We start from the raw sequence: 55,546 nt of genomic DNA on the forward strand, positions 1-55,546 counted from the left end.
AGGGCCTCGTTGGCCGGGGCGATGTTGCGTGCCGTGGCGAGCAGGAGGCCGACGGCGAGCTCGGCGGCCGAGGTGATGTTGGACGTCGGGGCGTTGACGACCATGACGCCCGCCTGGGTGGCCGCGGGCACATCCACGTTGTCGAGGCCGACGCCGGCGCGCGCGATCACCTTGAGGTTCTTGGCGGCAGCGATCGCCTCGGCGTCCATCTTGGTCGCGGACCGCACGAGCACCGCGTCGACCTCGGCCAGGGCGGGCAGGAGCTCGTCGCGGTTCGCACCGTCGCAGTGGCGGATCTCGAAGTCCGGCCCGAGGGCGTCGATGGTGGCGGGCGAGAGTTCCTCGGCGATCAGCACGATGGGCTTGGTCACGTGTCAGTCCTTCGTCGGTGTAGTCACGGGGAGGGGCGCGGTCCCCGCACTGCGTCAACAGGTGTCCGGCACGGCGCCGGCGCACCCGGTGGAGCGGGCGTGCGGGGCACCGCACTGTGCCTCGGTCAGCATACGACCGCGCTCACCATGTGGATGGGCGGTCCCGCCATGTGGTCGCCTCCCGGCAGCAACCTCTGCTAGCAGGGGTTGCTGCCGGGAGGGCAGGTTGCTGCGTACCTCGCGGGCTGCAACCTCTGCCGGGTGCTCAGTGCCGCACCGGCTCCATCACGTGGTCGTGCATCTCCTCGAGCTCCTTGCCCCGGGTCTCCTCGACCCACTTCCAGACGAAGAGCAGCGACAGCAGCGCGCACACCGCGTAGAAGCCGTAGGCCAGGCCGAGCGAGAGGTCCTTCAGCGAGGGGAACGTCACCGTGATGACCCAGTTGGCCACCCACTGGGCAGCCGCGGCCAGGGAAAGGGCTGCCGCCCGGATGCGGTTGGGAAACTTCTCCCCCAGCAGGACCCACACCATCGGGCCCCAGGACATGCCGAAGGCCACCACGAAGAGGTTCGCCGCAACGAGGGCGATCGGGCCCTGCGCACCGGTGAGCTCGGGGGTCACGGTCCCGTCCGCCGCGGTGGTCGTGCTCGCCGTCCCGAAGATGAACGCCATGGTCGCCAGCGTGACGGTCATGCCGACCGAGCCGATGAGCAGCAGCGGCCTGCGGCCGTAGCGGTCGACCGACGCGATGGCGATGAGGGTGGTCGCGATGTTCACGATCGAGGTGATGACGGTGATCTTGAACGAGTCGGCCTCGCTGAAGCCGACCGCCTCCCAGAGCACGTTGGAGTAGTAGAAGATCACGTTGATCCCGACGAACTGCTGGAAGACCGACAGGCCGATGCCGACCCAGACGATGGGGAGCAGGCCCAGCGCCGGGCCGCGCAGGTCGCGCCACGACGGCTTGCTCTCGCGGCGCAGGGTCTCGCGGATGCGCTCGATGCGCAGGTCGACGCCGTCGGCGCCGAGGAGCCGTCGGAGCACCGTGCGGGCCTCGCCCTCCTGCTGGGTGGCGACGAGGTAGCGCGGCGACTCGGGGATGGTGAGCGACAGGGCGCCGTAGATCACGGCCGGCACGAGCATGGCGATGAACATCCAGCGCCAGGCCTCCAGGCCCATCCACAGCACGTCCTTCGACGACCCGGCCGCGCCGGCGAGCAGGTAGTCCACGAGCAGCGACATGAAGATGCCGGTGACGATGGCCAGCTGCTGCAGCGACCCGAGCCGGCCGCGCACGTGCGCCGGTGAGACCTCCGCGATGTAGGCGGGGGCGATCACCGAGGCCACACCGACACCGATGCCACCGATGATGCGACCGAGCACCAGCAGCTCGAGGTTGGGCGCCAGGCCGGTGCCGATGGCGCTGACCAGGAAGAGCAGCGCGGCGACCCGCATGACGAACAGCCGGCCGAACCTGTCGGCGAACCGGCCCGCGACAACGGCGCCGAGGGCCGCTCCCAGGAGCGCGGACGCGACGGCGAAGCCCAATGCCGCAGGCGCCACCTCGAACCTGTCCTCGATGGCCGAGACCGCACCGTTGATGACGGCGCTGTCGTAGCCGAACAGGAAGCCGCCGAGGGCAGCGACGGAGGCGATGGAGATGACTCGCCCGCTGCTGGGTGAGGCGTCGGCCTCGTCGGCCTCCGGTACTGGCACGGGTCGGTGGTCGCTCATGCAGGTCCTTCCTGGTGTTGCTGGGACGGTCGTGGCCCGGACCAGTCTCGGCGCCGACCGGGCGGGGCGCACGCGCAGGACCCTAGGCGCTCGGCGGCCGCGGTCGCCAAAATGGTCCGCATGGAGGTACTCGTCACCGGCGGCTCCGGCGCCCTGGGCTCCCTCGTGGTCTCAGAGCTGAGGCGGCGTGGCCATGACGCGAGACCGGCCAGCCGGCGCACAGGGGTCGACCTCGCGACAGGTGCCGGACTCGACGAGGCCGTTGCGGGGGTCGAGGCGGTCGTGCACTGCGCCACCCGGCCCCAGAGCCCCCAACAGGTCGACGTGGACGGGACTGGCCGGCTGGTGGCCGCTGCCGCCCGCCAGCCCGCGGTCCCGCACCTGGTCTACATCTCCATCGTGGGCTGCGACCTCAACCCCTTCCCCTACTACCGGGCCAAGGCCGAGGTGGAACACCGGCTCCGGCAGTGGGGCAGGCCCGTCACCGTGGTGCGGTCCACCCAGTTCCACCCGTTCGCCGCTGCCGTCGCCCGGCTGCTGACCGTCGGCCCGATCGCGCTGACGGTGGGCGACCTGGCCGTGCAGCCGGCCGACCCCGCCTGGGTCGCCTCCCGGCTGGTGGACGTGGCCACCGGTCCTGCGCCGCAAGGCTTCTCACACACGACAGACCTCGCGGGACCTGACGTGTTCGCGATGGGCGAGATCGCTGGGCTGCTGCGCAGCCACGCCGGGAGGGCCGCGCCCCGTGTCGTGCGCTTCCCTCCTGTGGGCGGGGCGCTGCGCGCGTTCAGCGACCGCACCAACCTGCCGCGCGGTGAGGCCGAGGTCGGGGGGCAGCCCTTCGCGCAGTGGCTGGAGGACCAGCCGCGCTAGCGCGCGATCCCGTCGCGCTGGCGGCCGACCCGCCGCGCCACGAGCACGGTCACCGCCCCCACGACCGCGGCCATGCCGACGACCAGCAGCAGCCACGGCCCCACGGCACCGGTCAGCCACGCCTCCACCACGGCGAAGCCGACGGTCGTGTAGACCGCGGCCCACACCAGGGACCCGACGACCGCGGCGGGCACGAACCGCGTCAGCGGCATCCGCAGCGCGCCGGAGGCGGCGATGACGGCCGTCTGGAAGCCCACCGTCAGGAACGACAGCGTCACGGCCGGAGCGCCCACCCGGCGCACGAACCGTTCCGCAGCCGCCACCGCCGGGCGGTCGAGGTGGCGCGAGAGCCGGGTCCGCTCTCCCCCGGCCCGCAGCCCCCGGCCGGCCCAGTAGGTCGCGTTCGAGCGCACCATGGCGCCGGCGAAGAAGAACAGGAACGTCGCGGCATACGGCCAGGAGTCGAAGGCCCCCGTCACCGCCGCGCTCCCGTGCTCACGGCTCCACCCTAGGCACCCCGGGACGACGTATGCCGGTGGGCCACCTGCGACGGCGGCCCACCGGCATACGTGGTGGTGCGGTGGAGCGGGGTCAGCGCGCGGCCGAGCCCTCGGTGTAGTCGGCGTCGGTCTCCTTGATCCAGGACATGAGCTTGCGCAGCTCCTTGCCGGTGCCCTCGATGGGGTGCTGGGCACCCTTCTCGCGCAGCTCCTTGAACTCCGGAGCGCCGGCGTCCTGGTCCTCGATGAAGCGCTTGGCGAACGCGCCGTTGCGGATGTCGGCCAGCACCGCCTGCATGTTCTCCTTCACCCGCGGGTCGATGACGCGCGGCCCGGAGACGTAGTCGCCGTACTCAGCGGTGTCGGAGACCGACCAGCGCTGCTTGGCGATGCCACCCTCGACCATGAGGTCGACGATGAGCTTGAGCTCGTGCAGGCACTCGAAGTAGGCGACCTCGGGCTGGTAGCCGGCCTCGACGAGGGTCTCGAAGCCGTACTGCACCAGCTGGCTCGCGCCTCCGCAGAGCACCGCCTGCTCGCCGAACAGGTCGGTCTCGGTCTCCTCGGTGAAGGTGGTCTTGATGCCGCCGGCCCGCAGGCCACCGATGGCCTTGGCGTAGGACTTCGCGAGCTCCCAGGCCTGGCCGGAGGCGTCCTGCTCCACGGCGAGCAGCACCGGCACACCGCGGCCGTCGACGTACTCGCGGCGCACGAGGTGGCCCGGGCCCTTGGGGGCCACCATGATCACGTCGGACCCGGCCTCGGGCTTGATGTAGCCGAAGCGGATGTTGAAGCCGTGGCCGAACAGCAGGGCCGCGCCCTCCTTGAGGTTCGGCTGGATCTCGTTGGCGTACACCGTCCGCTGCACCTGGTCGGGGGTGAGGATGACGACGAGGTCGGCCTCCTTCACCGCGTCGCCCACGGACTTCACGGTCAGGCCCTCGGCCTCTGCCTTGGCCCGGGACTTGCTGCCCTCGGCGAGGCCGACGCGCACGTCGACGCCGGAGTCCCGCAGGTTGAGCGCGTGGGCGTGGCCCTGGCTGCCGTAGCCGATGACGGCCACCTTCCTGCCCTGGATCACGCTCAGGTCTGCGTCGTCGTCGTAGAACATCTCGGCCACGTCGGCCACTCCTTCTGGTTTGGACTTCCGGGTTGGAACTGCGTTGGGTTCGTGGGGTTTTCGTGGTGCTGGGGCAGCGGTGCCGGCACGACCCGCGTATGCCGCGCGGGTCAGGCGGTGCGCAGCGCCCGGTCGGTGATGGAACGGGAACCGCGGCCGATGGCCACCATTCCCGACTGCACGAGCTCCTTGATGCCGAACGGCTCGAGCACCTCGAGGAAGGCGTTGAGCTTGTCGCGGTTACCGGTCACCTCGATCGTGAGGGCGTCACCGGCGACGTCGACGACCTTGGCGCGGAACAGCTGCACCGTCTCGAGGACGTGGCTGCGGCTCTGCAGGTCGGTGCGCACCTTCACGAGGAGGATCTCGCGCTGCACGGAAGCGGTGGGCTCGAGCTCGACCACCTTGAGCACCTCGACGAGCTTGTTGAGCTGCTTGGTGACCTGCTCCAGCGGCAGCTCGTCGAGGTCGACGACCACCGTCATGCGGGAGATCTCGGTGTGCTCGGTCGGACCCACCGCGAGGGAGTCGATGTTGAAGCCGCGGCGCGAGAACAGCGCGGCGATGCGGGCCAGGACGCCGGGCTTGTTCTCCACCAGCACCGACAGGGTGTGCTTGCTCATCTGCTCCCTCACTCCTCGCGGTCCCAGGTCGGCGTCATGTTCCGCGCGATCTGGATGTCGTCGTTGCTCACGCCGGCCGGCACCATCGGCCAGACCATGGCGTCACGGTGCACGACGAAGTCGACCACGACCGGCACGTCGTTGATCTCCATGGCCTTGCGGATCGTCTCGTCCACGTCCTCGGGCCGCTCGCACCGCAGGCCGACACATCCGTAGGCCTCGGCCAGCTTCACGAAGTCCGGGATGCGCCGGCCCACCGACGTGTGCAGGTCGGTGTTGGAGTAGCGCTCGTTGTAGAAGAGCGACTGCCACTGGCGCACCATGCCCAGGCTGGAGTTGTTGATCACCGCGACCTTGATCGGGATGTCGTTGATGACACAGGTCGCCAGCTCCTGGTTGGTCATCTGGAAGCAGCCGTCACCGTCGATGGCCCAGACGGTGCGGCCCGGCTCGGCGACCTTGGCGCCCATCGCTGCCGGCACCGCGAAGCCCATGGTGCCGAGCCCGCCGGAGTTCACCCAGGAGTTCGGGCGCTCGTACTGCACGAACTGGGCCGCCCACATCTGGTGCTGGCCCACCCCGGCGACGAACACCGACTCAGGTCCGCTGATCGCGCCCAGCCGCTCGATGACGTACTGCGGCGCCACCTCGGTGTCGTCCTCGGGGGCGCTGTAGCCGAGCGGGTAGGTCGACTTCCACTGCGCCGTCTCGTCGCGCCACGCGTCGTAGTCGCCGCTGCGGCCGGCCTCGTGGTCGGCGCGCACCGCGTCGATCAGGTCGGTGATGACGTCCTTGCAGTCACCGACGATCGGCACGTCGGCGGCCCGGTTCTTGGAGATCTCGGCCGGGTCGATGTCGGCGTGGATCACCTTGGCGAGGGGGGCGAACGTCGACAGCTGCCCGGTGACCCGGTCGTCGAAACGTGCGCCGAGGGTGATGAGCAGGTCGGCCTTCTGCAGTGCGGTGACGGCGGCCACCGACCCGTGCATGCCGGGCATGCCCAGGTGCAGCGGATGGCTGTCGGGCACCGTGCCGCGTGCCATCAAGGTGGTGACGACGGGGATCTGGGTCAGCTCCACGAACTTGCGCAGCTGGTCCGAGGCACCGGCCCGGATGACGCCACCGCCCACGTAGAACACCGGTCGCCTGGCCTCGGCGATGAGGCGCGCGGCCTCGCGGATCTGCTTGCTGTGCGGCCGCGCCACCGGCCGGTAGCCCGGCAGGTCGAACTTCGGCGGCCACGAGAACGTCGTCCGCGACTGCAGGGCGTCCTTGCTGATGTCGACGAGCACGGGCCCGGGACGGCCGGTCGAGGCGATGTGGAAGGCCTCGGCGATGACCCGTGGGATGTCGTCGGCGTTGGTCACGAGGTAGTTGTGCTTGGTGATCGGCATGGTGATGCCGCGGATGTCCGCCTCCTGGAAGGCGTCGGTGCCGATCGACGCCGAGCTCACCTGGCCGGTGATGGCCACCATGGGCACGGAGTCCATGTGCGCGTCGGCCAGCGGAGTCACGAGGTTGGTCGCGCCGGGGCCGGAGGTCGCCATGCAGACACCGACCTTGCCGGTCGCGCTGGCGTAGCCCTCGGCCGCGTGGCCGGCGCCCTGCTCGTGCCTGACGAGGATGTGGCGCACCTTCACCGAGTCGAGCAGCGGGTCGTAGGCCGGCAGGATCGCGCCGCCGGGGATGCCGAACACGGTGTCGACGTCCATCGCCTCGAGGGAGAGCACCAGGCTCTGCGCGCCGGTGACCTCGACAGGGGTCTTGGCGCGGGCCTGCTGGGCAAGCTGGGCCGGGGATGGTGCTGCCGGCTTGGCGTCGCTCACTTCGTCACCGATCGCTTTCTCCTGGTCCGCCGGCGAGACGCCGGCGGTGCTGCTCTGGCACAAAAAAACCCTTCGTCCCCGCAGGGACAGAAGGGGTGGCGCGTCTGCTCGGCTGGAGCGGACGCGCTAGGTGAGTACGAGAATTCGTGACACACCTGCACTGTCCCCCACGCCCCATTGCGTGTCAACGGATGAGACTTCGGGTCTCGGGATCCGGACCTGTGGTCTCAGTCACTGGCCCGGACGGGCGTCACGAGCAGACGGCGCCGCCCGACGCGCTGCCCACGAGCCTGCGGTACTTGGCGAGCACCCCGCGCGTGTACTTCGGCTCGGGGTGGGTCACGCCCGCCTCGCGCCGGCGCTGCATCTCCGCCTCGTCGACGAGCAGGTCGAGCGTGCCGTTCGCGACGTCGAGGCGGATCGGGTCGCCGTCGCGCACGAAGGCGATCGGGCCCTCGTCGACGGCCTCGGGCGCGAGGTGGCCGACGCACAGGCCGGTGGTGCCCCCGGAGAACCGGCCGTCGGTGAGCAGCAGCACGTCCTTGCCGAGCCCTGCTCCCTTGATCGCGCCCGTGACCGCCAGCATCTCGCGCATGCCGGGGCCACCCTTGGGTCCCTCGTAGCGGATGACCACGACGTCCTTCGGCTTCAGCGACCCGTCCTCGACGGCATCCATGGCGGCCCGCTCACCGTTGAAGACGCGCGCCGTCCCCTCGAAGACCTCCTCGTCGAACCCCGCCGACTTCACCACGGCCCCCTCGGGCGCCAGCGACCCGGTGAGGATGGTCAGGCCACCGGTGCGGTGCAGGGGCTGGGCCATCTCGCGGATGACCCGGCCGTCGATGTGCGGCGGCTTGAGCTCGTCGAGGTTCTCGGCAACCGTCTTGCCGGTCACCGTGAGGCAGTCGCCGTGCAGCAGGTCGGCGTCGAGCAGCGTCTTCATCACCACGGGGATGCCGCCGATGTGGTCGATGTCCTTCATGACGAAGCGGCCGAACGGCTTGACGTCCGCCAGGTGCGGCACCTTCTTGCCGATGCGCTGGAAGTCGCCCAGCGTGAGGTCCACCTCGGCCTCGTGCGCGATCGCGAGCAGGTGCAGAACGGCGTTCGTCGATCCCCCGAAGGCCATGACCACGGCGATGGCGTTCTCGAACGCCTCCTTGGTCATGATGTCGCGCGCGGTGATGCCGCGGCGCAGCAGGTTGACGACGGCCTCGCCGGACTTGCGGGCGTAGGCGTCGCGGCGGCGGTCGGTCGCGGGCGGTGCGGCCGAGCCGGGAACCGACATCCCGACCGCCTCGGCCACCGCGGCCATGGTGTTCGCCGTGAACATCCCGCCGCACGCGCCCTCGCCCGGACAGATCGCGCGCTCGATGGCGTCGACGTCCTCGCGCGACATCTTCCCGGCGGCGCAGGCACCCACCGCCTCGAAGGCGTCGATGATGGTGACCTCTTTCTCGGTGCCGTCCGAGAGCTTGGCGATCCCCGGGAGGATGGTCCCGGCATACAGGAACACCGAGGCGAGGTCGAGGCGCGCCGCGGCCATGAGCATCCCGGGCAGCGACTTGTCGCACCCGGCGAGAAGCACCGAGCCGTCGAGGCGCTCGGCGCTCATGACGGTCTCGACCGAGTCGGCGATGATCTCGCGGCTGACCAGGGAGAAGTGCATGCCCTCGTGGCCCATGGAGATGCCGTCGGAGACGGAGATCGTGCCGAACTCCAGCGGGTAGCCGCCGCCGGCGTGCACCCCGTCCTTGACGGCCTTGGCGAGCCGGTCGAGGGAGAGGTTGCAGGGCGTGATCTCGTTCCACGAGCTGGCCACGCCGATCTGCGGCTTGGCGAAGTCGTCGTCGCCCATGCCCACCGCCCGCAGCATCCCTCGGGCCGCGGTCTTCTCGAGGCCGTCGGTGACGTCGCGGCTGCGCGGCTTGATGTCGACGCCGTCGAAGGTGCGGGGGTCGGTGGTCGTCATGGGCGCAGTCTAGGACGGGCGTCCACGAGGTGGGACGCCGGTCTCGCTTGGTGGGCGAGCACGCCAGCGCGCCTGCGACGGTGTGCCGGGACCTCACCCCCTGCTGACATGGCACCTCAGCAACGACGCGGTGCCGAAGGCGATGTCGTGCCACTTCCCCGCGTAGCCCAGGACCGCCACCGCGGACGTGGGGAATCCCGCGGCGAGGCACTCGTGGGCCGCCGTGGAGCCGTCGCCCTCGGACAGCCCGCTCGCGAGCGCCGCCATCGTGGGGTTGTGGCCGACGACGAGCACCACCTGGGCCTCACCGCCCGACTCGCGCACCGTCTGCAGCACGCCGTCGGCCCCGCCGGAGTAGAGGCGTTGGTCGTACTCGACCTCCTCACCGCACGCTCCCCCGTTCGCGGCGGCCTCCCAGGTCTGGCGCGTGCGCACCGCCGGCGAGCAGAGCACCAGCTCGGGTCCCAGCCCGTTGTCGTGCAGCCAGCGGCCCGCAGCCGCGGCGTCGCGCCGCCCCCGGTCGGTGAGCTCTCGCTCGTGGTCGGCCTTGCCCGGGGTGTGCTCCGCCTTGGCGTGGCGGAAGAGGATGAGCACCTTGTCGTCGGCGGCGAGGGTCATGCCCTGAGCATGGCCCAGCCGGCTGGGACACGCCAGAGGTCCCCTACGTCATCGGGGGGAGACCTGCGGCACAGCGCTCAGCCACCGGAAACCGCGTTGATGACGTGGACGGTGGCGGCCGGGCCCACGAGGGTCTTCACTCCCTGGGCGCGCTTGGCGTCCTCCCCGTCGACGAAGATGTTGACGTGGCGACGGATCTGCCCCCGTTCGTCGCGGACCCGTGAGTTGAGGATGGGCCAGGAGGCGAAGGCTCCGTCGAGCACCTCCCCCAGCGGTGCGGGACCGGGCAGGTCGACGACCAGCTCGTGGGCACCGCCGGCCAGGTCACGCAGCACTCCGGGGAGGACGACACGGGTGGTCATGCGTCAGGCCACCGTCAGTGCGCGGACGCAGTAGACGTCGGGCAGCTGGGTCGCGAGCAGCGAGAACGACTCTCCGCCGTCGGTGCTCGCGTAGACCTCCCCGTTGCGGGTGCCGACGTAGAGCCCCGGCTCGGCCGGGTCGGTGTCGGTGCAGACTGCATCGCGCAGCACGTTGGTCCAGGTGTGTGGCAGCCCGGTGGACTGGGTCCGCCAGGTGCGGCCGGCGTCGTCGGAGCGCTGCGCCTGCAACTGCGCCTGCGGCGGGATGTGCTCGTAGTCGGAGGTGATGGGCACCAGCCAGAGCGTGTCGCCCTGCCGCGGGTGGACCACCACCGTCATGCCGAAGTTGGTGGGCAGCCCCTCCTCGATGGACTGCCACGTGACGCCGTCGTCCTCCGACCGGTAGACGCCTCGGTGGTTCTGGCAGTACAGCCGCGTGGGGGTCCGCGGGTCCCGGGCCACCTTGTGGACGCACTGGCCGAACTCCGGCCACTCGTCGTGCGGCATGAAGTAGGCGTGGATGCCGGTGTTGCCCGGGCTCCACGACTGCCCACCGTCCCTGGAGTTGTAGACACCGCCCGTGCTCATGGCCACGAGCATCGCCTGCGGGTCGACCGGGCTCGGCAGGACCGTGTGGATGGCGCCCCCGCCGGCGCCCTCGCCCCACTCGGGGCGGTGGGGGTGGTCCCACAGGCCGCGGTTGAGGGTGAACGTCTCCCCCGCGTCCTCGCTCCGCCACAGCCCCTGCGGTTCGGTGCCCGCCCACACCACGGACTCGTCGTGCGGGTCGGCCACGAGCTGCCAGGTCGCCTTCAGCGCGGTGTCGGTGTCCTCGGGGAACCGGATCGACCCCTCGGGGTGCTCGACCCACGTCCTGCCCAGGTCGTCGCTGTGCTGGAGCGACGGCCCCCAGTGGGAGGAGCGAAAGCCCACGAGGAGGCGGCTGCGCCCGCCCCGGGTGTCGAACAGGAGCGAGAGCACCTCGCTCATCAGGAAGTGGGGCCCCTCGAGCTGCCAGGCTGCACGGTCGGTGCTGCGCGCGAGCCAGAGGCCCTTGCGGGTACCGATGCCGACGATGGTCTCGGTCATCCCGCCAGCATGGCACTGCCGGCGTCGCCGGACACCCGCATTTCCACGGTCGCCCTGCTCCTCCCGCATCTGGTGCCGGCGCGCGAGCCGGGCGCACACTGCACGAATGGACCGGCCCCAGCCGGCGCTCGAAGCGCTCGGCCACGCCCACCGGCACGCCCTGGCCTGGCTGTCGTCGCTCGAGCACCGCCCCGTGCCCCCGCAGGCCTCGATCGCGGCGGTGGTCGAGGCGCTCGGGCCGGACCTGCCGGAGCAGGGGACCCACCCTGCCGAGGTCGTCGACCTCCTCGCACAGGCCTGCGACGCAGGCCTGACGGGTATGCCGTCGGGTCGCTTCTTCGGGTTCGTCATCGGCGGCACCCACCCCGCGGCCCTAGCGGCTGACTGGCTGGTGAGCGCCTGGGACCAGAACTCCGCGCTGCGCCGGGTGACGCCGGCGCACAGCGCGGTGGAGGACGTCACGAGCGCCTGGCTGGTCGACCTGCTGGGCCTGCCGCCAGGCAGCGCCGTGGGCTTCGTGACCGGTGCCACCATGGCGAACTTCACCGGCCTGGCCGCCGGCCGCGACACCGTCCTGCGCCGAGCCGGGTGGGACGTCGCCCAGCGCGGGCTGCACGGCGGCCCACGGGTGCGCGTGCTGGTGGGCGTCGAGCGGCACGACACCGTCGACCTCGCGCTGCGCTACCTGGGCCTCGGCGCCCCACGGGCGGTGGCGGTCGACGAGCAGGGGCGGTTGCGGGCCGACGCCCTCCACGAGGCCCTGGCCCGTGGCCTCTCGGGTCCCACGATCGTGGTGCTCCAGGCCGGCAACGTCCACTCGGGCGCCTTCGACCCCTTCCCCGACGCGTTGGCCGCGGCCAGGGAGCACGGCGCGTGGGTCCACGTCGACGGTGCCTTCGGCCTTTGGGCAGGGGCCGCAGCCTCCCGCAGGCACCTCGTCGCCGGCGTCGACGGCGCCGACTCCTGGGCGACCGATGCCCACAAGACCCTGAACGTCCCCTACGACAGCGGCCTGGCCATCGTCCGCGACCCGGCGGCCGTCCGGGCGTCGATGGGCATGCACGGGGCCTACCTCGTGCACGACGAGGCGGGCGAGCCGTTCGACAAGGTCCCGGAGATCTCCCGACGCGGGCGGGCCTTCCCCGTGTGGGCGGTGCTGCGGTCGCTGGGTCGTTCGGGCGTCGACGAGCTGGTCGACCGGTTGTGCAGGCACGCAACCGCGTTCGCCACCGGGCTGCGTGCCATCCCCGGCGCGCAAGTGCTCAACGACGTGGTGTTCACACAGGTGTGCGCCGCGTTCGGCAGCGATGAGCGCACCGAGCAGGTGGGCCGCGCCCTTCTCGCGGACGGCACCGCCTGGATGACCGGGTCGACGTGGCACGGACGCAGCGTGCTGCGCATCTCGGTGAGCAACTGGTCGACGACCACGAGCGACGTCGAGCGCAGCCTCGAGGCGGTCCGCCGGGCCGTTGCGAGCCTCTGAGGTCTCGAGCGCCAGACGCGAGATCCCAGATCTCGCACCTCCGGGTGGCCGCTGCACGCGAGAGGTGGGATCTCGCATCACCGGGAAGCCGCCGTCAGCCCTCGTGCACGACGTTGCGCAGCGGCGCCCCCGCGGCATACGCCCGCAGCTGTTCGCGCAGGAGTCGCAACGCCCGCGGCCGGAAGGCCGACGTGGCGCCGCCGACGTGCGGTGAGACCAGCACGCCCGGCGAGGTCCACAGCGGATGGTCCTGCGGCAGCGGCTCGGGGTCGGTGACGTCGAGGGCGGCCAGCAGGCGGCCGGACGAGGTCTCGGCCAGCAGGGCGTCGGTGTCGACGACCGGCCCGCGGGCGACGTTGACCAGCAGGGCGCCGTCGGGCATCGCCGCGAGGAACGTCGCGTCGACGAGCCGGCGCGTCGCCTCCGACAGCGGCACGATGACGATCACCACGTCGTGCCGGGGCAGCAGCTGCGACAGCTCGTCCACGCCGTGCACGGTGGCCACGCGGCCGTCGCCCTGGCGGGCACGGCTGGCCACTGCCGTGACCTCCACCTCGAAGGGCAGCAGGCGCTGCACCACCGCCCGGCCGACCGAGCCGTAGCCGAGCACGAGCACCCGCCGGTCCGCCAGGGCTGGCAGGACGCCCGGCGACAACCAGCGCCCCTCACGTTGTGCCAGAACGAAGTTCGGCAGGCCGCGAAGCGATGCCAGCGTCAGGGCGACGGCCAGCTCGGCGGTCGACGCGTCGTGCACGCCGGCGGCGTTGGCCAGTCTCACGCCCTCGGGCAGCTTGGCGAGCACGTCGTCGTAGCCGGCGCTGAGCAGCTGCACGACCTCGACGCCCGGCGTGTGCGCCAGGGCGCCGATCCGCTCCCCGGCGCCCATGTAGGGCGGCACGACGAGGCGGACCTCGTCCGCGCGCTGGGGCGGTCCGTCCATCGACCACGGCAGGAGCTCGAGGCCGGGCACGGGCCCCACGTCGTCGATCCAGTCCTGGCCGGGCAGCGTGACGACGGTCATGCGCCTCACGGTAACCGTGGCTGGGCGTGGGCCGGCTCAGCGGGCTCGTGCAAATGGTGGAGGACCACCTACAGCGACCGGCGCGTGTGCTGTCACCCCCCACGAGGTGCAATCCGTACGAGGCGCAATCCGCGTCGTGCACGAGGGGAGTAGGAACATGGGATTCGGCAAGTCTCGCAGGCAACTGCGAACGATCTGGAAGGCCCGGGCAGCTGGTCGCCTCCGGGTCGTGGGAGGTGGGTTGGCTGTCGCCCTGGGAATCGGTGTCCTTGGGGCTGAGCCGGCCCACGCCCTAGTCCCCGAGGCGCCGACAAACGTCTCCGCTGTCGCTGCTGGACTCGGTAGCGCCACCGTGAGCTGGACACCTGCTGGCGACGGGGGCAGCCCCCTGACCGGGTTCCTGGTCGCCGCCCAGCCGTCGGCCATCGGGCTGACGGTCGATGACCCGACCCAGACCAGTGCCACTATCACGGGCCTCCCTGATGGGACCTACACCTTCACCGTGCGCGCCAGGAACGCCGACGGCAGGTCCCTGCCGAGTCTCAAGAGCCCGGCGGTGACCATCACGGGCGGTTCCACCGTCACCGTTCCGGACCCACCGGTCAACGTCAGCGCGACGCCAGGAGTCCAGAGCGCCACGGTGAGCTGGACGCCGCCCGCCAACGACGGCGGCTGGCCGATCACCGACTACAAGGTGAATGTCAACCCCGGCAAGGGAGTCTCCATGCCTGCCCCAGGCGACGCCACGAGCCTGGTGTTCACCGGACTCACGAGCGGCGTGGAGTACACGTTCACCGTGCAGGCAGGGAATGACCTGGGCAGGTCCGCAAACAGCGCCCCGAGCAACGTCGTGACGCCCACCGAGCCCATGGCCGTGGCCAAGGACTTCACCGGCGACGGCAAAGGCGACATCATCGGCCGCAAGCTCAACGGCGAGCTCTGGCTCTACCGCGGTAACGGCACCGGGGGTGTCGGCGCTTACAACCGCATCGGCACGGGCTGGCAGGTCTTCGATCGGATCCTCTCCACGGGCGACTTCAGCGGCGACGGCAAGAGTGACGTCCTCGCCCGCAGGCCCAACGGCGAGCTATGGCTCTATAGCGGCAACGGTGGCGGTGGCTGGGCCGCCGCTGGCCGCCGCATCAGCACGGGTTGGCAGACCGTAGACCGGATCCTCTCCACGGGCGACTTCAGCGGCGACGGCAAGAGCGACATCATCGCCCGCAGGCTCAACGGCGAGCTCTGGCTCTACCGGGGCAACGGCGGTGGTGGCATCGCGTCCTACAGCCGCATAGGTACCGGGTGGCAGGCCTTCGACCGCATCTTCTCCACCGGCGACTTCACCGGCGACGGCAATGGTGACGTCCTCGCCCGCAAGCCCAACGGCGAGCTCTGGCTCTTCGCCGGCAACGGCGCGGGGGGCTGGGCCGCCGCCGGCCGCCGGATCAGCACCGGCTGGCAGGCCGTCGACCGCCTCTTCTCCGCTGGGGACTTCAGCGGCGACGGCAAGAGCGACGTCCTCGCCCGCAGGCCCAACGGCGAGCTCTGGCTCTACCGCGGCAACGGTGGCGGTGGCTTCAGCAGCTACGGCCGCGCCAGCAGCGGCTGGCAGGTCTACGACATCCTGCTCGGGGTCGGGGTGTAACCACGGCAGGTGCGGGAGAGGATGGCTCCATGCGCCTCCACCCCGCAGCCGTCACCGGCGCCCTGTTGGTCGTGACGGCCTGCACCGGGGCGGAGATCGGCAGTGCTGGAGAAGTGACCCCGCCGTCGATCTCCGCCCCTTCGTCCTCTGCCTCGTCCACCGCCAGCGCGAGCACCTCCCACACCGCGATTGCCAGTGGCCCATCGAAGACCACACCATCGTCGACCCCCGCACCCAGGCAACGTCGCACCGTTGCGACCAACCTCGACGTCCCCTGGGCCATCGCCTTCCTCCCGGACGGGTCCGCGCTGGTGACGACCCGTGACCAGGCTCAGCTGCTCCAGGTGCGCGAGGGCGGGGCCACCCGGAACCTCGGCCGGGTCCCCGGCGTCGAGCCCGGCGGCGAGGGCGGCCTGCTCGGGGTCGCCGCCTCCCCCGACTTCTCGACGGACCGGTCGGTCTTCCTGTACCTCACCGCCGGCAACGACAACCGTGTGGTGCGGGTGACGTTCGCGAACGGGAGGGCGAGCCGCCCGCAGCCGGTCCTCACCGGCATACCGAAGGCCGGCAACCACAACGGCGGACGGCTGGCGTTCGGACCCGACGGGTTCCTCTACGTCACCACCGGCGACGCGGGAGTGCCCGACCGCTCGCAGGACCGCAGCTCCCTCGGCGGCAAGATCCTGCGCGTCACCAAGGACGGCCGGCCCGCGCCGGGCAACCCGTTCGACGGGTCACCGGTGTGGTCCTACGGCCACCGCAACGTGCAGGGCATCGCCTGGGACAGCGACGGGCGCATGTTCGCCAGCGAGTTCGGCCAGAACACCTGGGACGAGCTCAACCTCATCCGCCCCGGCCGCAACTACGGCTGGCCGGTGGTCGAGGGCCGGGCCGGACGGGCCGGCTTCGTCGACCCGCTGCGCCAGTGGTCGACCGCCGAGTCCTCGCCGAGCGGCATCGCGGTGACCGCCGACGGGACGGTCTACCTGGCGGCGCTGCGCGGGCAGTCGCTGTGGCGCGTCCCGACCCGTGACGGGGTGGCCGGCGAGCCGGTGCGGCTGCTCGAGGGCGAGTACGGCCGGCTGCGCGACGTCGTCGTCGGCCCGGACGGCCGCCTGTGGGTGCTGACCAACAACACCTCGCGGGGCAACCCCCGCCCCGACGACGACCGGCTGCTCGTCATCCCCGAGTCCACCCTGCCCTGACCACCGAGCGAGAGGAAGCCGAGCATGTCCGCAGTCGAGGAGATCATGGACGCCATCCCCGTCGAGCAGCTCGCCCAGCGGGTCGGGGCGGATCCCGACGAGGTCGAGCGGGCCGCCCGCACCGCGCTCCCCGCCCTCCTCGGTGGGCTGCAGGCCAACGCCGCCGACCCCGCCGGGGCCTCCTCGCTCGCGGAGGCGCTCGGCCAGCACGACGGCGCGCTCATCGAGGGCGGGGTCGACCTCGACGACGTCGACGAGGCCGACGGGCAGAAGATCGCCCACCACATCTTCGGCGACAACGAGGAACAGGTGGTCGGTCGGATCGGTGGCGTGGGAGCGGTCAGCAGCGACCTCGTCGCCAAGCTCCTGCCCCTGCTCGCCCCGATCGTGCTGTCGTGGCTGACCAGGCAGGTGCTGGGCGGCGGCCGCCCCGAGCCGGCCGGTGGGGGCGGCGGGCCGCAGGACGTCCTGGGGCAGGTGCTCGGCGGCGCGGTCGGTGGGCAGCGAAGCGGCGGCAGCAGCGGCAACATCATCACCGACGTGCTCGGCGGCCTCCTCGGCGGCGGCCGCCGCTAGGCCGGGTATGCCGGTGGGCCGGCACCCTGGGTGAGGTCACCCGGGTGCCGGCCCACGCGGCACACGTGCAGCCGGGGCGGCGGTGGTCAGCCGACGCCGAGGCGCTCGAGGATGATCGCTCGCGCCTTGCCGGCGTCGGCCTGGCCCTTCATCTCCTTCATGACCTGGCCGATCAGGGCACCGGCGGCCTGGACCTTGCCGCCGCGGATCTTCGCGGCCACATCGGGGTTCGCCTCGATGACCTTGTCGACCGCCGCCTCGAGGGCGCCGTCGTCGTGCACGAGCTCGAGCCCACGGGCGTCGGCGACCTCCTCCGGCGAGCCCTCGCCGGCGATGACGCCGTCGAGCACCTGGCGGGCCATGGAGTCGTTGAGGCGCCCGTCCTTCACGAGGCGGTCGAGCTCGGCGACGTGCTCGGGCGTGACGCCGAACTCGTCGACGGCCCTGCCCTCGGCGTTGGCGCGGCGGGCCAGCTCGCCGGTCCACCACTTGCGGGCCCCGGCCGCGGTGGCCCCGGCCTCGACCGACAGCTCGATGAGCTCGACCGCGCCGGCGTTGACGACGTCGCGCATCTCGAGGTCGGAGAAGCCCCAGTCGGCCTGGAGGCGCTTGCGGCGCTGGGTCGGCGGCTCCGGCAGGGTCTTCTGCAGGGCCTCGACGGTCTGCAGGGTCGGCGCGACGGGGACGAGGTCCGGCTCCGGGAAGTAGCGGTAGTCCTCGGCGTCTGACTTCTCGCGGCCGCTGGTGGTCACGCCGGTGTCCTCGTGCCAGTGCCGGGTCTCCTGGGTGATCCGGCCCCCGGCCTCGAGGATCGCCGCGTGCCGGCAGATCTCGTAGCGGACCGCACGCTCCACCGAGCGCAGCGAGTTCACGTTCTTGGTCTCGGTGCGGGTGCCGAGCGGCACGTCGTCCTGGTGCTGACCCTCGGCAGCACGGGGGCGCAGCGAGACGTTGGCGTCGCAGCGCAGCGAGCCCTGCTCCATGCGCACGTCCGAGACGTGCAGGGCCCGCAGCAGGTCGCGCAGGGCGGCGACGTAGGCCTTGGCGACCTCGGGGGCCCGCTCCCCCGCGCCCGTCATCGGCTTGGTGACGATCTCGATCAGCGGGATGCCGGCCCGGTTGTAGTCGACGAGCGAGTACTCGGCCCCGTGGATGCGCCCGGTCGAGCCGCCGACGTGCAGGCTCTTGCCGGTGTCCTCCTCCATGTGCGCGCGCTCGATCTCGACCCGGTAGGTCGAGCCGTCCTCGAGCTCGACGTCGAGGTGGCCGTTGAAGGCGATCGGCTCGTCGTACTGCGAGGTCTGGAAGTTCTTCGGCATGTCCGGGTAGAAGTAGTTCTTCCGGGCGAACCGGCACCACGGCGCGATCTCGCAGTTCAGCGCCAGGCCGATCCGGATCGCCGACTCCACGGCCTTCTCGTTGACCACCGGCAGGGCGCCGGGAAGGCCGAGGCAGACGGGACACACCTGGGTGTTCGGCTCGGCGCCGAACTCGGTGGCGCAACCGCAGAACATCTTGGTCTTCGTGTTGAGCTCGACGTGCACCTCGAGGCCCATCACGGGGTCGTACTTCTCCAGCGCCTCGTCGTAGGACAGGACGGGCTCGGTGGTGGCGGTGCTCATGCCGCTCACGCTCCCTTCGCGGTCAGCTGGGGTGCCTTCGCCAGCAGGGGGCCGCCCCACTGCTCGACGAGCAGCTTCTCGAGCACGGCGCCGACCCGGTACAGGCGGGCGTCCTCGGTGGCGGGGGCCAGGATCTGGATGCCGGTGGGCAGCCCGTCCTCGTCGGCCACACCGCTCGGTAGCGACATGCCCGGCACACCGGCGAGGTTGGCCGGGATGGTGGCGATGTCGTTGAGGTACATGGCCATCGGGTCGTCGAGCTTCTCGCCGAGCCGGAACGCCGTCGTCGGTGCGGTGGGGCTGACGAGGACGTCGACCGACGCGAAGGCCGAGGCGAAGTCGCGCGAGATGAGCGTGCGCACCTTCTGGGCCTGGCCGTAGTAGGCGTCGTAGTAGCCGGAGCTCAGCGCATAGGTGCCGAGGATGATGCGGCGCTTGACCTCGTCGCCGAAGCCGGCGTCGCGGGTGGCGGCCATGACCTGCTCGGCGCTCGGGTCGTCGACCCCTTCGGGCAGCACCCGCAGGCCGTAACGCATGGCGTCGAACTTGGCGAGGTTCGAGGACGCCTCGCTCGGCAGGATGAGGTAGTAGGCCGCGAGGGCGAAGTCGAAGCTCGGGCAGGACACCTCGACCACCTCGGCGCCGGCGTCGACCAGCAGCTGCACCGACTCCTCGAAGCGGGCGCGCACGCCGGGCTGGTAGCCCTCGCCACCGAGCTCCTTCACGACGCCGATGCGCATGCCCTTGACGTCACCGCGACGGGCGGCCTCGACGACGGGCGGGGCGGGGGCGTCGATGGAGGTGGAGTCCCGCGGGTCGTGGCCGCCGATCACCGAGTGCAGCAGGGCCGCGTCGAGCACGGTGCGCGAGCAGGGCCCCGCCTGGTCGAGGCTGGAGGCGAGCGCCACCAGGCCGTAGCGGGAGACACCGCCGTAGGTGGGCTTGGTGCCGACCGTGCCGGTCACCGCCGCCGGCTGGCGGATCGAGCCGCCGGTGTCGGTGCCGATGGCCAGCGGGGCCTCGAACGCGGCCACCGCTGCCGAGGAGCCACCGCCCGAGCCGCCGGGGATGCGGTCGAGGTCCCACGGGTTGCGGGTGGGTCCGTAGGCCGAGTGCTCGGTGGACGAGCCCATCGCGAACTCGTCCATGTTGGTCTTGCCGAGGATGGGCATCCCGGCCGCGCGCAGTCGGCTGACGAGCGTGGCGTCGTAGGGCGGGATCCAGCCCTCGAGGATCTTCGAGCCACAGGTCGTCGGCAGGCCCTTGGTGGCCATGACGTCCTTGACGGCGATCGGCACGCCGGCCATGACGTGCAGCTCCTCACCGGCGGCGCGGCGCTGGTCGACGTCGTGTGCCGCGGCGAGCGCGCCCTCGGCGTCGACGTGGAGGAAGGCGTGGATGTCGCCGTCCACGACGGCGATGCGGTCGAGGTGGGCCTGGGTGACCTCGACGGAGCTGACCTCGCGGCGGGCGAGCGCGTCAGCGATCTCGGCCGCGCTGGAGCGGGTGATGTCGGTGCTCACGGGTGGGAACGTCCTTTGCTTCTGTCGTCGATCGAGGTCGGTCGTCGACCAGGGTCAGTCTTCGGCGAGGATGCGGGGCACGGAGAAGCGCTGCAGCTCGGAGGCCGGCGCCATCTCGAGCGCGGCGTCGGCGCCGAGGGACGGCTGGATCTCGTCGGGCCTCGTCACGTTGGTCAGCGGCAAGGGGTGCGACATCGGCGGGACGTCCTCCGCACCGGCCTGCTGCACCTTGGCGACGGACTCGAGGATCACCGCGAGCTCGCCGACCATCTTGTCGAGCTCGGCGTCGGAGAGGTCAATGCGGGCGAGGCCGGCGAGGTGCGCGACGTCACCCCTGGACAGTGAGGACATGGGTGCCAGTCTATGGGCTGGCTCACAGCCGTCCGGTCACGGTCCCGACCACCCCTAGGCTGCGCCCATGAGTGCCGTTCCGACCCCTCTGTTCACCGCCATCGACCACGTCGGCGTGGCCGTGGCCGACCTCGACGGGGCCATCGCGTTCTACCGTGACACCTACGGCATGACGCTGGCCCACGAGGAGGTCAACGAGGAGCAGGGCGTGCGCGAGGCGATGATGTCCGTCGGCGACTCCGGCTCCTGCATCCAGCTCCTCGCGCCCCTCTCCCCGGAGTCGACCATCGCGAAGTTCCTCGACCGCTCCGGCCCCGGCATCCAGCAGATGGCCTACCGCGTCGAGGACGTCGACGCGGTGAGCGCGGTGCTCCGCGAGCGTGGCCTGCGCCTGCTCTACCCCGAGGCCAGGCGCGGCACGTCGAACTCGCGCATCAACTTCATCCACCCCAAGGACGCCGGCGGAATCCTCGTCGAGCTCGTGGAGCCGGCCGAGGACGCGGCCCACTAGCGCGAGCTCAGGTCGACGGCGGCGCGTCCTCCAGCTCGGCCAGTGTCAGCACGACCAGCGCCGCCGTCCAGGCGAGCGGCCCCGGGCCGGCCGGCTTCCCGCGGGCCGTCACCTTCTCCGGCAGGCTCCCCCACGGCGTGCGGTGCTCGTCGAGCCAGTCGAGCCAGTAGGCGGACGTGCCCCGCCTCCCGGACGCGGCCGCCGTGTAGGCGACCAGGGCCGTCTCCGGGGTCCACGAGACGCCGTCCTGCTTCCACGAGGTGCCGGGCGCGAGCCCGCCCGCCTCGCGCAGGGCGTCCACCTGGTAGCGCTCCCAGGCCGCGACGACCGGCGCCCGCTCGGGCGTGAACGGCGGCATCAGCATCGCGACGGCGGCGTCGAGCCCCCCGCTGCCGCCGTACCGCTCGTAGTCGGCGCCGAACCGGCGGTGCACCTGGCGCTCGAGGCGGGCGGCGGCCTCGCGCACCCCCTCGGCCCGCTGCGCGAGGCCGCGCACGGCATACAGCTCGGCGCTGTGGGTGAGCCCGGCGAGCACCGGCGCCGCGGTGCCGAGCGTGGTGCGCCACTCGCTCACCTCCCAGTAGTCGGGTGAGTCGGGGGGCAGCCGGCGGCCCTGCCCGGTGACCGCGAGCAGGTGGTTCGTGCAGCGGTCCTGCAGGCCGGCGAAGGAGTCGGCGACCGCACCCTCGCCGGCGCGGTGCACGCGCTCGAGCGCCCACAGCACCCAGCCGCAGCCGTCGAGCTGTCGTTCGCGGCCGTCCGGTGGGCCCGAGCCATCGAGGTGGTAGCGGGCCTCGTACCCCTTCACCGCGTCGAGCGGCAGCCGGTCGAGGAAGCCGAGGACCCGCGTCGCCTCCGCCGGGTGCCCGGTCTCCGCGAGGGCCACGGCGACGAAGGCGCTGTCACGGGGCCAGACGTACTCCCAGCGGTCGGCGGCGCCGGCCAGCACCGCGCCGCCCGGGCGCACCAGCTCGCGCAGGTCGGCCAATGCGGTGCGCGACATGTCCTCCCACCGGGTGCCGGCACCCGGCACCCTGCCGGCGGCCAGCCACTCGTCGGTGGCGGCGGCTGACGCGGCACCCGCCCGGGTGGTGGTGTCGGCCTGCCACGTCGAGGGCGTGATGAGCACCGGGTCGACGGCGAGCTCTGCGGGGCCGAAGGCCAGCGATCCGGTGCCGAGAACGGCCGCGGCCGCCACCACGGCACCTGCTGCCCTGACCGCTCGCCGCACCGCCAACCCCTGGAGTCGATTCACCGGACACCTCGTGCCCGGGTCCCCGATTATGGGTGGAAGCCGGGCGCGGTCGAGCCCGAACCGCCGAAATGGGGCGCAACCCCACGACACGCCGTGCCGGACTGTGGCTGGGCCCCATCTCGGCGACGGAGCTGCGTCGGGTGAGACAGGTCACCGCGTGACCGCCGTCTCACTCCCGGTCACGGGCCGCAGGGCCCGCACTAGGTTCGGCGCAGCCCCAGTGTCCCCCTCTCCATCTACGCCGAGGAGTTCCCCACGATGCAGGAGATCCGCGACGCCATCCTCTCGGGCGACCGCGCCCGTGAGACGTATGCCGGCCTGGCCGTTCCCGAGACCTACCGTGCCGTGACGGTGCACAAGGACGAGGTCGGCATGTTCGAGGGCATGGCCAGCCGCGACAAGGACCCCCGCAAGTCACTGCACGTCGACGAGGTGCCGCTGCCCGAGCTCGCCCCGGGCGAGGCGCTGGTCGCCGTGATGGCCAGCGCCATCAACTACAACACCGTCTGGACCTCGATCTTCGAGCCGGTCTCGACGTTCGGCTTCCTCGAGCGCTACGGCCGCACCTCCGAGTACGCCAAGCGGCACGACCTGCCGTACCACGTCGTCGGCTCCGACCTCGCCGGCGTCGTGCTGCGCACCGGGCCAGGGGTGCACAAGTGGAAGCCGGGCCAAGAGGTCGTCGCGCACTGCCTCTCCGTCGAGCTCGAGAGCGCCGACGGCCACAACGACACGATGCTCGACCCCGAGCAGCGGATCTGGGGCTTCGAGACCAACTTCGGCGGTCTGGCCGAGCTGGCCATCGTCAAGACCAACCAGCTGATGCCCAAGCCCGACCACCTGACGTGGGAGGAGGCCGCCTCCCCCGGGCTGGTGAACAGCACGGCATACCGCCAGCTCGTCTCGCGCAACGGCGCAGGCATGAAGCTCGGCGACACGGTGCTCATCTGGGGCGCCTCCGGCGGCCTCGGTTCCTACGCCACCCAGATGGCGCTGGCCGGCGGCGCGACCCCGGTCTGCGTGGTCTCCTCGCCCGACAAGGCGGAGATCTGCCGGAAGATGGGCGCCGAGCTGGTCATCGACCGCAACGCCGAGGGCTACCGGTTCTGGAAGGACGAGACCACCCAGGACCCCAAGGAGTGGAAGCGGTTCGGCGCCCGCATCCGCGAGCTGACCGGCGGCAAGGACGTCGACATCGTCTTCGAGCACCCGGGGCGGGAGACCTTCGGCGCCTCGGTCTACGTCGCGCGCAAGGGCGGCACCATCGTCACCTGCGCCTCGACGAGCGGCTACATGCACGAGTACGACAACCGCTACCTGTGGATGAGCCTCAAGCGGGTCATCGGCTCGCACTTCGCCAACTACCGCGAGGCGTGGGAGGCCAACGACCTCATCAACCGCGGCCTGATCCACCCGACGCTGAGCAAGACCTACGCGATGGCGGAGGTCGGGCAGGCGGCGTTCGACGTCCACAAGAACCTGCACCAGGGCAAGGTCGGCGTGCTCACGCTGGCGCCCGAGGCCGGGCTCGGCGTCACCAACGAGGCCAAGCGGCAGACCCACCTGAGCGCGATCAACCGGTTCCGAAACGCCTGAGCGGGTCCCACCCCGTGACGGACCTCCCCTGGCACTAGGCTCGCCGCGGGAGGTCCGTCATATGTGGGATCGGTGGAGGGAGTTCCGGCGCAGGCAGCGCGAGGCACTCCGGGAGAGCAACCGCCCCCGGGGCATCGCGCCCGGGCAGGTCGGCGAGGAGGACGTGCGCCTGCAGCGCGACCTGCTCTCCACCGTGCTGCCCCCCGTCGAGGGCGCGACAACCCCGGCCCCCACCCCAGGGAGCCCCCAGGCCGCTGGTGTCGCCGGCGCCGCCGGTGCCGCCGCTTCGGGAGCTTCGGCAGGCGGCGAAGCCGCGACCGGCGCGGAGGGTGACCACCACGCCGGGGAGGGCGAGGCACCGGGCCGGCGCTTCGGCCAGGCCGGGCGCCCGCTGAACCGGCAGTCGCCGTTCTACGTCGGCTTCGTGGGCGCGTTCGGCGTCATCATCGCCCTCGGCCTGTGGCACCTCATCGGCCGCCTCAGCGCGGTGATCACGCTCATCGTCGTCGCCTTCTTCCTGACCCTGGCCCTCGACCCGATCGTCACGTCCCTGACCCGGCGCGAGATCAAGCGTCCCGCCGCCGTGAGCATCGTGTTCGCCGGGGTGCTGGTGGTCTTCACCCTGATCGGGCTGCTCGTCGTGCCCCCGGTGGTCGAGCAGGGAACCCAGCTCGTCCAGGACGCCCCGGGCTACGTCGACAGCGTGCTCGACAGCCGGGTCGTGCGCCAGGTCGACCGCGACTACCAGGTCGTCGACAAGATCTCGGAGGAGTTCAACAAGCGCGTCACCGACAGCGCGTTCCTCAGCCAGGTCTTCGGCGGTGTGCTCGGCGCGGGCCGGGCCGTGGTCACCGGGGTGTTCCAGTTCTTCACCGTCATGATCCTGACGCTGTTCTTCCTGGGGAACCTGCCGAAGATCAAGCGCGCGTCCTTCGAGATGGTCCCCGCCTCACGCCGCCCGCGCGTGGTCTCCCTATCGGAGGAGATCATGCGGCGCGCCGGCTCCTACGCCATCGGCCAGGTCGCGGTGGCGACGATCAACGCGATCCTGAGCTGGGTCATGATGTCGATCGTCGGCATCCCGTATGCCGCGGTGCTGGCGGTGCTCGTCGGCATCCTGGGGCTCGTGCCCATGGTGGGTGCCACCCTCGGCGCCGCCCTGGTGTGCACGGTCGCCCTCTTCGACGAGCCGCGCAAGGCGATCATCGCCCTCGTCTACTACATCGTCTACCAGCAGGTCGAGAACTACCTCGTGGTGCCGCGCATCATGCAGCGCACCGTCTCGGTGCCGGGCGCCGTCACGGTCGTCGCCGCGCTCGCCGGGGGCACCCTGCTCGGCGTGCTCGGCGCCCTGCTCGCCATCCCGATCGCCGCCGGCCTGCTGCTGCTCTACGAAGAGGTGCTGCTCCCCCGCCAGCGGAGGCACTGAGGCCTCGCGTCCGTGAACGCGGACTCACCTCGTGGTGCGGGCGGCCTCGCTGGGGCTAGCGGCCGAGGAGCTCGCGCCAGCGCACCCGGTGGCCGGTGATCACGAGCGCGCGCCGGTAGACCGCCGACCCGGCATACACGAGGAGCACCGCCGTGGCCGCGGTGAGCGCCATCGCGGTCACCAGCTGCCAGACCGGCACCTCGCCGCCGGACCACCGGATCGGCATCGCCATCGGAGCGCTGAGCGGGAACATCGAGATCGCGGTGCCCCACGCGCTGGACGGGTCGCCCATCACGACGATCACGCTCAGGAGGTAGCCGAGGACGAGCACCGTCGTGACCGGGGCGACCGCGGCGCTGGCGTCGGTGACCTTGTCGACCAGCGCTGCCGACGCGGCGAACAGGAAGGCGTAGAGCGCGAACCCGAGGGCGAACCACACCACGCCCAGGGCGAGGTCGCTGCTGGCCACGGGCGGCAGGCCGACCTCGCCGAGGCGCACCGCGACCGCCAGGGGCGCACCCAGCACCAGCAGCTGCGCCAGGATGGCCGTGCCGACCGCTGCCACGGTGCCGACAAGGATCTGGCTGGGGCGCAGCACCGCCAGCAGCACCTCCGAGACGCGGGTCGACTTCTCCACCGCGACCGCGGTGGAGATGGCGCTGCCGGCGAAGGTCAGCGCGAGGTAGAGGGCGATCCCCACGCCGAAGCCGACGGCGGCCCGCTCCTCGCTGTCGACGCGCCCGACGGTCACCTGCCGTGGGGGCTGGACCGCGCCGACCTGCGCGATCTCCTCCGGGGTCAGGCCTGCTGCGCGCAGCCGCGCGACGGTCTCGACCGTGACGACGGTCTGGGCCACCACCACCGGGAACGTGTGGTCGGCGCCGGGCTCGGTCCAGAGGGTGTCTCCGGCAAGCCCGGCCGTGGCCTCGCCCTCACGCACCGCCTCACGCACGGCCGACGCGTCGCCACGGGGGGCGTACTCGACGGTGAAGTCCCCACTGGTGGCGGCGGAGGCCAGGGCGGCGCGGAGCTCCGTCGGGGCGTCGCCCACAGTGGCCAGCGTGTAGGTCGTGGGCTGGTCGAGCACCAGCTGCGGCACCACGACCGCCGCCACCGACGCCACCAGCAGCACAGCGGTGACGATGCGGAACGTGCGCGAGCGCAGCGTCTCCAGCAGGCTGCGCCGCGCGACCAGCCCCGTGCCCCGCCACCAGCTCATGGGCCGACCTCCTCGAGCACCGGCTCGGATGCGACGGCCGCGAGGAACAGCTCGGAGAGGGTGGGCAGCTCGAGGCCGAAGTCGAGCACGCGACCAGCCGAACGGGCCGCATCGAGGACGGCCAGCGGGTCCGTGCCGCGCGGCACCGTCAGCCGGAGGTCGTCGGCGTGGTCGCTGACCACCTGCACCCCGTCGAGGCCGGCCAGCCACCCCCGGTCGCGCGTCTCGACGTGGAGGCGGAGCCGGCGCTGCCCGGAGGCGGCCCGCAGCTCGGACACCGCGCCCGCCAGCACCGTCCTGCCGTGGTCGACCATCACGATGTCCTCGCAGAGGTCCTGCACGAGGTCGAGCTGGTGGCTCGAGAAGAGCACCAGGCACCCGTCGGCGGCCCGCTGCCGCAGCATGACGGACAGGCCCTCCACGGCCACCGGGTCGAGGCCGGCGAACGGCTCGTCGAGCACGATGACCTCCGGCGCGTGCACCAGCGCCGCGGCCAGCTGCAGCCGCTGCTGCATGCCGCCGGACAACCGGTCGGTGCGCTCGTCCCACCGCTCGCCGAGCTCGAGCTCGTCGAGGAGACCGTGCGCCCGTCGGGTGGCCTCGGCACGCGACAGGCCGTGCAGCCGGCCGAAGTGCACCACCTGGGGGCCGGCAGCCATCGCCGGATAGAGGCCGCGCTCCTGGGGCATGTAGCCCCACGCCCGCCGGTCGTGCACGTCCTCCAGCCGCTGGCCGTCGAGCCACACCTCTCCCCCGTCGGGTGTCAGCACACCGAGCAGGATGCGCATCAGCGTCGTCTTCCCGGCGCCGTTCGGCCCGAGCAGGCCCGTCAGCCGCCCGGGAGGCACCGCGCAGGAGACACCGTCGAGGGCCACGCGTTCCCCGAAGGCGTGCACGACCCGCTCGACCCGCAGGCCCGCTGCCACCTCGCCACCATCCCCCGAGGGCGGGCGCCGCCGACAGGGTCGAAGGTCTCGGCCGGTGTCGGGGATGGGCGCCACGGGTCCGGCGGAAGGTTCGCCCAACCTTCAGCCCGGCGCCGAACCTTCGCCCTCGATGTAGAGGTTGGGCGAACCTTTCGAGGGCGTCGTTCTCGACGCAATCCGGTGGCGCGTGTGCCGGCGCTAGTCCGAGACGCTCGTGCGGTCCTCGGCGTCGACGAAGCGGCGCAGCACCTCGAGGAAGGTCTCCGGCTGCTCGGAGTGCACCCAGTGGCCGGCGCCCTTGATGGTGACGCGCCGCACCCGCGGGAAGTACCCCTGCATGACGTCGGCGTACTCGTCGGTGACGTAGGCCGACGTCTCCCCGGCCACCCAGAGCACCGGCCCCTCGTACTGGGGGGTGCCGGCGAGCTGCTCGGCGGGCCAGCCACCGAGCACCGGCAGGTCGCGGCCGAGCACGTCGAGGTTGGCCTGCCAGCGCCAGCCGTCACCGTCGCGGCGCAGGTTCTGCAGCAGGAAGGCGCGCACCGTCGCGTTGGGCACGGCGTCTGCGAGCGCCTCGTCGGCCTCGGCACGGGTCGTGACGGCGGGCAGGTCCATGCGCTGCATCGCGTCGATGTAGCCCCGGAACTCCCCTGCGTGCCCGCCGTAGTCGACCGGCGAGACGTCCACGACGCACAGCCGCGCGACGAGGTGCGGGTGCCGCAGCGCCAGGGTCATGGCGGCCTTGCCACCCATGGAGTGCCCGACCAGGCTGACCGGGTCGTCGCCGTCGAGCAGCCGGGCGATCCGGTCGGCGACGTCGACGTAGTCGAACTCCTCCGGCCAGGACGACCTCCCGTGGTGCGGCATGTCGACCAGGGTCACCCGGTGCTCGCCGGCGAGCTGCTTGCCGATCTGGGTCCAGTTGCGCCCCTGCCCGAACAGCCCGTGGCAGAAGACGACTCGCGACCCGTGCTCGCCGAGGTCCTTGGTGTGCAGGCTCATCGGATCGACCCCTGGGTGTGGCGCCGGCCCCGGGCGGACCAGCACGGTGAGTGCCAGTGGCGGCGGTCGTCGAGACCGCCCACGCCGTCGGCCGGCCACACCACGACGTGCGGCGTGCCGAGCGCGATGGTGTGCTGGCAGCCGGGGCACAGGTAGGCGCGGCTGGCGCCCGCCCCGGTGACGCGGCGCACGAACCACTCGCCGCCGGCGTACGACTCCCGCTGCGTGAGCCCGCCGAGCGCGCGGTCGACGTTCAGCGGAGCGTCGTCGCGGCGGCGGCGGTTGGCGCGGGGCACGCCCCCATCCTCCCAAACGGGCGGGTATGCCGCGTGGCCGGGACCACGCGGCACAGCCCTCGGTGAGCGGGCTGGCTCAGGCGTAGGTGCGGAAGCCGCGCCCCGTCTTGCGGCCGAGGTAGCCGGCCGTGACGAGGTGCTCGAGCAGCGGCGCCGGCGCGAAGCCCGGCTCGCGGAACTCGAGGTAGAGCTGGCGCTGGATCGCGAGCGCCACGTCGAGGCCGACGACGTCGAGCAGCTCGAACGGGCCCATCGGCAGGCCACAGCCGGTCTTCATCGCGGTGTCGATGTCGTCGGCGCTGGCGTAGTTGGCCTCGAGCATCTTCACCGCGTCGTTGAGGTACGGGAACAACAGGGCGTTGACGATGAAGCCGGAGCGGTCGCCGCAGGTGACGGCGTGCTTGCCGACCTTCGCACACAGGTCCTGCACGGTGGCGACCACGTCGGGGGCGGTCGAGACGGTGGAGACCACCTCGACGAGCTTCATGACCTGGGCCGGGTTGAAGAAGTGCATGCCGACGACGTCCTGCGGGCGCCTGGTCACCGCGGCGCACTCGACGACCGGCAGCGAGGAGGTCGTCGTGGCGAGGATGGCGCCCGGCTTGCAGATCTCGTCGAGGTTCTCGAAGAGGGCCCGCTTGACGCCTAGGTCCTCCACGACGGCCTCGACCACGATGTCGACCTCACGCAGGTCGTCGAGGCTCGTCGTGCCTGTGACGTGGCCGAGCGCCTCGTCGCGGGCCTCCTCCGTGAGCTTGCCCCGCTGCACCGCCTTCTCGAGGCTCTTGGCCAGGGCGGCGCGCACGGCCTCGACCTTGGAGTCGGAGCGGGCCACGAAGACGACGTCGTAGCCGGCCTTGGCGAAGACCTCCACGATGCCGGTGGCCATGGTGCCGGACCCGACCACGCCCACGCGGCTGACCGGACGCTTCTCGACTCCCGCCTCGCCTTCGGGGCGCGGCGTCAGGTGGTCGGCGGCGACCTGCGAGGAGTCGGCCTCGGCGTAGGTGTAGAAGCCCCGGCCGCTCTTGCGGCCCTTGAGCCCGGCGCTGACCATCTGCTTGATGATCGGGCTCGGGGCGTGCAGGCGGTCGCGGCCCTGCTTGTACATCGTGTCGAGGATCTCGTAGGCGGTGTCGAGGCCGATGAGGTCCATCAGCGCCAGCGGGCCCATCGGGTAGCCGCAGCCGAGGCGCATGGCCGCGTCGATGTCCTCGCGGCTGGCGTAGCGGGACTCGAACATCGAGACGGCGTGGTTGAGGTAGCCGAAGAGCAGGGCGTTGGCGATGAAGCCGGCCTTGTCGCCGACGACCACCGGCTGCTTGCCGAGGCGCTGGGCCAGGGCCTTGACGTCCTCGAACACCTCGTCCTCGGTGACGACGGTTCGCACGACCTCGACGAACTGCAGCACGGGCGCGGGGTTGAAGAAGTGCATGCCCACGACCCGCTTGGGGTTGCTCGTGGCGACCGCGATCTCGGTGACCGGCAGGCTCGAGGTGTTGGTGGCCAGCACCGCGTCGGGCGCCACGATGCCGTCGACCTTGGCGAAGATCTCCTTCTTGAGGTCGAGGTGCTCGGGCACCGCCTCGACCACGAGCTGGCAGTCCTCGAGGTCGCCGAGGTCGGCGGTGAAGGTGACCCGCCCGTGCAGCGCCGCCTGGTCCTCGGCGGTCAGCTTGCCGCGGCTGACCGCGCGGTCGGTGGAGTGCTGCAGGTGGGCGCGGCCCCGCTCGACCGCGGCGTCGTCGACGTCGACGGCCACGACGTCGATGCCGTTGCGGGCGAACACCTCCACGATGCCGGCACCCATCGTGCCGAGTCCGACCACACCGACGCTGCTGAAGTCACGAGCCATAGGCGCGAGTGTGTCAGAGGCGGTATGCCGCGGGGAGACCCCCTCGGCGTGACCCTCCCCACCCCGGGTGGCGAGCGCTGCGGCAGGCGCCGACCCGGCGCGGTCACCAGGTGAAGCCGGCCCCCACCAGCGAGGTCTCGGCGGCCAGGCGCTGGTCCTGGGTCAGCGGCGTGCCGATCGGGCTCGCCGTGCCGGGCAGCGGGACCTCGAGGCTGCGGCAGGCCTCGAGCAGCACGTAGTCGTAGGCCGCGGTGGCCGCGCGCAGCCGCATGGCCTTGGCGGGGAGGTCGCTGCTGTCGATCCGCTGGACCTCCGCGCCCAGCCGGCGAAGCTCAAGGCCGAGCAGCACCGGCGGCAGCGGCTCGGGCTCACGGCGGCGCCTGCGGAGGCGGTGGGGCAGGCGGGGACGGACCCGGTCGGCCACCCACCGCACCGAGCGGGGCGGCCGTCCGGTGGCGAACCACTCCAGCACCGACCACGCCGCGCCGAACGTCGCGACGATCACCCCGCACAGGGCGAGGTAGGCCAGCAGGTTCACCATCGAACTCACCTCTACCTCGAGTCTGCGCTGCCCACGGCCGGGCGTGCAACGGGGCGACCGGCCCGGGTTAGGGTGTCGGACTGTGCGTCTGGTGATTGCGAAGTGCAGCGTCGACTACGACGGGCGGCTGAGCGCCCACCTCCCCCTGGCGACCCGTTTGCTGCTGGTCAAGGCCGACGGCTCGGTGCTGGTGCACAGCGACGGCGGCTCCTACAAGCCGCTGAACTGGATGTCGCCGCCGTGTGCCATGGCCGAGCTCTCCCCCGAGGACCACGAGGTGACCGACGGTGTCTCCCTGGTGTGGCAGGTGCAGCACGCCAAGTCGGAGGACCGGCTGCGCGTGCTCATCCACGAGGTGCTGCACGACACCTCCCATGAGCTCGGCGTCGACCCCGGCCTGATCAAGGACGGCGTCGAGGCCCACCTGCAGAAGCTGCTGGCCGAGCACATCCACACCCTCGGCGACGGCTACACGCTGGTGCGCCGCGAGTACATGACGGCCATCGGCCCGGTCGACATCCTGTGCAAGGACCACCTCGGCGGGTCGGTGGCCGTCGAGATCAAGCGGCGCGGCGACATCGACGGCGTCGAGCAGCTGACCCGCTACCTCGAGCTGATGAACCGCGACCCGCACCTCGCCCCCGTGACCGGCGTCTTCGCCGCCCAGGAGATCAAGCCCCAGGCGCGCACCCTCGCCCAGGACCGCGGCATCCGCTGCGTCACGCTCGACTACGACGCGCTGCGCGGCATCGACGACACCACGACCCGCCTCTTCTAGCGGGACCCTCTCCCCTGCCGGACTCCTCTCCGGTTCGGGGTGTTGCCGCGCGCTATCGCCCGCGGCAACACCCCGAACCGGGAAGGGTCAACGCAGGGCGACGAGCTCGAGGAGCCGGGCGGCCTCGGCCTGCACGGCGTCGCGCGCCGGGCCGAGGTACTTCCGAGTGTCGACGAGCCGCGGGTCGACGTCGAGCCGGGCGCGCACGGTCGCGGTGAAGACGGCGTTCAGGTGCGTGGCGATGTTGACCTTGGTCATGCCGGCCCGCACCGCGGCTGCGAGGCCTTCGTCGGGCACCCCTGACGAGCCGTGCAGCACGAGCGGGACGTCGACCTGGCCCCGGATGGCGGCGATGAGATCGAGGTCGAGCTCGGCGGTGCGCTCGGTCATCGCGTGCGAGCTGCCCACGGCCACCGCGAGCGCGTCGACCCCCGTGTCCCGGGCGAAGGTCGCCGCCTCCTCGGGCCGGGTGCGCACCCCGGGCGCGTGCACGCCGTCCTTGCCTCCGATCTCCCCGAGCTCGGCCTCGACGCTGACGCCCCGGGCGTGGCAGCGCTCGACGACGGCCCGGGTCACCGCGCGGTTCTGCCCGTCGTCGAGCTTCGAGCCGTCGAACATGACCGACGTGAAGCCCAGGCCGAGCGCCTCGTCGACCAGCGGCTCGCTCACCGCGTGGTCGAGGTGCAGCACCACGGGCACGGTCGCGCGCTCGGCGAGCACCTTCGTGGCGGCCGCGACCGGGGCGAGCGACCCGTGGAAGGCCACGGTGTTCTCGCTGACCTGAAGCACCACGGGCAGGCCCACCTGCTCGGCCGCGCGGGTCAGCGCCTCGGCGTGCTCGAGGTGGATGACGTTGAACGCGGCCACTCCCCGCCCCTCCGCCCGGGCTTCGCGCAGGACGTCATGGAGCGGGGTGAGCACGGCGGTCCTCCTGGGGTGACGGCTGGACTGGTGACGGCTGGACTGGAGACGGCTCGGTGGGGTCCTGCTGCAGCCGCACGAGCGGGCGCAGGCGGTCGACGTCGTCGGGCCGGACTCTCCCGGCCAGGGGGTGGAGCACTGCGGCGGCCGACCAGGCGACGGCGTCGGCCAGGACGTCCCGCACTCCTCGACCACTCGCGAGCCCGGCCGCCAGGGCAGCAACGGCGGCGTCGCCGGCACCGGTGGGGTTGCCCGCCAGCGGCTGCTCCAGCCCGGCGCGCACCACCTCGCCGGTTGCCGTGACGTCGACCAGGCCGTCAGGGCCGGCGGACACCACGACCTCGCGCGCTCCCCTCTCGATCAGCGACCGCGCGCCGGCGACCGGGTCCGCCGCCCCGGTGACCTCGGCGAGCTCTTCGCGGTTGGGCTTGACCAGGTCCGGATTCGCCGGCAGGGCGGCCAGGAGCGCCTGCGCCGAGGAGTCGACGACGGCGAGCGCGCCGACCTCGTGGGCGGCGCGCACCACCGCGGCATACGCATCGGCGGGTATGCCGCGGGGCAGGCTTCCCGAGGCGACCACCACGTCGGGACGCGCCTCGGTGAGCAGCGCGCGCAGGTCGGCGAGGAAGGCCCGCCACTCCCGGTCGGTGACGGTGGGTCCGGGCTCGTTGAGCACGGTGGCGTCGCGGTCGGCCTCCGACACGACCGCCACGGCGCGGCGCGACTCCCCCGCGCACGGCGAGAAGCGGTGGGCGAGGCCGCGGGCGTCGAGGTCGGCCCGGACCCGCTCGCCGGTCCCGCCGCCCAGCAGCCCCGTGGCGATGACCGGCACGCCCCGGCCTGCCAGCACGGAGGCGACGTTGACGCCCTTTCCGCCGGCCACCTCGGTCACCGAGGTGACCCGGTGGCTGCGGTGCAGCTCCAGGCGCGCGACCGTGTAGGTGACGTCGAGAGCCGCGTTGAGGGTGACCGTGACGATCACGTCACGTCCCAGGCGAGGCAGGCGGCGCCGAGGCACCCGGCCCGGTCGCCGAGCGCTGCCCGGGCTATGGCCGGAGGGCGCTGGAAGGTCAGGGCGCCGGTCACGTCGCGGCGCAACGGCTCGAGCAGGAGGTCGCCGCTCTGCGCCAGCCCGCCACCGACGAGCACGAGGTCGACCCCCGTGAGGGTCACCACCATGACCACGGCGCGGGCCAGGGCACCGACAGCATGGTCCCAGACCGCCACGGCGTCCGGATCCCCCTGCGCCACAAGGGCGCCGATCTCCTTGGCGGTGACCTGCTCGGCCGGCCCGAGGCGGTGGGCGTAGGCCCGCTCGATGGCCGAGGCGGAGCTGACCGCCTCAAGACAGCCACGGGCGCCGCAGCCGCACACCGGCCCCCCGGGCTCGACGACCACGTGGCCCAGCTCGCCGGCATACCCACCGGCGTGCAGCACGCGCCCGTCCACCATGAGCGCACCGGCGATGCCCGTGCCGAGCGGCACGAACATGGCGTGGTCGGCGCCACGCGCCGCTCCCCACCTCGCCTCCGCCACCAGGCCGGCCCGCACGTCGTGGCCGAGGGCCACGGGGATGCCGAGCGCCGACTCCAGGGGCGACACGACGTCGAGGTCGCGCCAGCCCAGGTTGGCCGAGAACACCGCCACCCCACGCGCGTCGTCGACGAGGCCGGGCACCACGACGCCGCAGCCGCCGAGTCGTGCGGCGAGGCCCTTCTCGGTCGCCTGCGCGAGCAGGGCGGCCACCGTGTCGGTCACCGCGACCACCAGCGCTCCCGGGTGGCCGAGGTCGCGCGGCGTCGGGACAGTGGCGGAGACCAGCTCGGTCCCGCTGCGGTCGACCAGGGCCGACTTGATGCGCGTGCCGCCGACGTCCACGGCGGCGACGACGTCGACCGGGGCGGACCCCTCGACGCTCACGAGACCTGCTCGACGGTGACCCCGGCCGCACGCAGCGCCCGGACGTCGTCGTCCGGGGCGGACGGGTCGGTCACCAGCACGTCGATCCTCGCGGTCGGGCAGATCCGGGCGAAGGCCCGTCGCCCCACCTTGTCACCCGTGGCCACCACCACCACCCGGTCGGCGCGCTCCACCATGAGCGCGTTGATGCCGGCCTCTCCCTCGTGGCGGCACGTCGCCCCGGCCTGGGCCGAGACGCCGTCGACGCCGAGGAAGACTGTGTCGAGCCACAGCTCGTTCAGCACCATCGACGCGAGCGGACCGGACAGCTCGTACGACTCCTGCCGGGCGACCCCGCCGAGCGTGACGCACCGGATGAACGGGCGCAGCACCATCTCGGTCGCGATGTTGAGCGCGTTGGTGACGACGGTGATGGCCGGGCGCTGCGCCGAGCTCGCGAGGTCGGCACGCGCCGCGAGGCGCCGCGCCGTGGCGCTCGTCGTGGTGCCGCCGTTGAAGCCGACGACCGAGCCCTCGAGTGCGAGCTCCGCTGCGGCAGCGGCGATCCGGTCCTTGGCGGTGTCGCCGGAGGACTGCTTGTAGCGGGCCGGCAGGTCGTAGGCCACGGCCGTCGCCACCACCCCTCCGTGGGTGCGCGTCACCAGCTGCTGGGCCGCCAGCTCGCCGAAGTCGCGCCGCACGGTGGCCTCCGAGACGCCGAGCGCCTCGACGACCTGCGCCACGCTGAGCCGTCCGTGCTCGGCGAGCAGCCCGAGCAGGGCGCTCCAGCGGCTGCCGCGGTCCAGGGGTCGTCCGCGTTCCGGGACCGGGTCGGCGACGTCGCTGAGCTCAGTCACTTCACCGAGCCAGCCGTGAGGCCGCCCACCAGGTGCTTCTCGATCACCGCGAAGAGCACGACCACCGGCACGATCGCGATCACCGCGGCTGCGAACAGCTGGTCCCAGTGCTGCTCGTAGCCGGTGACGTAGGACGTGATGCCCACGGTGAGCGGCTTCCTCGACTCGTCGAGCATGAGGGTCAGCGCGACGACGTACTCGTTCCAGGCCGCGATGAACGTGAAGATCACCGCGGTCACGATGCCCGGCAGGGTCAACGGCAGCATCACCCGCCGCAGCGTGCCGAACCGGCTGCAGCCGTCGAGGTTGGCCGCCTCCTCGACCTCCTTGGGGATGGAGGCGAAGAACCCGTGCAGGATCCACACCGCGAAAGCCAGGTTGAACGCCGCGTTGGTCAGGATCAGCGCGCCGTAGGTGTTGACCATGTTGAAGTTGAACCACTCGCGGTAGATGCCGACCACCAGCGCGGTGGGCGAGAACATCTGGGTGACGAGCACGAGCAGCAGGAACGCCATGCGCCCCGGGAAGCGGAACCGCGCGGTGTAGTAGGCCGCCGGGATCGAGGCGAGGATGACGATCAGTGTCGAAGCGCCCGCCACGATGAGCGAGGTCTTCAGCCAGTTGAGGAAGCGCTCGTCGGTGAGGACCTGCGCGTAGGTCGAGAGCTGCCAGTCCCGCGGCAGGAAGGTCGGCGGCGTCTGCACGACGTCGCCGCTCGGCCGCAGCGAGTTGAGCACCATGACGATGTAGGGGACGAGGAAGACCAGCGCCAGGGCTGCGCCGGCCACCGGCAGCACCCAGCCGCGGTGCCGTCGCCAGCCGGTGTGCGCGGTGCCGGCACCGGTCTCGGTGACCGTGCTCATGCCGTCTCCTCCCGCCATCTCGTGAACCTCAGGTAGACCATGACGACGACCAGGATCAGCAGCACGTTGAAGACGCCCGCGGCGGCCGACATGCCCACGTCCTTCTCGGCGCTCTTGAACGCCAGCTTGTACATGAAGGTGATCGTCGTGTCGTGCGCGAAGCCGGGGTTGCGGTCGTTGAGCGTGTAGATGATCGGGAACGAGTTGAAGACGTTGATGATGTTGAGCACCGCGGCCACGAGCAGCGCGGGGCGCAGCAGCGGCAGGGTGATCCGCCACCAGGTCTGGAACGGGCTGGCGCCGTCGACGCGGGCCGCCTCGTAGACCTCGGTGGGGATGGCGTTGAGGCCGGCCACGAACACGTAGGCCGTGAACGGGATGGACACGAACACCCCGACGAGGACCATCGAGGGCATGATCCAGGCGTCACTGCCGAGGAAGTCGACGGGACCCAGCCCGACCTTCGAGAGCAGCAGGTTGGCGGTGCCGTAGTAGAAGTCGTAGATCATCACGAACGTCTTGGCCGTGATGACCACCGAGGCCGCCCAGGGCACGATGATCGCCCAGCGCACCAGCTTGCGGCCGCGGAACTCCTTGGTGAGGAACTGGGCGACGCCGAGGCTGATGACGACGGTCAGGGCGACCACGGCGACGACCCACACGACGGTGTTGGTCAGCACCGTGCCCAGCATCGGGTGGTCGAGCACAGCGCTGTAGTTGGTCCAGCCCGCGTCGCCGAGGCGCAGGCCGGTGATCGAGAACTCGCTCATCGACGCCCGCACCAGCTCGATGGCCGGGTACACCACGACGCCGGCGATGAGCAGCAGCGCCGGGCCGAGCCACAGCAGTGCCGAGCCGAGGGACGCCCGGTCGCCTCGGGCCTTGCTCGGGGTGCGGGTCCGGGAGCCTCCGCCGCCCGCCGGCGTTCCTGCTCGGTCGGCGCCACCCGCGGTGGTGGCCGCGGGCGCACCCGCGGCCACCACACCAGACTGCTGGTCAGGCACGGTCAGCTGCCGCTCTCGGCCTGCTTCTGCAGGTCGTCGAGGACCTTCTTCGGGTCGCCGCCGCTGCCCACGGCGGTACCGAGGTTCTGCTGCACGGCGAGCTTGACCTTGTCCCACGTCGGGTCGTCGGTCGGGGTGAGGTGGGCGTTCGGCAGGGTGTCGAGGTAGACCTTCAGCTTCGGGTCGTCCTTGAAGAACTCGATGCCGCTCTTGGTGACCGGCAGGAAGCCTTCGGCCTTGATGAACTCGTTGACCTGGTCCTTCTGGTAGTACAGCTCGTAGAAGGCCTTGACCGCCTCCTGGTTCCCGGGCTTCTTGAACGCCATGAGGTAGTCGGTGACGCCGAACGTCTGGGGCTCACTCATCTTGGTCGGCATCGGCGCGACGCCGTAGTCGACCTTCTTCTCCTCGTCGAGCTGGGCTGCGAGCGGGGAGAAGCCGACCACCATGCCGACCTTGCCCGACTTGAAGAGGTTGAACGCGTCGGCCCGGTTGGTCTTGCCCGGGTTGTTCTGGGTGAGCTTCTCGTCGGTGATCTTCTTGAGGAAGGTCAGCGCCTCGACGTTCTCAGCGGAGTTGATGCTCCACTTGCCGTCCTTCTTCCAGTCGCCGCTGTTGTTGAACAGCCACATCGAGAACTCGCCCTGCGACTCCTCGGGGCCGAGCGGGAGGGCGTAGGGGATCGTGCCGTCGCCGAGGGCCTTGACCTTCTTGGCCGCGGCCTCGAACTCCTCCCACGTCTTCGGCGGCTCGGCGACGCCCGCCTTCTTCATGATGTCCTTGTTGTAGAAGAACGCCCGCGCCGAGGACAGGTCCGGGAAGCCGTACAGCTTGCCCTCGTAGGTGCCGCTCTTGACGAACGCGTCGAGCAGGTCGCCCTTGGCCGCCTCGGGCAGCACCTCGTCGCCGTGGTAGAGCAGGCCGTCCTTGGCGTAGGACGCGTAGGCGTTGAGGTTGAGGATGTCGGGCGCGTTGTTGTTCTGGATCATCGTGCTGGACGTCTGGTCGATCGAGTCCCAGCTGACGACCTGCACCTCGAGCTCGGTGCCGCCCGTCTTCTCCTTGTACTTCTCGGCGAACTGCTTCCAGAAGGCCGCCGTGTGGTCCTTGGAGTACTCCGCGGCCACCAGCTTGATCTTCGTGACCTTCTCGGCGGAGTCCCCGCCGCCGCCCGCCGTGCCCGAGCCGGACCCGCCGCTGCAGGCGGCCAGGGCCAGCCCGCCGGCCAGCGCGAACGCAGCCAGGCGAACCGCGCTCATGTGTCGTGACGTCATTGTCTGCACCTACCCCGTTGTCGAGTGAGCGTGATCGATTCTTGTCGGTTCGCCGCTGCTTCGATCACAAAGCACGGCGCTGCGCGACAGCGTGGACCGCGAATCCCCGCCCCGTCAAGCATTTCGGGGCACTTTGTGGATCAAGATCCGGCAATGCCGCGCACCTGCTTGACTGATCGATTATGACTGCCTGACAATCCTATCGATCCGAACCACTCAGAGAACGGACCCCGATGGACGCCTACGCCAGCCACCTCGCCGCGGAGATCGCCACCCAGCCCGACGACTGGGCCGCCGCCCTGTCCCGCGTTGACCAGGCACGCGCGGCGCTCCCCCGGCCCGGCGAGTCCGTGGCCGTCGTCGGCTGCGGCACCTCCTGGTTCATGGCCCAGGCGTATGCCGTGCTGCGCGAGCAGGCGGGCAGCGCCGGCGGCCGCACCGAGGCCCACGCTGCGAGCGAGTTCCCGGCAGGCCGCAGCTACGACCACGTGGTGGCCATCTCCCGCTCGGGCACCACCACCGAGGTCATCGAGCTGCTCACCGCGCTGCGCGAGCGCGGCCAGCGCACCACCGCCGTCGTCGCCACCGAGGGCACGGCCATCCCCCGGCTCGCGACCGAGGCCCTGATGCTGCCGGAGGTCGACGAGCAGTCGGTGGTGCAGACCCGGTTCGCCACCACCACCCTGATGCTCCTGCGCGCCACGCTCGGCGAGGACCTCGGCGGGGCGGTCGCCGACGCCCGCGCCGTGCTGGCCGAGGACGAGTCCGGCGCCCTGGCCGGCGTCGCCGATGCCGAGCAGATCAGCTTCGTCGGTCGCGGGTGGACCGTCGGCCTCGCCAACGAGGCGGCCCTGAAGCTGCGCGAGTCGGCCCAGTTCTGGACCGAGGCCTACCCGGCCATGGAGTACCGTCACGGCCCGATCAGCATCGCCACGGCCGGCCGGGCCACCTGGGCGTTCGGCGAGGTGCCCGAGGGCCTGGCCGACGACGTGCGCGCGACGGGCGCCCACTTCGAGCACCGCGACATCGACCCGATCGCCGACCTCGTGCGCCTGCACCGGCTGTGCCTGCTCAAGGCGGCGCGCGCGGGAGTCGACCCTGACCAGCCCCGTCACCTGTCGCGGTCCATCATCTTGTCGTGACCTCTTCGCCTAGCCGACCGACCGACCCGGGCAGCACCACCCTCCTGACGGGGAGGGTGGTGCTTCCGTCCGAGGTCGTGGCCGACGGCGCCGTCGTCGTCGCGGGTGGGCAGATCCGGTATGCCGGTCCGCGCGCCTCCCTGCCGCCCGTGCACGCCGGTGCCACGCCCCCGGAGGGGTGGGAGGCCGGGATGACGCTCCTGCCGGGGCTGGTCGACCTCCACTGCCACGGTGGCGGCGGCGGGGAGTTCGGCACCGCCACGGGCAGCGCCCGCACCGCGGCAGCCCACCACCACCGGGCGGGCAGCACCACCGTGGTCGGCTCGCTCGTCTCGGCCACCGCCGAACGCCTGCTCTCCGGCGTGCGCGCCTGCGCGCCGCTGGTCCGCGACGGCGAGCTCGCCGGCATACACCTCGAGGGGCCGTTCCTCTCCACCGTGCGGTGCGGGGCGCAGAACCCCGCCGCCCTCGTCGCCCCCGACCTCAAGCTGCTCGACGACCTCGTGCTCGAGGCGGGTCCCGGGGTCATCGCGCAGATGACGTGGGCACCCGAGCTGCCCGGTGCCGACCGGCTGCCCGAGGTCATGGCCGGGCTGGGCATCCTCGGTGCGGTCGGCCACACCGACGCCGACGTGTGCACCACGCGCGCCGCCCTCGCCTCGCTCCTCAACCACCCGGCGCGCGGCGGACAGGCCCTCGTCACCCACCTCTTCAACGGGATGCCGCCGCTGCTGTCGCGCCAGCCCGGGCCGGTTGCCGCGGCGCTGGCGGCTGCAGGGCGCGAAGAGGCGGTCGTGGAGGTCATCGCCGACGGGGTGCACCTCGACGGCGGCACCGTGCAGATGCTCTTCGACACCGTGGGGGCCGACCAGGTCGCGCTCGTCAGCGACTGCATGGCCGCGGCCGGCCTGCCCGAGGGCGACTACACGCTCGGCGGCCTGCACGTGCGGGTGCGGGGGCGCGATGTGCGGCTGGCCGGGACGGGCAGCCTCGCCGGCGGCGTCTCGTGCCTGCTCGACCAGGTGCGCTGGTGCGTCACCGACCTCGACGTGCCGCTGGTCGATGCCGTGCGAGCGGCCTCGACGACCCCCGCCCGGGCGCTGGCCCTGCCGGGTGTCGGCACGCTGGCCGAGGGCAACCACGCCGACGTGCTCGTGGTCGACGACGCCCTTCAGCCCCGACGCGTCCTGCGCCGCGGCACCTGGCTCTGACGTCCCAGACGCCTCTCGTCGCGGGTCAGGCGGGGACGGGTGCCGCGTCGGCAGAGGCGGTCAGGCCCCTCGACCGGCGGATCTCCTCGACCATCTCGCCCATGATCTGGGTCAGGCCGAAGTCCTTGGGCGTGAAGACGGCAGCGACCCCCTGCTCCTGCAGCGCCTTGGCGTCGGAGTCGGGGATGATCCCGCCGACGATGACCGGCACGTCACCGGCGCCGGCCTCACGCAGGCCCCGCAGGATCTCGGGCACGAGCTCCATGTGCGAGCCCGACAGGATCGAGATGCCCACGAGGTGCACGTCCTCGGCGACAGCCGCCGCGACGACCTGCCCCGGCGTCAGACGGATGCCCTGGTAGACCACCTCGAAGCCGGCGTCGCGGGCGCGCACGGCGACCTGCTCGGCGCCGTTGCTGTGCCCGTCGAGCCCCGGCTTGGCGACGAGGATGCGCAGGCGCTCCCCCAGCTCCTCGCTCGTGGCCCGCACCCGCTCGCGCACCCCGGCCAGGGCGGAGTCGGCCTCGCCCGAGACGCCGACCGATCCGGAGACGCCGGTGGGCGCGCGGTACTCGCCGAAGACCTCGCGCAGGGCACCGGCCCACTCCCCCGTGGTCACGCCGGCCCGGGCGCACTCGAGGGTGGCTGCCATGAGGTTGGCCTCGGTCCGGGCCTCGGACCGCAGCCGGGCCAGCGCCGCCTCGACCCGGGCGCGCCCGGCCTCGTCGGCGTCGCGCTCCTCGCGCCAGCGGCGAACGGCGGCGGCGGCCTTGTCCTCGACGTCATGGTCGATCGTCTGGATGGCGGTGTCGAGGTCGGCGGTCAGCGGGTTGGGCTCCGTGGTCTCGAAGCGGTTGACCCCGACGACGACGTCCGCGCCGGCCTCGATCCGCTGGCGGCGCAACGCGTGCGAGGCCACCAGCGCCGCCTTCATGTACCCGCTCTCGACCGCGGCGACGGCCCCGCCCATCTCCTGCACGCGGTCGATCTCGGCGCGGGCGCCCTCGACCAGCTCGGCCACCTTGTCCTCGACGACCTTCGAGCCGGCGAAGAGGTCGTCGTACTCGAGCAGGTCCGACTCGTAGGCGAGCACCTGCTGCATCCGCAGCGACCACTGCTGGTCCCACGGGCGGGGCAGGCCGAGGGCCTCGTTCCACGCAGGCAGCTGCACCGCACGGGCGCGGGCGTCCTTGCTCAGGGTGACGGCCAGCATCTCGAGCACGATGCGCTGCACGTTGTTCTCCGGCTGAGCCTCGGTCAGGCCGAGCGAGTTCACCTGCACGCCGTACCGGAAGCGCCGCTGCCTGGGGTCCTGCACGCCGTACCGCTCGCGCGTCAGCTCGTCCCACAGCTGCACGAACGCGCGCATCTTGCACATCTCCTCGACGAAGCGCACGCCGGCGTTGACGAAGAAGGAGATCCGGCCGACGACCTCGCCGAACCGCTCGGGCGGCACCTGCCCCGAGTCGCGCACCGCGTCGAGCACGGCGATCGCGGTGCTCATCGCATAGGCGATCTCCTGCACGGGCGTGGCACCGGCCTCCTGCAGGTGGTAGCTGCAGATGTTGGTCGGGTTCCACTTCGGGATCTCCGCCACCGTGTAGGCCACCATGTCGGTGATCAGCCGCAGCGAAGGCCCCGGCGGGAAGACGTAGGTCCCGCGGGAGAGGTACTCCTTGATGATGTCGTTCTGCGTGGTGCCGGCGAGGGCGTGCACCGCGGCCGCCGGGTCCTCGCCCGCCGCGGAGGCCTGCTCCTCGGCGGCGACCTGGTAGAGCGCGAGCAGCCACATGGCCGTGGCGTTGATCGTCATCGAGGTGTTCATCTGCGCGAGCGGGATCTGGTCGAACAGCGCGCGCATGTCGCCGATGTGGGAGATGGGCACGCCGACCTTGCCGACCTCGCCGCGCGCGAGGGCGTGGTCGGGGTCGTACCCCGTCTGGGTCGGCAGGTCGAAGGCGACCGAGAGGCCGGTCTGGCCCTTGGCGAGGTTGCGGCGGTAGAGCGCGTTGCTCGCGGCGGCACTGGTGTGGCCGGCATACGTGCGCATCACCCACGGGCGGTCACGCTCCCGACGGGACGCCTGGGCAGCGGGGGTCGGGGCGTTCGCGGAGTCGGCCATACGGGGGAAGGTACCCGCGGGCGCGGCGGGGCAGGGAGTGCTTCAGGCGGTGAGAGGCGCCACAGTGCCGCCGCCGGGGGTGGCCGCGGATCGCGTTCCTGCGGGACGCCGGACGAGCGCCCGGTCGAGGCGTGACGCACGCAACAGGCGCTCCGTGCGGGCCGTCATGTCGATGACCGCGAGGCGGCGGCCGGCGCGGCGGGCCCGGTTGAAGGCCTCGACGAGCACCCCGAGGCCCGTGGCGTCGCCGATCTCGGCATCGCCGAGGTGCAGGAGGACGTCGCCGGTGCCGGTGTCGATGACGTCGTGGAGCAGCAGCCGCACGTCCGGGACGGAGTGGACACAGATCCGGCCGCCGATGGCGACCTCCTGCCCCAGGGCGTGCTCGCGAACCACGAAGGGAAGCGTCCCCACACTGCGCACCGTCATGCGAACCCCCTAGTTCGTGGCGCTATTCACTCACACAGACGCATGCGGAGGCAGACTCGGTTGTCCCGAAACAGATCAAGATCTGGTAAAGCCACCGTGAAGCGGAGGGGGTTGGCGCGGGTGTCGACAGCCGGTCAGAAGACGAACTCCTCGTCGGGCTCGCGCGTCACGTCGGCGCCGAGACCGCGGAGGTCCTCGGCGAAGTGCGCGTAGCCGCGGTCGATGTGCGACGCGCCGCTGACCGTCGTCACGCCCTCGGCCACCAGGCCGGCGATGACGAGGGCGGCCCCGGCCCGGATGTCGCTGGCCTCCACCGGCGCCCCCGACAGCCGCTCCACGCCGTGGACCATGACGTGGTGCCCGTCGATGCGGGTCTCCGCGCCGAGCCGGCTCAGCTCCTGCACGGTGCGAAAGCGCGCCTCGAACAGGTTCTCGGTGATCATCGCCGAGCCCTCCGCGACCGCGTTGCAGGCGATGGCGAAGGGCTGCAGGTCGGTGGGGAACCCCGGGTACGGCAGGGTGGCCACGTCGAAGGCCCGCGGCCGGCGCCCGCCGGAGTCGACCCGGAACCCCCGCTCGGTGCGGGTCACCGTCGCGCCGCTCTCCTCCACCAGCGACAGGGCCGCGGTGAGGTGGTCGGCGACGCCGCCGACCACCTCGACGTCGCCCCGGGTGGCCGCCGCGGCGAAGGCCCAGGTGCCGGCGGCGATCCGGTCGGGCACCACCGCGTGCTCCACCGACTCGAGCCGGTCGACGCCCTCGATCTCGATGACGCCCGTGCCCGCACCGGTGATGCGGGCGCCCATCTCGTTCAGCAGCGCGGCGATGTCGACGATCTCCGGCTCGCGGGCGGCGTTCTCCAGCCGGGTGCGGCCCCGGGCGAGCACCGCTGCGGTGAGCACGTTCTCGGTGGCGCCCACGCTGGGGAAGTCGAGCCGGATCTCGGCTCCGTGCAGCCCCGACGGGGCCTCGGCGACGAGGAAGCCGTGGGTGACGTGCACCTTGGCGCCGAGCGCCTCGAGTCCCGCGGCATGCAGGTCCAGGCCCCTCGAGCCGATCGCGTCTCCGCCGGGGATGGCGACGTCGGCGGCGCCGCAGCGGGCGACCAGCGGCCCCAGCACGGCGGTGGACGCCCGCAGCGCGCGCACCAGGTCGTAGTCGGCGCGGTGGCCGATCTCGTCGGGCACGTCGATGTCGGCGACCCCCGCCCCGGGGTCGTAGTCGACGGTGCAGCCCAGCCGGCGCAGCAGCTCGGCCATGATCGTCACGTCGAGGATCGCGGGCACGTTCGTGAGCCGGGTGCGGCCCCTCGCCAGCAACGCGACGGCCATCAGCTTCAGGGCGCTGTTCTTCGCGCCTGCGACCCTGACCTCGCCATGCAGCGCGGCACCTCCGACGACCCTGAACCTCTCAGCCATCCGTGCAGCCTAGCGACGCCCGAACACCACCACGGTCCTGCGGGTCGCCCCGACAAGGCCATCTGAGAGGCTGTCGCCATGGTCAACCTCACCCGCATCTACACCCGCACCGGCGACGACGGCATGACCCACCTCGGCGACATGAGCCGGACGAGCAAGACCGACGTGCGGCTGCAGGCCTACGCCGACGCCAACGAGGCCAACGCGGCCATCGGCGTCGCGCTCGCCGCCGGTGACCTGCGCGAGGACGTCCGGGCCACGCTGCTGCGCATCCAGAACGACCTCTTCGACGTCGGGGCCGACCTGTGCACGCCCCTGCAGGAGACCTATGAGTACCCGCCCCTGCGGGTGCAGCAGGAGTGGGTCGACGAGCTCGAGGCCGACTGCGACCGCTACCTCGGCGAGCTCGAGAAGCTGCGCTCGTTCATCCTGCCCGGCGGCACCCCGGGGGCCGCCTTCCTCCACGTCGCCACCACCGTGGCCCGCCGGGCCGAGCGGCAGGCGTGGGCAGCCATCGCGGCATACGGTCAGGAGCCGGGCAGCGCGAAGGGCCAGGGCGGCGTGAACGTGCTGACCGCGAAGTACCTCAACCGGCTCTCCGACCTGCTGTTCGTGCTCGCGCGCGTGGCCAACCTCCCGATCGGCGGCGACGTGCTCTGGCAGCCCGGAGGCGGCCGAACCCCGGCCCCGGCGAAGAAGAAGTCCGCCGCTGCTGCGGAGGACTGAGGTGGGCCGGGCCGTCCCGGGCGCCGGCAGGCGGCTACGCGACGTTGACGTTGAACCCCGGCGGCGCGCTCTCGAGCCAGGAACGCACCGCGGTGTAGTGGGTGGGTGCCAGCGCCAGCTGGAAGGTGTCCGGCCCGTAGTGGCAGGTGACCTCCACGGCGTCCGGCATGCCGGCGATCACCTCGTGCGGCGACCCCGGCGCCTCGAGCTCGAGGCGCACGCGCTCCCACTCGCGCTGCGGGCGCATGGACGGCCCGACCAGGGTGAACCACTGCAGCCGTGTGCCGCCGAAGCGCAGCAGGCCGAGACGGTAGCCGTGGCCGGTGTGCCGCACGGCAGCGACCATCAGCGGCCGGCCGGCGGCCAGCATCCGGCGGCGGATGAAGATGAACGCCAGGACGCTGACCGCCAGGAGCACGAGCACGCCTGCCACGATCTCGGCGGTGACGAGAGGCGACATGCTCGCGCTCGCGGCTAGGCGCTGATCTTGGAGGCGTCTACCGCCTCCGCGACGATGATGACGTGGTCGCGGTCGACGGACAGGAAGCCGCTGTCGATGGTCGCGGTGTGCGTGGTGCCCGAGGTCTGGATCTGCACCTCGCCCTCGACGAGGACCCCGAGCAGCGGGGTGTGACCCGGCAGGACGCCGAGGTCGCCGTCGACGGTGCGGGCGATGACCATGTCGGCCTCGCCTTCCCAGACCTTGCGGTCGGCGGCGACGAGTTCAACCTGCAGCTGGCTCACGGTGGGTCCTCCAGTGGTGACGGGGGTGCCGGCCCAGTCTATCGGCCCACTGGAGGTGCTCCTGACGCGGTCCGCCCAGCCGGGACCGGCCTCAGTCCTCGTTCGGCATGAGGATCCACAGCACGGGGTAGATGATCAGCTGGCTGCCGGGCAGCAGCATGAGCACCAGCACGAAGAGCAGCCGTGCGGTCCACGGCGAGAGGCCGAAACGGCGGCCGAGCCCGGCGCAGACGCCGGCGATGACGCGCCCCTGTCGAGGACGGACGAGGCCCTGCTGGGCGAAGCTGGACTTGATCTGGCTCATGCCCCCAGTCTTCTCCGCCCCGCGGCCGCCCGCCATCAGGGTCGCCCCCGAGCACACCCCGACGGCACCCCGACACCACCTGGGTATGCCGGAGGGCCGGCCGCTGCTCGCGACCGGCCCTGCGACTCGTGCTGGGAGAGAGGAGAACTCAGAGGTTCTTCTGGATCTCCGCCCACTGGCGCTCGACGTCGTCGAGGCCACCGCACATGAAGAACGCCTGCTCGGCGACGTGGTCGTACTCACCGTCGGCGATCTTGGTGAACGCCTCGATGGTGTCGGCCAGCGGAACCGTCGAGCCCTCGATGCCGGTGAACTGCTTGGCGACGTAGGTGTTCTGCGACAGGAACCGCTGGATGCGACGAGCGCGGTTGACGAGGATCTTGTCCTCCTCGGAGAGCTCGTCGATACCGAGGATCGCGATGATGTCCTGCAGCTCCTTGTTGCGCTGGAGGATCTGCTTGACGCGCACCGCGGTGGTGTAGTGCTCCTCGGTGATGTAACGGCGGTCGAGGATCCGGCTCGTCGAGGTCAGCGGGTCCACGGCCGGGTAGATGCCGAGCGAGGCGATCTCACGCGAGAGCTCGGTGGTCGCGTCCAGGTGGGCGAAGGTGGTCGCCGGCGCCGGGTCGGTGTAGTCGTCGGCCGGCACGTAGATCGCCTGCATCGAGGTGATCGAGTGGCCACGGGTCGAGGTGATGCGCTCCTGGAGCACACCCATCTCGTCGGCCAGCGTCGGCTGGTAACCCACCGCGGACGGCATGCGGCCGAGCAGCGTGGAGACCTCGGAGCCCGCCTGGGTGAAGCGGAAGATGTTGTCGATGAAGAGGAGCACGTCCTGCTTCTGCACGTCACGGAAGTACTCCGCCATGGTCAGCGCGGAGAGCGCGACGCGAAGACGCGTGCCCGGCGGCTCGTCCATCTGGCCGAAGACGAGGGCGGTCTGGCCGAGGACGCCGGCCTCCTCCATCTCGACCATGAGGTCGTTGCCCTCACGGGTGCGCTCACCGACACCGGCGAACACCGACACACCACCGTGGTCGCGGGCGACGCGGGCGATCATCTCCTGGATGAGCACCGTCTTGCCGACACCGGCACCACCGAAGAGGCCGATCTTGCCACCCTGCACGTAGGGGGTCAGCAGGTCGATGACCTTGATGCCGGTCTCGAACATCTGGGTCTTGGACTCGAGCTGGTCGAAGGCCGGGGCCTTGCGGTGGATCCCCCAGCGCTCGTTGACCTCGAAGGTCTGGCCCTCCTCCAGGTTGAGCACCTCGCCGGTGGTGTTGAACACCTTGCCGAGCGTGACGTCGCCGACGGGCACCGTGATGGGGCCGCCGGTGTCCTGCACCGCGGCGCCGCGGACGAGGCCGTCGGTCGGCTGCAGCGAGATCGCGCGGACCATGTTGTCGCCGATGTGCTGGGCGACCTCCATGTTGATGTTCTTCTTCTCGCCCGAGAGCTCGACCTCGGTCTTGAGCAGGTTGTACTGCTCAGGCATGGCGTCGACGGGGAACTCCACGTCGACGACCGGGCCGGTGATGCGGGCGATCCGCCCGACACCGCCAGGCGCGGAGGTGCCTGCAGCGTTCTCAGAAACGGTGGCAGTCATGTGTTCTCTCTACCTTCTTACTTGGCGTCGGCGAGGGCGCTGGCGCCGCCCACAATCTCGCTGATCTCTTGGGTGATCTCGGCTTGGCGGGCCTGGTTGGCCAGCCGGGTGTACTTCTTGACGAGCTCCTCGGCGTTGTCGGTCGCCGACTTCATGGCCTTCTGGCGCGAGGCCAGCTCGGAGGCAGCCGCCTGCAGCAGGCAGTTGTAGATCCTGGAGCTGACGTACTTCGGCAGCAGGGCGTCGAGGACGTCCTCGGCGCTGGGCTCGAACTCGTAGAGGGGCAGCACGTCCTCGGGGTCCGGGGCCTCCTCGCCCTCGACGACCTCGAGCGGCAGCATGCGGATGACCTCGGGCTCCTGGGTCACCATGTTCACGAAGCGCGTGAACACGATGTGGAACTCGTCGACGCCGCCCTCGTCGTAGGGCGAGGTGAAGTCCAGGACGACGCGCTCGGCGATCTCGCGGGCCACCTCGAAGTTCGGCTGGTCGGTGAACCCGCTCCACTCGGCGGCGTAGTCACGCTTGCGGAACCGGTAGAACCCGACCGCCTTGCGGCCGACGAGGTAGGGCACGACCTCCTTGCCCTCCTCACGCAGCTCACCGATGAGGCGCTCGCTCTCCTTGATGACCGAGGAGCTGTACGCGCCGGCGAGACCGCGGTCCGAGGTCACGATGAGCACCGCGGCGCGGCGCACGTCCTCGTGCTCGGTGGTCAGCGGGTGGTCGACGTCGGAGTAGGTGGCCACGGCCGACACCGCACGCGTGATCGCGCGGGCGTACGGGGAGGACTCTCTGACGCGCTGCTGCGCCTTCACCACGCGCGACGCGGCGATGAGCTCCATGGCGCGGGTGATCTTCTTGGTCGCCTGGACGGACCGGATGCGCTGGCGGTAGACCCGCATCTGCGCTCCCATATGTTTCCGCCTCTCCTCGTTCGTTTTCGTGCGGCCTGCGCCGCGATGCCTTCAAGCTGGGTATGCCGCGTGGGCACCGATGGTGCCGGGTGCGCGAGGCCGCGCACCCGGCATACGCATCAGCGCTTCTGGCGGACGATCTTCTCCTGCTCGACCTCGGTCTCGAGGTCGCCGGGCTCGGGCTCGTGGCCGAGCGGCAGGTTCTCCTCGCCGGACGCCTGGAACTGCTCCTTGAACGCCTTGACAGCGTCCTCGAGGCCGGACCGGGTGTCGTCCTCGAACTTCTTGGACTCACGGATCGCGCCCAGCAGGCCCGACTTCTCGCGGCGCAGGTAGTCGAGGAACTCGGTCTCGAAGCGGGCGACGTCCTCGACCGCGACGGAGTCGAGCTGCCCGGTGGTGCCGGCCCAGATCGAGACGACCTGCTCCTCGACGGGGTACGGGTTGGCCTGCTTCTGCTTGAGCAGCTCGACGAGGCGGGCACCCTTGGCGAGCTGGGCACGCGAGGCCGGGTCGAGGTCGGAGGCGAACATCGCGAAGGCCTCCATCGCGCGGAACTGCGCGAGGTCGAGCTTCAGGCGACCGGAGACCTCCTTCATGGCCTTGATCTGCGCGGCGCCACCGACACGGGAGACGGAGACACCCACGTCGATCGCGGGACGCACGTTGGCGTTGAAGAGGTCGGCCTGCAGGTAGATCTGGCCGTCGGTGATGGAGATGACGTTGGTCGGGATGTAGGCCGAGACGTCACCCGCCTTGGTCTCGATGATCGGCAGACCGGTCATGGAGCCGGCGCCGAGGTCGTCGGAGAGCTTCGCGCAGCGCTCGAGGAGCCGGCTGTGCAGGTAGAAGACGTCACCGGGGTAGGCCTCGCGGCCCGGCGGGCGGCGCAGCAGCAGCGACACGGCGCGGTAGGCCTCGGCCTGCTTGGACAGGTCGTCGAACACGATGAGGACGTGCTTGCCCTGGTACATCCAGTGCTGGCCGATGGCCGAGCCGGTGTAGGGCGCGAGGTACTTGAAGCCGGCCGCGTCGGACGCCGGGGCGGCGACGATGGTCGTGTACTCGAGTGCGCCGGCCTCCTCGAGGGCGCCGCGGACGGCCGCGATGGTCGAGCCCTTCTGGCCGATCGCGACGTAGATGCAGCGCACCTGCTGGGCCGGGTCGCCGGACTCCCAGTTCTGCTTCTGGTTGATGATCGTGTCGATCGCCACGGCGGACTTGCCGGTCTGGCGGTCGCCGATGATCAGCTGGCGCTGGCCGCGGCCGATCGGGGTCATCGCGTCGACGGCCTTGAGGCCGGTCTGCAGCGGCTCGTGCACCGACTTGCGCTGGACCACCGAGGGGGCCTGCAGCTCCAGGGCGCGGCGCTGGTTGGTCGTGATCTCGCCGAGGCCGTCGATGGCCTGGCCGAGCGGGTTCACGACGCGACCGAGGAACTCGTCGCCGACGGGCACGGAGAGGACCTCTCCGGTGCGCTTGACCTCCTGGCCCTCCTCGATGCCGGAGAAGTCACCGAGGATGACGACACCGATCTCGTGGACGTCGAGGTTCAGCGCGAGGCCGAGGGTGCCGTCCTCGAACTGCAGCAGCTCGTTGGTCATGCACGAGGGCAGGCCCTCGACGTGGGCAATGCCGTCACCGGCATCGGTGACGCGGCCGACCTCTTCGCGGGAGGCCGTGCCGGGCTCGTAGGACTGGACGAACGAGTCCAGCGCGTCCCGGATCTCCTCCGGACGGATCGAAAGCTCCGTCATCTGATCTCTTCTCCCTTTGGTGGTGCGCTGCCGGCTGTTGGTGGACCGGAAGTCACTGGTGTTGTCGAGTTGTCCGGCCTCGGGTGCCGGTGGCTGGTTCGGGTCAGCCGGCCAGGTGCCGGCGGGCGCCTTCGAGCTTGCGGAGCACGGTGCCGTCGACGACCTCGTCGCCGATCTGCACCCGGATGCCGCCGACGACCTTGGGGTCGACGACGACCTGGAGCTGCACCCGACGGCCGTAGATGCCCTCGAGGGCGCGGCTGAGGCGCTGGCGCTGCTGCTCGTCGAGGTCGACTGCCGCGGTCACCACGGCGGTCAGCTGCTCGCGGCGCCTGGCCGCCAGGTCGAGGTAGTGCTCGAGCGTCCGGTCGATCCGGCGCCCGCGCGGGGCGAGGACCGACTGGCGCGCCAGGCGCACGGTCTCGGTGGAGGCCTTGCCCTGCAGGAGGCGCCCGACCAGGTCGGCCTTGTCCTGCGGGGTGCCGCCCCGGCCCGTCAGGGCGTCGCGCAGCTCGGGGTTGCCGGCGACGACCCGCTCGAAGCGGAACAGCTCGTCCTCGACCTGGTCCGCCCGGTTGCCCGCCTCGGCGCCGGCCAGGACGGTCTCGACGGCGAAGCGCTCGATCGTGTCGGTCAGGTCGCGCTCGGTAGCCCAACGCTGGGCGACCATCTCGGACAGCAACCCGACGGCGGCCGGCGAGACCTTGCCGTCGAACAGCCGGCTCACCAGGTCACGCTTGGCGGCCGCCTCGCGGGAGGGGTCTGCCAGCGCACGGCGGAGGGTGGCGTTGCCGTCAGCCACCGCCGTGACGCCGAACAGGTCCTCCGCGAGCGCGCTCCAGTCCGTACCGGACCGCAGCGCGGACTCGAAGGCGCGCAGGCTCGCCGTGGCGGCGCCCCGGGACGAACCGCGCATCACGCGTCCTGGCCGGGGGCGCCGTGGCCCTGGCCGCCCGACGTCGGCAGGTCGAACTCGCCCTGCGACGGAGCCGGGGCAGCCGGCTGGGCGGGAGCCGCCGCGCCGACCTTCTCGGGACGGATCTCGCCGGCCTCGAGCTCGGCGAGGAAGCGGTCCACGAGACCCTTCTGGCGCGTCTCGTCGTGGAGGGACTCCCCGACGATGCGGCTGGCCAGGTCGGTGGACAGGCGGCCGACCTCGGAGCGGAGCGAGACGATCGCCTGCTGGCGCTCGGCCTCGATCTGCTTCTGGGCTGCCTCGGTGATGCGGGTGGCCTCGGACTGGGCCTGGCCGCGCATCTCGGCGACGATCGCGGCCCCCTGCTCGCGGGCCTCCTCGCGGATGCGGGACGCCTCGACACGGGCCTCGGCCAGCTGAGCCTGGTACTGCTCGAGAGCCGCCTGGGCCTGCTGCTGGGCCTCCTCGGCCTGCTGCATGCCGCCCTCGATGGCAGCGGTGCGCTCGGCATACGCCTTCTCGAGGTTGGGGACGACCTTGGACTTCACGACGAAGTACAGGATCCCGAACATCACGAACCCGAAGATGAGCTCGGGAATGTGCGGGATGAGGGGCATCTTCGCCCCCTCGGCAGCCGCCAGCCCCACAACTGACGAAGCAGTAGCGGTGGTGATCACGGGTACTCCTCTGGCCTAGTGCCTGGTGTTAGCTGGTGCCTTCTGACGTGGATCAGATGAAGAAGAGCACCAGGCCGAAGATGGCGAGCGCCTCGGCGAGCGCGAAGCCGAGGATGGCGATCGGCTGCAGGAGGTTACGAGCCTCGGGCTGGCGGGCCACACCGTTGATGTAGGCAGCGAAGATCAGACCCACGGCGATGGCCGGGCCGATGGTCGCAAGGCCGTAGCCGACGAGGGAGAGGTTGCCTTCCACGATGATTCCTCTTTCGTGTTTCAGTGATCCGCCGCGGCCGTGTGCCGCGGTCGAAGGTGAGTGCGTGTGTTCAGTTGTGGGTCAAACGGGGTGGTGCAGCCGTCGATCAGTGGTCGTCGGCGAGGGCGCCGGCGATGTAGCTGGCCGACAGGAGCGTGAAGACGTAGGCCTGCAGGAACTGCACCAGGCCCTCGAACAGGGTCATGACCGCGGCCATGGCGAACGTGGGCACGCTCAGGAGCTTGAACAGCACGCCCTGGGTCAGGAAGTAGGCGCCGGCCGAGACGAACAGCACGATGAGCATGTGACCCGCGAACATGTTGCCGAAGAGTCGCAGCGCCAGCGTGAGCGGCCGGGTGATGAAGTAGGTGATGAGCTCGAGCACGAAGATGACCGGCTTGATCCACCCCGGGAGGCCGGCGGGCAGCATGTGGGCGAAGTAGCCGCCGAGGCCGTGCTTCTTGATGCCGATGGCGTGGTAGACGACGTAGACCACGAGCGTCAGCGCGATCGGGAAGCCGATCTTGCTCATCGTCGGGAACATGATCGGCGGCATGATGCCGAATAGGTTGTTCACCAGGATGAGCGAGAACAGCGTGAAGAGCAGCGGCACGAAGCGCAGGAACTCGCGCGAGCCGATCATGTCGCGGGCGATGCCGTTGCGGCTGAAGTTGTAGAAGCCCTCCAGGAGCCACTGGCCCTTGGACGGGACCACCGCGGCGCGCTTGGACAGCTGGACCATGACGACCGAGAGCAGGAGCACCGAGACCAGGCCCCAGACGATCTGCTCGGTGACGACCAGGCCACCGACCTCGAAGAGGGGGGTCCAGAAGATGTCGGGGGTGGGAGTGTGGAACTCACCGTCACCTTCTGCGGAAGCGAAGGTTGCGACGGGCGCAGCCAGCGCGTTCAGGCTCACAGGTTCTCCTCGATCGTGGTGGTGGACATCGTGGCTCCAAGCTCGTCGCGAGCCGCCTCGGCAGATGTCATGACGTACCGTACCGGAGCCAGATCACGTACAGCGAAGCGGCCATCCCGCCGATGACGCCGAGCACGACGAAGACGCCGGTGCCCAGAAGGCGGTCGAGCAGGTAGCCCAGGCCGCCGAAAAGTGCGGGCCCGGTGATGAGGTACGCGAGCACCGTGGCACCGAGCGCGTCGGCCTTCGCCGTCTCGCTCGGGCCGTCGGTCTCGGTGCTCCAGCGGTGCGACTCGTCGGGCTTGCGCCGGGGGGTCACCTCCGAGCGCTGCGGGTGCTTCTCGGGCGGGGACTGCTGGCCAGGCTGCTGGTTCTCGTGCTGCTCCGGCTTCTGCGGCTGCTCCGGCGACGGGGTGCTCGGCTCGGTCATCGGGTCACCTCCCCCGCGTCGGGGAACATCACGTGGCGGGCCCGGGTGTACCCGAGGACGAGGCCGACCTGGGCCAGCACGGTCGTGACGACGGCACCGATCGCGAACGCGCGGCCGTCGAGCCACGCCGCGTCGCGCAGCGCCAGCACCACGGCGGCGAGCAGGATCAGCTGGCCGAGGTACACGACGAAGGCGCCGGCCATGGCGATGGAGGGGTGACCCGCGACGATGGCGCCGATGCCGAGCAGGCCCACCACGAGGATGACCAGGGCCGTGGCGCCCCCCAGCAACGCCGCGACCAGCCCGTCACCGCCGCGAGCGGCTCCGAGGACCCCGGCCGTCAGCACCGCACCGGCCGATCCGCAGGCCACCGAGCCCAGCACCATGCCACGGAAGGGACTGCGTCCCTGGCGCGCGGGGTGCTGCGTCATGGTGGAGCCTGCCTGGATTCGTCGGGGCGGACGGCGAATTCGGGTGCACGGCGGCCGCCTGACGGTGGCCCGAGGTGCTTGTGAAAACTATCACGAGCGTCGGGACGGCTCCTAATCCGTGCGCTCCCGCTGCTGCTCGTCGCGCAGCTCACGTCCCGCTTCGAGCGCTCCCTTGCGTGCTCCCTGCCGGATCGACTGGAGGATGAACACGACCACGGCGATCACCACGCCCTGCAGGAGGGCTCCCGTGAGGGTGTCCGGTCCACGCTCCCCCGGGACGGCCCAGCCGATCACCGGGATGGCGAACCCGACGGCCACGGCGACGACGGCGCGCTGCGCAGTACTCAGTCCCATGCGGGGAGTGAACCGGATATCGGCTCCTCGCGCCCGCCGAGACGGCTCACACGACTGCGGCGCCCCACCAGGCGGGGCACCGGTCAGTCGCAGCACTCGTATGCCGCGTGCTCGCCGAGAGTGCGTGCGCCGGGTGCGCAGCTGTCAGGCGCGGTTCGCGGCGAGCAGGCGACGCAAGGTGCCGAAGACGCCGAGCGCGGCGAACACGCCGAACATGGCCATGTCGGTGCCGTAGGTGCCCAGCACCTCGGGGGCGAACAGGTTGCCCATGACGAAGCTCGTCGCGCTCGGCCAGCCCAGCTCGGCGCCCTCGGGCGTGTTGTAGAAGTGCACCATGTCGGAGATGACGACCGCGAGGAACGAGGCCACGACACCCGCCACGATCACCACGATGAGCGGCACGAGCCCGACGCGCGGCACCGAGCCGGCGCCGCGGGTGTAGAGCC

The 55,546-nt window shown here is 71.5% G+C and carries 57 protein-coding genes (2 of these 57 running past the window's edge); 12 read left to right on the top strand and 45 right to left on the bottom strand.

The window, feature by feature from the left end; translation table 11 throughout:
• Window positions 1-371, bottom strand: partial view of a phosphoglycerate dehydrogenase gene (gene serA / locus P2F65_RS03490; protein WP_275804206.1) — the beginning only. 1,216 nt of this gene lie to the left of the window's left edge; 371 of the gene's 1,587 nt are visible here — the first part of the coding sequence; the start codon lies at window positions 369-371; its stop codon lies beyond the left edge, outside the window.
• A 265-nt stretch (window positions 372-636) separates the two neighbouring features.
• Window positions 637-2,106, bottom strand: coding sequence for a sugar porter family MFS transporter (locus P2F65_RS03495; RefSeq protein WP_275804209.1), 1,470 nt, complete (start codon window positions 2,104-2,106; stop codon window positions 637-639).
• Between the two features lie 120 nt (window positions 2,107-2,226).
• Between P2F65_RS03495 and P2F65_RS03500 the strand changes: the two genes are divergently transcribed.
• Window positions 2,227-2,979, top strand: coding sequence for an NmrA family NAD(P)-binding protein (locus P2F65_RS03500; RefSeq protein WP_275804211.1), 753 nt, complete (start codon window positions 2,227-2,229; stop codon window positions 2,977-2,979).
• Here the strand turns inward: P2F65_RS03500 and P2F65_RS03505 are convergent.
• The 8 genes from P2F65_RS03505 to P2F65_RS03540 all read right to left on the bottom strand — a co-directional run bounded on the left by P2F65_RS03505 (window position 2,976) and on the right by P2F65_RS03540 (window position 11,089).
• Window positions 2,976-3,458 (bottom strand): VTT domain-containing protein, encoded by a 483-nt coding sequence (locus P2F65_RS03505; RefSeq protein ID WP_275804213.1) that lies wholly within the window; start codon window positions 3,456-3,458, stop codon window positions 2,976-2,978. The two genes, P2F65_RS03500 and P2F65_RS03505, sit on opposite strands and share 4 nt — an antisense overlap.
• A 112-nt stretch (window positions 3,459-3,570) precedes the next feature.
• Entirely contained in the window at window positions 3,571-4,599 is a 1,029-nt protein-coding gene (gene ilvC, locus P2F65_RS03510; protein WP_275804215.1) for a ketol-acid reductoisomerase, read from the bottom strand.
• 110 nt (window positions 4,600-4,709) lie between these two features.
• Window positions 4,710-5,222, bottom strand: a complete 513-nt coding sequence (gene ilvN / locus P2F65_RS03515) for an acetolactate synthase small subunit (protein ID WP_275804218.1) — start codon at window positions 5,220-5,222, stop codon at window positions 4,710-4,712.
• A gap of 8 nt (window positions 5,223-5,230) precedes the next feature.
• Complete coding sequence (locus tag P2F65_RS03520; protein WP_275804221.1) at window positions 5,231-7,048, bottom strand: acetolactate synthase large subunit; 1,818 nt, start codon at window positions 7,046-7,048, stop codon at window positions 5,231-5,233.
• Between the two features lie 250 nt (window positions 7,049-7,298).
• Entirely contained in the window at window positions 7,299-9,020 is a 1,722-nt protein-coding gene (ilvD, locus tag P2F65_RS03525; RefSeq protein WP_275804224.1) for a dihydroxy-acid dehydratase, read from the bottom strand.
• Between the two features lie 93 nt (window positions 9,021-9,113).
• Window positions 9,114-9,638, bottom strand: a complete 525-nt coding sequence (locus P2F65_RS03530; RefSeq protein ID WP_275804226.1) for a histidine phosphatase family protein — start codon at window positions 9,636-9,638, stop codon at window positions 9,114-9,116.
• 77 nt (window positions 9,639-9,715) lie between these two features.
• Complete coding sequence (locus P2F65_RS03535) at window positions 9,716-10,000, bottom strand: MoaD/ThiS family protein (RefSeq protein WP_275804228.1); 285 nt, start codon at window positions 9,998-10,000, stop codon at window positions 9,716-9,718.
• Window positions 10,001-10,003: 3 nt separating this feature from the next.
• Window positions 10,004-11,089, bottom strand: coding sequence for a sialidase family protein (locus P2F65_RS03540; RefSeq protein WP_275804230.1), 1,086 nt, complete (start codon window positions 11,087-11,089; stop codon window positions 10,004-10,006).
• A 106-nt stretch (window positions 11,090-11,195) separates the two neighbouring features.
• Here P2F65_RS03540 and P2F65_RS03545 point away from each other — a divergent pair, with 106 nt between their 5' ends.
• Window positions 11,196-12,572, top strand: a complete 1,377-nt coding sequence (locus tag P2F65_RS03545) for a pyridoxal-dependent decarboxylase (protein WP_275804232.1) — start codon at window positions 11,196-11,198, stop codon at window positions 12,570-12,572.
• A gap of 94 nt (window positions 12,573-12,666) precedes the next feature.
• On the opposite strand, the gene P2F65_RS03550 is transcribed toward P2F65_RS03545, so the two are convergent.
• Window positions 12,667-13,593, bottom strand: a complete 927-nt coding sequence (locus P2F65_RS03550; protein WP_275804234.1) for a 2-hydroxyacid dehydrogenase — start codon at window positions 13,591-13,593, stop codon at window positions 12,667-12,669.
• A 157-nt stretch (window positions 13,594-13,750) separates the two neighbouring features.
• On the opposite strand from P2F65_RS03550, the gene P2F65_RS03555 reads away from it, so the two are divergent.
• Genes P2F65_RS03555 through P2F65_RS03565 form a run of 3 tightly spaced genes read left to right on the top strand, consistent with a single transcriptional unit; the run spans window position 13,751 to window position 17,019 of the window.
• The gene (locus P2F65_RS03555; RefSeq protein ID WP_275804236.1) at window positions 13,751-15,238 is read left to right on the top strand and encodes an FG-GAP-like repeat-containing protein; all 1,488 of its coding nucleotides are present in this window, start codon (window positions 13,751-13,753) and stop codon (window positions 15,236-15,238) included.
• 29 nt (window positions 15,239-15,267) lie between these two features.
• On the top strand, window positions 15,268-16,443 hold the full coding sequence (locus P2F65_RS03560) for a PQQ-dependent sugar dehydrogenase (RefSeq protein WP_275804238.1): 1,176 nt from the start codon (window positions 15,268-15,270) through the stop codon (window positions 16,441-16,443).
• 24 nt (window positions 16,444-16,467) lie between these two features.
• Window positions 16,468-17,019 carry a DUF937 domain-containing protein gene (locus P2F65_RS03565; RefSeq protein WP_275804239.1) on the top strand — a complete coding sequence of 184 codons (552 nt, stop codon included), beginning with the start codon at window positions 16,468-16,470 and terminating at the stop codon, window positions 17,017-17,019.
• Window positions 17,020-17,105: 86 nt separating this feature from the next.
• On the opposite strand, the gene gatB is transcribed toward P2F65_RS03565, so the two are convergent.
• The 3 genes from gatB to gatC are packed head-to-tail and all read right to left on the bottom strand — an operon-like array spanning window position 17,106 to window position 20,515.
• Entirely contained in the window at window positions 17,106-18,641 is a 1,536-nt protein-coding gene (gene gatB, locus P2F65_RS03570) for an Asp-tRNA(Asn)/Glu-tRNA(Gln) amidotransferase subunit GatB (protein ID WP_275804241.1), read from the bottom strand.
• Window positions 18,642-18,646: 5 nt separating this feature from the next.
• Window positions 18,647-20,164: an Asp-tRNA(Asn)/Glu-tRNA(Gln) amidotransferase subunit GatA gene (gene gatA, locus P2F65_RS03575; protein ID WP_275804243.1), complete on the bottom strand. Its 1,518-nt coding sequence runs from the start codon at window positions 20,162-20,164 to the stop codon at window positions 18,647-18,649.
• 54 nt (window positions 20,165-20,218) lie between these two features.
• Window positions 20,219-20,515, bottom strand: a complete 297-nt coding sequence (gatC, locus tag P2F65_RS03580) for an Asp-tRNA(Asn)/Glu-tRNA(Gln) amidotransferase subunit GatC (protein ID WP_275804245.1) — start codon at window positions 20,513-20,515, stop codon at window positions 20,219-20,221.
• A 67-nt stretch (window positions 20,516-20,582) separates the two neighbouring features.
• Here gatC and mce point away from each other — a divergent pair, with 67 nt between their 5' ends.
• Complete coding sequence (mce, locus tag P2F65_RS03585) at window positions 20,583-21,026, top strand: methylmalonyl-CoA epimerase (protein ID WP_275804247.1); 444 nt, start codon at window positions 20,583-20,585, stop codon at window positions 21,024-21,026.
• Window positions 21,027-21,033: 7 nt separating this feature from the next.
• On the opposite strand, the gene P2F65_RS03590 is transcribed toward mce, so the two are convergent.
• A complete protein-coding gene (locus P2F65_RS03590; RefSeq protein WP_275804249.1) occupies window positions 21,034-22,281 on the bottom strand; it encodes a glycoside hydrolase family 15 in 1,248 nt (415 codons plus the stop codon).
• A gap of 258 nt (window positions 22,282-22,539) precedes the next feature.
• On the opposite strand from P2F65_RS03590, the gene ccrA reads away from it, so the two are divergent.
• Both ccrA and P2F65_RS03600 read left to right on the top strand, forming a co-directional pair.
• Window positions 22,540-23,877: a crotonyl-CoA carboxylase/reductase gene (ccrA, locus tag P2F65_RS03595; protein WP_275804251.1), complete on the top strand. Its 1,338-nt coding sequence runs from the start codon at window positions 22,540-22,542 to the stop codon at window positions 23,875-23,877.
• Between the two features lie 61 nt (window positions 23,878-23,938).
• Window positions 23,939-25,306 (top strand): AI-2E family transporter, encoded by a 1,368-nt coding sequence (locus P2F65_RS03600; protein WP_275804253.1) that lies wholly within the window; start codon window positions 23,939-23,941, stop codon window positions 25,304-25,306.
• Between the two features lie 55 nt (window positions 25,307-25,361).
• Here P2F65_RS03600 and P2F65_RS03605 read toward each other — a convergent pair whose 3' ends face one another.
• The 6 genes from P2F65_RS03605 to P2F65_RS03630 form a co-directional block, all read right to left on the bottom strand.
• The gene (locus tag P2F65_RS03605) at window positions 25,362-26,525 is read right to left on the bottom strand and encodes an ABC transporter permease (RefSeq protein ID WP_275804254.1); all 1,164 of its coding nucleotides are present in this window, start codon (window positions 26,523-26,525) and stop codon (window positions 25,362-25,364) included.
• Window positions 26,522-27,451, bottom strand: coding sequence for an ATP-binding cassette domain-containing protein (locus P2F65_RS03610; protein WP_275804256.1), 930 nt, complete (start codon window positions 27,449-27,451; stop codon window positions 26,522-26,524). The genes P2F65_RS03605 and P2F65_RS03610 overlap by 4 nt, the downstream gene beginning before the upstream one ends.
• A 198-nt stretch (window positions 27,452-27,649) precedes the next feature.
• Entirely contained in the window at window positions 27,650-28,453 is an 804-nt protein-coding gene (locus P2F65_RS03615) for an alpha/beta fold hydrolase (protein WP_275804258.1), read from the bottom strand.
• Complete coding sequence (locus tag P2F65_RS03620) at window positions 28,450-28,749, bottom strand: hypothetical protein (protein WP_275804260.1); 300 nt, start codon at window positions 28,747-28,749, stop codon at window positions 28,450-28,452. Before P2F65_RS03620 ends, P2F65_RS03615 begins: the two co-directional genes overlap by 4 nt.
• 76 nt (window positions 28,750-28,825) lie before the next feature.
• Complete coding sequence (locus P2F65_RS03625) at window positions 28,826-30,604, bottom strand: 3-hydroxybutyryl-CoA dehydrogenase (protein ID WP_275804262.1); 1,779 nt, start codon at window positions 30,602-30,604, stop codon at window positions 28,826-28,828.
• Between the two features lie 103 nt (window positions 30,605-30,707).
• Window positions 30,708-31,145 carry a hypothetical protein gene (locus P2F65_RS03630; RefSeq protein WP_275804264.1) on the bottom strand — a complete coding sequence of 146 codons (438 nt, stop codon included), beginning with the start codon at window positions 31,143-31,145 and terminating at the stop codon, window positions 30,708-30,710.
• 82 nt (window positions 31,146-31,227) lie between these two features.
• On the opposite strand from P2F65_RS03630, the gene nucS reads away from it, so the two are divergent.
• The gene (gene nucS / locus P2F65_RS03635) at window positions 31,228-31,923 is read left to right on the top strand and encodes an endonuclease NucS (protein WP_275804266.1); all 696 of its coding nucleotides are present in this window, start codon (window positions 31,228-31,230) and stop codon (window positions 31,921-31,923) included.
• An 87-nt stretch (window positions 31,924-32,010) separates the two neighbouring features.
• Here the strand turns inward: nucS and P2F65_RS03640 are convergent, their stop codons facing one another.
• The 7 genes from P2F65_RS03640 to P2F65_RS03670 are packed head-to-tail and all read right to left on the bottom strand — an operon-like array spanning window position 32,011 to window position 38,726.
• On the bottom strand, window positions 32,011-32,844 hold the full coding sequence (locus P2F65_RS03640) for a class II fructose-bisphosphate aldolase (RefSeq protein WP_275804268.1): 834 nt from the start codon (window positions 32,842-32,844) through the stop codon (window positions 32,011-32,013).
• Entirely contained in the window at window positions 32,825-33,826 is a 1,002-nt protein-coding gene (locus P2F65_RS03645) for a hexose kinase (protein ID WP_275804270.1), read from the bottom strand. The genes P2F65_RS03640 and P2F65_RS03645 overlap by 20 nt, the downstream gene beginning before the upstream one ends.
• Complete coding sequence (locus tag P2F65_RS03650) at window positions 33,823-34,764, bottom strand: ROK family protein (protein WP_275804272.1); 942 nt, start codon at window positions 34,762-34,764, stop codon at window positions 33,823-33,825. Before P2F65_RS03650 ends, P2F65_RS03645 begins: the two co-directional genes overlap by 4 nt.
• Entirely contained in the window at window positions 34,761-35,600 is an 840-nt protein-coding gene (locus P2F65_RS03655) for a DeoR/GlpR family DNA-binding transcription regulator (protein ID WP_275804274.1), read from the bottom strand. The genes P2F65_RS03650 and P2F65_RS03655 overlap by 4 nt, the downstream gene beginning before the upstream one ends.
• Window positions 35,597-36,463, bottom strand: a complete 867-nt coding sequence (locus P2F65_RS03660; RefSeq protein WP_275804276.1) for a carbohydrate ABC transporter permease — start codon at window positions 36,461-36,463, stop codon at window positions 35,597-35,599. Before P2F65_RS03660 ends, P2F65_RS03655 begins: the two co-directional genes overlap by 4 nt.
• Complete coding sequence (locus tag P2F65_RS03665; protein ID WP_275804278.1) at window positions 36,460-37,467, bottom strand: sugar ABC transporter permease; 1,008 nt, start codon at window positions 37,465-37,467, stop codon at window positions 36,460-36,462. The genes P2F65_RS03660 and P2F65_RS03665 overlap by 4 nt, the downstream gene beginning before the upstream one ends.
• 2 nt (window positions 37,468-37,469) lie before the next feature.
• Window positions 37,470-38,726 carry an extracellular solute-binding protein gene (locus tag P2F65_RS03670; protein WP_275804280.1) on the bottom strand — a complete coding sequence of 419 codons (1,257 nt, stop codon included), beginning with the start codon at window positions 38,724-38,726 and terminating at the stop codon, window positions 37,470-37,472.
• A 248-nt stretch (window positions 38,727-38,974) separates the two neighbouring features.
• Here P2F65_RS03670 and P2F65_RS03675 point away from each other — a divergent pair, with 248 nt between their 5' ends.
• The gene (locus tag P2F65_RS03675) at window positions 38,975-39,883 is read left to right on the top strand and encodes an SIS domain-containing protein (RefSeq protein WP_275804282.1); all 909 of its coding nucleotides are present in this window, start codon (window positions 38,975-38,977) and stop codon (window positions 39,881-39,883) included.
• Window positions 39,880-41,094 carry an amidohydrolase family protein gene (locus P2F65_RS03680; RefSeq protein ID WP_275804284.1) on the top strand — a complete coding sequence of 405 codons (1,215 nt, stop codon included), beginning with the start codon at window positions 39,880-39,882 and terminating at the stop codon, window positions 41,092-41,094. Before P2F65_RS03675 ends, P2F65_RS03680 begins: the two co-directional genes overlap by 4 nt.
• Before the next feature lie 25 nt (window positions 41,095-41,119).
• Here the strand turns inward: P2F65_RS03680 and P2F65_RS03685 are convergent, their stop codons facing one another.
• From P2F65_RS03685 to murA, 3 genes are all read right to left on the bottom strand, one after another.
• Window positions 41,120-43,216 carry a protein meaA gene (locus P2F65_RS03685; protein WP_275804286.1) on the bottom strand — a complete coding sequence of 699 codons (2,097 nt, stop codon included), beginning with the start codon at window positions 43,214-43,216 and terminating at the stop codon, window positions 41,120-41,122.
• Window positions 43,217-43,258: 42 nt separating this feature from the next.
• Window positions 43,259-43,645, bottom strand: coding sequence for an STAS domain-containing protein (locus tag P2F65_RS03690; RefSeq protein WP_275804288.1), 387 nt, complete (start codon window positions 43,643-43,645; stop codon window positions 43,259-43,261).
• A 134-nt stretch (window positions 43,646-43,779) separates the two neighbouring features.
• Entirely contained in the window at window positions 43,780-45,063 is a 1,284-nt protein-coding gene (murA, locus tag P2F65_RS03695; protein ID WP_275804290.1) for a UDP-N-acetylglucosamine 1-carboxyvinyltransferase, read from the bottom strand.
• A 78-nt stretch (window positions 45,064-45,141) separates the two neighbouring features.
• Here murA and P2F65_RS03700 point away from each other — a divergent pair, with 78 nt between their 5' ends.
• Window positions 45,142-45,789 (top strand): cob(I)yrinic acid a,c-diamide adenosyltransferase, encoded by a 648-nt coding sequence (locus P2F65_RS03700; RefSeq protein ID WP_275804292.1) that lies wholly within the window; start codon window positions 45,142-45,144, stop codon window positions 45,787-45,789.
• 34 nt (window positions 45,790-45,823) lie between these two features.
• On the opposite strand, the gene P2F65_RS03705 is transcribed toward P2F65_RS03700, so the two are convergent.
• The 14 genes from P2F65_RS03705 to P2F65_RS03770 all read right to left on the bottom strand — a co-directional run.
• The gene (locus P2F65_RS03705) at window positions 45,824-46,249 is read right to left on the bottom strand and encodes a DUF2550 family protein (RefSeq protein ID WP_275804294.1); all 426 of its coding nucleotides are present in this window, start codon (window positions 46,247-46,249) and stop codon (window positions 45,824-45,826) included.
• 14 nt (window positions 46,250-46,263) lie between these two features.
• The gene (locus tag P2F65_RS03710) at window positions 46,264-46,533 is read right to left on the bottom strand and encodes a F0F1 ATP synthase subunit epsilon (RefSeq protein ID WP_275804296.1); all 270 of its coding nucleotides are present in this window, start codon (window positions 46,531-46,533) and stop codon (window positions 46,264-46,266) included.
• Window positions 46,534-46,624: 91 nt separating this feature from the next.
• A complete protein-coding gene (locus P2F65_RS03715) occupies window positions 46,625-46,837 on the bottom strand; it encodes a PspC domain-containing protein (RefSeq protein WP_275804298.1) in 213 nt (70 codons plus the stop codon).
• A 148-nt stretch (window positions 46,838-46,985) separates the two neighbouring features.
• Window positions 46,986-48,446: a F0F1 ATP synthase subunit beta gene (atpD, locus tag P2F65_RS03720; protein WP_275804300.1), complete on the bottom strand. Its 1,461-nt coding sequence runs from the start codon at window positions 48,444-48,446 to the stop codon at window positions 46,986-46,988.
• A gap of 17 nt (window positions 48,447-48,463) precedes the next feature.
• Window positions 48,464-49,363, bottom strand: a complete 900-nt coding sequence (locus tag P2F65_RS03725) for a F0F1 ATP synthase subunit gamma (RefSeq protein ID WP_275804301.1) — start codon at window positions 49,361-49,363, stop codon at window positions 48,464-48,466.
• Between the two features lie 119 nt (window positions 49,364-49,482).
• Window positions 49,483-51,120: a F0F1 ATP synthase subunit alpha gene (gene atpA / locus P2F65_RS03730; RefSeq protein WP_275804303.1), complete on the bottom strand. Its 1,638-nt coding sequence runs from the start codon at window positions 51,118-51,120 to the stop codon at window positions 49,483-49,485.
• 103 nt (window positions 51,121-51,223) lie between these two features.
• Window positions 51,224-52,036, bottom strand: coding sequence for a F0F1 ATP synthase subunit delta (locus tag P2F65_RS03735; protein ID WP_275804305.1), 813 nt, complete (start codon window positions 52,034-52,036; stop codon window positions 51,224-51,226).
• A complete protein-coding gene (locus tag P2F65_RS03740; protein ID WP_275807263.1) occupies window positions 52,036-52,710 on the bottom strand; it encodes a F0F1 ATP synthase subunit B in 675 nt (224 codons plus the stop codon). The genes P2F65_RS03735 and P2F65_RS03740 overlap by 1 nt, the downstream gene beginning before the upstream one ends.
• A 55-nt stretch (window positions 52,711-52,765) precedes the next feature.
• Window positions 52,766-52,972, bottom strand: a complete 207-nt coding sequence (locus P2F65_RS03745) for an ATP synthase F0 subunit C (RefSeq protein ID WP_211254743.1) — start codon at window positions 52,970-52,972, stop codon at window positions 52,766-52,768.
• Between the two features lie 100 nt (window positions 52,973-53,072).
• A complete protein-coding gene (gene atpB, locus P2F65_RS03750; protein ID WP_275804307.1) occupies window positions 53,073-53,885 on the bottom strand; it encodes a F0F1 ATP synthase subunit A in 813 nt (270 codons plus the stop codon).
• A 67-nt stretch (window positions 53,886-53,952) separates the two neighbouring features.
• Window positions 53,953-54,315 carry a hypothetical protein gene (locus P2F65_RS03755; RefSeq protein WP_275804309.1) on the bottom strand — a complete coding sequence of 121 codons (363 nt, stop codon included), beginning with the start codon at window positions 54,313-54,315 and terminating at the stop codon, window positions 53,953-53,955.
• Window positions 54,312-54,746 (bottom strand): hypothetical protein, encoded by a 435-nt coding sequence (locus tag P2F65_RS03760; RefSeq protein WP_275804311.1) that lies wholly within the window; start codon window positions 54,744-54,746, stop codon window positions 54,312-54,314. The genes P2F65_RS03755 and P2F65_RS03760 overlap by 4 nt, the downstream gene beginning before the upstream one ends.
• A 111-nt stretch (window positions 54,747-54,857) precedes the next feature.
• On the bottom strand, window positions 54,858-55,100 hold the full coding sequence (locus tag P2F65_RS03765; protein WP_275804313.1) for a hypothetical protein: 243 nt from the start codon (window positions 55,098-55,100) through the stop codon (window positions 54,858-54,860).
• Between the two features lie 144 nt (window positions 55,101-55,244).
• A protein-coding gene (locus tag P2F65_RS03770) for a hypothetical protein (protein WP_275804315.1) crosses the window boundary here: on the bottom strand, window positions 55,245-55,546 show its final stretch. It continues 328 nt past the right edge of the window; the window shows 302 of its 630 coding nt (coding positions 329-630); the start codon falls outside the window, past its right edge — the gene reads right to left on this strand; it ends in the stop codon at window positions 55,245-55,247.

The organism is Knoellia sp. p5-6-4, assembly GCF_029222705.1.
GTDB lineage: Bacteria > Actinomycetota > Actinomycetes > Actinomycetales > Dermatophilaceae > Pedococcus_A.

What these genes read in the sequence shown, in the direction of transcription:
- P2F65_RS03495 (WP_275804209.1), bottom strand. Translation starts at nt 2,106, where the DNA reads ATGAGCGACCACCGACCCGTGCCAGTACCGGAGGCCGACGAGGCCGAC.
- P2F65_RS03500 (WP_275804211.1), top strand. Translation starts at nt 2,227, where the DNA reads ATGGAGGTACTCGTCACCGGCGGCTCCGGCGCCCTGGGCTCCCTCGTG.
- ilvN (WP_275804218.1), bottom strand. Translation starts at nt 5,222, where the DNA reads ATGAGCAAGCACACCCTGTCGGTGCTGGTGGAGAACAAGCCCGGCGTC.
- ilvD (WP_275804224.1), bottom strand. Translation starts at nt 9,020, where the DNA reads ATGACGACCACCGACCCCCGCACCTTCGACGGCGTCGACATCAAGCCG.
- P2F65_RS03530 (WP_275804226.1), bottom strand. Translation starts at nt 9,638, where the DNA reads ATGACCCTCGCCGCCGACGACAAGGTGCTCATCCTCTTCCGCCACGCC.
- P2F65_RS03535 (WP_275804228.1), bottom strand. Translation starts at nt 10,000, where the DNA reads ATGACCACCCGTGTCGTCCTCCCCGGAGTGCTGCGTGACCTGGCCGGC.
- P2F65_RS03540 (WP_275804230.1), bottom strand. Translation starts at nt 11,089, where the DNA reads ATGACCGAGACCATCGTCGGCATCGGTACCCGCAAGGGCCTCTGGCTC.
- P2F65_RS03545 (WP_275804232.1), top strand. Translation starts at nt 11,196, where the DNA reads ATGGACCGGCCCCAGCCGGCGCTCGAAGCGCTCGGCCACGCCCACCGG.
- P2F65_RS03550 (WP_275804234.1), bottom strand. Translation starts at nt 13,593, where the DNA reads ATGACCGTCGTCACGCTGCCCGGCCAGGACTGGATCGACGACGTGGGG.
- P2F65_RS03555 (WP_275804236.1), top strand. Translation starts at nt 13,751, where the DNA reads ATGGGATTCGGCAAGTCTCGCAGGCAACTGCGAACGATCTGGAAGGCC.
- P2F65_RS03560 (WP_275804238.1), top strand. Translation starts at nt 15,268, where the DNA reads ATGCGCCTCCACCCCGCAGCCGTCACCGGCGCCCTGTTGGTCGTGACG.
- P2F65_RS03565 (WP_275804239.1), top strand. Translation starts at nt 16,468, where the DNA reads ATGTCCGCAGTCGAGGAGATCATGGACGCCATCCCCGTCGAGCAGCTC.
- gatB (WP_275804241.1), bottom strand. Translation starts at nt 18,641, where the DNA reads ATGAGCACCGCCACCACCGAGCCCGTCCTGTCCTACGACGAGGCGCTG.
- gatC (WP_275804245.1), bottom strand. Translation starts at nt 20,515, where the DNA reads ATGTCCTCACTGTCCAGGGGTGACGTCGCGCACCTCGCCGGCCTCGCC.
- mce (WP_275804247.1), top strand. Translation starts at nt 20,583, where the DNA reads ATGAGTGCCGTTCCGACCCCTCTGTTCACCGCCATCGACCACGTCGGC.
- ccrA (WP_275804251.1), top strand. Translation starts at nt 22,540, where the DNA reads ATGCAGGAGATCCGCGACGCCATCCTCTCGGGCGACCGCGCCCGTGAG.
- P2F65_RS03600 (WP_275804253.1), top strand. Translation starts at nt 23,939, where the DNA reads ATGTGGGATCGGTGGAGGGAGTTCCGGCGCAGGCAGCGCGAGGCACTC.
- P2F65_RS03605 (WP_275804254.1), bottom strand. Translation starts at nt 26,525, where the DNA reads ATGAGCTGGTGGCGGGGCACGGGGCTGGTCGCGCGGCGCAGCCTGCTG.
- P2F65_RS03615 (WP_275804258.1), bottom strand. Translation starts at nt 28,453, where the DNA reads ATGAGCCTGCACACCAAGGACCTCGGCGAGCACGGGTCGCGAGTCGTC.
- P2F65_RS03625 (WP_275804262.1), bottom strand. Translation starts at nt 30,604, where the DNA reads ATGGCTCGTGACTTCAGCAGCGTCGGTGTGGTCGGACTCGGCACGATG.
- P2F65_RS03630 (WP_275804264.1), bottom strand. Translation starts at nt 31,145, where the DNA reads ATGGTGAACCTGCTGGCCTACCTCGCCCTGTGCGGGGTGATCGTCGCG.
- P2F65_RS03660 (WP_275804276.1), bottom strand. Translation starts at nt 36,463, where the DNA reads ATGAGCACGGTCACCGAGACCGGTGCCGGCACCGCGCACACCGGCTGG.
- P2F65_RS03670 (WP_275804280.1), bottom strand. Translation starts at nt 38,726, where the DNA reads ATGAGCGCGGTTCGCCTGGCTGCGTTCGCGCTGGCCGGCGGGCTGGCC.
- P2F65_RS03675 (WP_275804282.1), top strand. Translation starts at nt 38,975, where the DNA reads ATGGACGCCTACGCCAGCCACCTCGCCGCGGAGATCGCCACCCAGCCC.
- P2F65_RS03685 (WP_275804286.1), bottom strand. Translation starts at nt 43,216, where the DNA reads ATGGCCGACTCCGCGAACGCCCCGACCCCCGCTGCCCAGGCGTCCCGT.
- P2F65_RS03690 (WP_275804288.1), bottom strand. Translation starts at nt 43,645, where the DNA reads ATGACGGTGCGCAGTGTGGGGACGCTTCCCTTCGTGGTTCGCGAGCAC.
- murA (WP_275804290.1), bottom strand. Translation starts at nt 45,063, where the DNA reads ATGGCTGAGAGGTTCAGGGTCGTCGGAGGTGCCGCGCTGCATGGCGAG.
- P2F65_RS03700 (WP_275804292.1), top strand. Translation starts at nt 45,142, where the DNA reads ATGGTCAACCTCACCCGCATCTACACCCGCACCGGCGACGACGGCATG.
- P2F65_RS03705 (WP_275804294.1), bottom strand. Translation starts at nt 46,249, where the DNA reads ATGTCGCCTCTCGTCACCGCCGAGATCGTGGCAGGCGTGCTCGTGCTC.
- P2F65_RS03715 (WP_275804298.1), bottom strand. Translation starts at nt 46,837, where the DNA reads ATGAGCCAGATCAAGTCCAGCTTCGCCCAGCAGGGCCTCGTCCGTCCT.
- atpD (WP_275804300.1), bottom strand. Translation starts at nt 48,446, where the DNA reads ATGACTGCCACCGTTTCTGAGAACGCTGCAGGCACCTCCGCGCCTGGC.
- P2F65_RS03725 (WP_275804301.1), bottom strand. Translation starts at nt 49,363, where the DNA reads ATGGGAGCGCAGATGCGGGTCTACCGCCAGCGCATCCGGTCCGTCCAG.
- atpA (WP_275804303.1), bottom strand. Translation starts at nt 51,120, where the DNA reads ATGACGGAGCTTTCGATCCGTCCGGAGGAGATCCGGGACGCGCTGGAC.
- P2F65_RS03735 (WP_275804305.1), bottom strand. Translation starts at nt 52,036, where the DNA reads ATGCGCGGTTCGTCCCGGGGCGCCGCCACGGCGAGCCTGCGCGCCTTC.
- P2F65_RS03755 (WP_275804309.1), bottom strand. Translation starts at nt 54,315, where the DNA reads ATGACCGAGCCGAGCACCCCGTCGCCGGAGCAGCCGCAGAAGCCGGAG.
- P2F65_RS03760 (WP_275804311.1), bottom strand. Translation starts at nt 54,746, where the DNA reads ATGACGCAGCACCCCGCGCGCCAGGGACGCAGTCCCTTCCGTGGCATG.
- P2F65_RS03765 (WP_275804313.1), bottom strand. Translation starts at nt 55,100, where the DNA reads ATGGGACTGAGTACTGCGCAGCGCGCCGTCGTCGCCGTGGCCGTCGGG.